General features: G+C 71.0%; 56 protein-coding genes, 1 tRNA gene and 1 pseudogene (2 of these 58 running past the window's edge). 30 read left to right on the top strand and 28 right to left on the bottom strand.

The window, feature by feature from the left end; translation table 11 throughout:
• A protein-coding gene (locus EDD27_RS33485; RefSeq protein WP_206641780.1) for a serine/threonine-protein kinase crosses the window boundary here: on the top strand, positions 1–900 show its 3' portion. Its footprint begins 735 nt before the window's first position; the window shows 900 of its 1635 coding nt (coding positions 736–1635); its start codon lies beyond the left edge, outside the window; it ends in the stop codon at positions 898–900.
• 10 nt (positions 901–910) lie between these two features.
• Here EDD27_RS33485 and EDD27_RS33480 read toward each other — a convergent pair whose 3' ends face one another.
• Positions 911–4312, bottom strand: coding sequence for a protein kinase domain-containing protein (locus EDD27_RS33480; protein WP_127935941.1), 3402 nt, complete (start codon positions 4310–4312; stop codon positions 911–913).
• A 127-nt stretch (positions 4313–4439) separates the two neighbouring features.
• A complete protein-coding gene (locus EDD27_RS33475; RefSeq protein WP_241564392.1) occupies positions 4440–4943 on the bottom strand; it encodes a shikimate kinase in 504 nt (167 codons plus the stop codon).
• Between the two features lie 38 nt (positions 4944–4981).
• On the opposite strand from EDD27_RS33475, the gene EDD27_RS33470 reads away from it, so the two are divergent.
• Together EDD27_RS33470 and EDD27_RS33465 are read left to right on the top strand one after the other, a co-directional pair.
• On the top strand, positions 4982–5263 hold the full coding sequence (locus EDD27_RS33470) for a hypothetical protein (RefSeq protein WP_127935940.1): 282 nt from the start codon (positions 4982–4984) through the stop codon (positions 5261–5263).
• Positions 5264–5276: 13 nt separating this feature from the next.
• Complete coding sequence (locus tag EDD27_RS33465) at positions 5277–5660, top strand: ChaB family protein (RefSeq protein ID WP_127935939.1); 384 nt, start codon at positions 5277–5279, stop codon at positions 5658–5660.
• A gap of 25 nt (positions 5661–5685) precedes the next feature.
• On the opposite strand, the gene EDD27_RS33460 is transcribed toward EDD27_RS33465, so the two are convergent.
• Together EDD27_RS33460 and EDD27_RS33455 are read right to left on the bottom strand one after the other, a co-directional pair.
• Complete coding sequence (locus tag EDD27_RS33460) at positions 5686–7512, bottom strand: transketolase (RefSeq protein ID WP_127935938.1); 1827 nt, start codon at positions 7510–7512, stop codon at positions 5686–5688.
• A 273-nt stretch (positions 7513–7785) separates the two neighbouring features.
• On the bottom strand, positions 7786–8739 hold the full coding sequence (locus tag EDD27_RS33455) for a TIGR03557 family F420-dependent LLM class oxidoreductase (protein WP_127935937.1): 954 nt from the start codon (positions 8737–8739) through the stop codon (positions 7786–7788).
• A 70-nt stretch (positions 8740–8809) separates the two neighbouring features.
• Between EDD27_RS33455 and EDD27_RS54725 the strand changes: the two genes are divergently transcribed.
• Entirely contained in the window at positions 8810–8959 is a 150-nt protein-coding gene (locus tag EDD27_RS54725; protein WP_164903902.1) for a GPGG-motif small membrane protein, read from the top strand.
• A gap of 228 nt (positions 8960–9187) precedes the next feature.
• Here the strand turns inward: EDD27_RS54725 and EDD27_RS33450 are convergent, their stop codons facing one another.
• From EDD27_RS33450 to EDD27_RS33440, 3 genes are read right to left on the bottom strand one after another with little or no spacing between them, the layout of a single operon-like run.
• Complete coding sequence (locus EDD27_RS33450; RefSeq protein WP_127935936.1) at positions 9188–9928, bottom strand: metallophosphoesterase family protein; 741 nt, start codon at positions 9926–9928, stop codon at positions 9188–9190.
• Complete coding sequence (locus tag EDD27_RS33445) at positions 9912–10160, bottom strand: BON domain-containing protein (protein WP_127935935.1); 249 nt, start codon at positions 10158–10160, stop codon at positions 9912–9914. Before EDD27_RS33445 ends, EDD27_RS33450 begins: the two co-directional genes overlap by 17 nt.
• A gap of 45 nt (positions 10161–10205) precedes the next feature.
• Positions 10206–11213, bottom strand: a complete 1008-nt coding sequence (locus tag EDD27_RS33440) for a DNA topoisomerase IB (RefSeq protein WP_241564391.1) — start codon at positions 11211–11213, stop codon at positions 10206–10208.
• Positions 11214–11267: 54 nt separating this feature from the next.
• Between EDD27_RS33440 and EDD27_RS33435 the strand changes: the two genes are divergently transcribed.
• A complete protein-coding gene (locus EDD27_RS33435) occupies positions 11268–11525 on the top strand; it encodes a hypothetical protein (RefSeq protein ID WP_127935934.1) in 258 nt (85 codons plus the stop codon).
• A gap of 7 nt (positions 11526–11532) precedes the next feature.
• Positions 11533–12549: an SDR family oxidoreductase gene (locus tag EDD27_RS33430; RefSeq protein WP_127935933.1), complete on the top strand. Its 1017-nt coding sequence runs from the start codon at positions 11533–11535 to the stop codon at positions 12547–12549.
• Positions 12550–12610: 61 nt separating this feature from the next.
• On the opposite strand, the gene EDD27_RS33425 is transcribed toward EDD27_RS33430, so the two are convergent.
• Positions 12611–13096, bottom strand: coding sequence for a DUF1360 domain-containing protein (locus EDD27_RS33425; RefSeq protein WP_127935932.1), 486 nt, complete (start codon positions 13094–13096; stop codon positions 12611–12613).
• A gap of 70 nt (positions 13097–13166) precedes the next feature.
• On the opposite strand from EDD27_RS33425, the gene EDD27_RS33420 reads away from it, so the two are divergent.
• Positions 13167–13763, top strand: a complete 597-nt coding sequence (locus tag EDD27_RS33420; protein WP_127935931.1) for a nucleotidyltransferase — start codon at positions 13167–13169, stop codon at positions 13761–13763.
• On the opposite strand, the gene secA2 is transcribed toward EDD27_RS33420, so the two are convergent.
• From secA2 to EDD27_RS33405, 3 genes are all read right to left on the bottom strand, one after another.
• Positions 13760–15910, bottom strand: coding sequence for an accessory Sec system translocase SecA2 (gene secA2 / locus EDD27_RS33415; protein ID WP_241564389.1), 2151 nt, complete (start codon positions 15908–15910; stop codon positions 13760–13762). The genes EDD27_RS33420 and secA2 overlap by 4 nt on opposite strands.
• A gap of 140 nt (positions 15911–16050) precedes the next feature.
• Entirely contained in the window at positions 16051–16992 is a 942-nt protein-coding gene (locus EDD27_RS33410) for a DMT family transporter (RefSeq protein WP_127935930.1), read from the bottom strand.
• Between the two features lie 184 nt (positions 16993–17176).
• Positions 17177–17998 carry an SAM-dependent methyltransferase gene (locus tag EDD27_RS33405; protein ID WP_164903901.1) on the bottom strand — a complete coding sequence of 274 codons (822 nt, stop codon included), beginning with the start codon at positions 17996–17998 and terminating at the stop codon, positions 17177–17179.
• A 307-nt stretch (positions 17999–18305) separates the two neighbouring features.
• Here EDD27_RS33405 and EDD27_RS33400 point away from each other — a divergent pair, with 307 nt between their 5' ends.
• The 3 genes from EDD27_RS33400 (at position 18306) to EDD27_RS33390 (ending at position 20168) form a co-directional block, all read left to right on the top strand.
• On the top strand, positions 18306–18650 hold the full coding sequence (locus EDD27_RS33400; protein ID WP_127935928.1) for a PRC-barrel domain containing protein: 345 nt from the start codon (positions 18306–18308) through the stop codon (positions 18648–18650).
• A 96-nt stretch (positions 18651–18746) separates the two neighbouring features.
• On the top strand, positions 18747–19121 hold the full coding sequence (locus EDD27_RS33395; RefSeq protein ID WP_127935927.1) for a VOC family protein: 375 nt from the start codon (positions 18747–18749) through the stop codon (positions 19119–19121).
• Between the two features lie 153 nt (positions 19122–19274).
• A complete protein-coding gene (locus tag EDD27_RS33390) occupies positions 19275–20168 on the top strand; it encodes a DMT family protein (protein ID WP_127935926.1) in 894 nt (297 codons plus the stop codon).
• A 213-nt stretch (positions 20169–20381) separates the two neighbouring features.
• On the opposite strand, the gene EDD27_RS33385 is transcribed toward EDD27_RS33390, so the two are convergent.
• Positions 20382–21746, bottom strand: coding sequence for an FAD-dependent monooxygenase (locus EDD27_RS33385; protein ID WP_206641778.1), 1365 nt, complete (start codon positions 21744–21746; stop codon positions 20382–20384).
• Between the two features lie 86 nt (positions 21747–21832).
• Between EDD27_RS33385 and EDD27_RS33380 the strand changes: the two genes are divergently transcribed.
• On the top strand, positions 21833–22420 hold the full coding sequence (locus EDD27_RS33380; protein ID WP_241564388.1) for a TetR/AcrR family transcriptional regulator: 588 nt from the start codon (positions 21833–21835) through the stop codon (positions 22418–22420).
• Positions 22421–23027: 607 nt separating this feature from the next.
• Here the strand turns inward: EDD27_RS33380 and EDD27_RS33370 are convergent.
• Both EDD27_RS33370 and EDD27_RS33365 read right to left on the bottom strand, forming a co-directional pair.
• Positions 23028–25829, bottom strand: a complete 2802-nt coding sequence (locus tag EDD27_RS33370) for an nSTAND1 domain-containing NTPase (RefSeq protein ID WP_127935925.1) — start codon at positions 25827–25829, stop codon at positions 23028–23030.
• Between the two features lie 21 nt (positions 25830–25850).
• Positions 25851–26429 carry a GNAT family N-acetyltransferase gene (locus EDD27_RS33365; protein ID WP_127935924.1) on the bottom strand — a complete coding sequence of 193 codons (579 nt, stop codon included), beginning with the start codon at positions 26427–26429 and terminating at the stop codon, positions 25851–25853.
• A 106-nt stretch (positions 26430–26535) separates the two neighbouring features.
• On the opposite strand from EDD27_RS33365, the gene EDD27_RS33360 reads away from it, so the two are divergent.
• The 3 genes from EDD27_RS33360 to EDD27_RS33350 are packed head-to-tail and all read left to right on the top strand — an operon-like array spanning position 26536 to position 29938.
• Complete coding sequence (locus EDD27_RS33360; protein WP_127935923.1) at positions 26536–27738, top strand: acyl-CoA dehydrogenase family protein; 1203 nt, start codon at positions 26536–26538, stop codon at positions 27736–27738.
• Entirely contained in the window at positions 27735–28898 is a 1164-nt protein-coding gene (locus tag EDD27_RS33355; protein WP_127935922.1) for an acyl-CoA dehydrogenase family protein, read from the top strand. The genes EDD27_RS33360 and EDD27_RS33355 overlap by 4 nt, the downstream gene beginning before the upstream one ends.
• Positions 28895–29938, top strand: a complete 1044-nt coding sequence (locus EDD27_RS33350) for an acyl-CoA dehydrogenase family protein (protein WP_127935921.1) — start codon at positions 28895–28897, stop codon at positions 29936–29938. The genes EDD27_RS33355 and EDD27_RS33350 overlap by 4 nt, the downstream gene beginning before the upstream one ends.
• Here the strand turns inward: EDD27_RS33350 and EDD27_RS33345 are convergent.
• Positions 29909–30508: a TetR/AcrR family transcriptional regulator gene (locus EDD27_RS33345; protein WP_127935920.1), complete on the bottom strand. Its 600-nt coding sequence runs from the start codon at positions 30506–30508 to the stop codon at positions 29909–29911. The two genes, EDD27_RS33350 and EDD27_RS33345, sit on opposite strands and share 30 nt — an antisense overlap.
• Positions 30509–30661: 153 nt before the next feature.
• On the opposite strand from EDD27_RS33345, the gene EDD27_RS33340 reads away from it, so the two are divergent.
• Positions 30662–31429, top strand: a complete 768-nt coding sequence (locus tag EDD27_RS33340; protein WP_127935919.1) for a nuclease-related domain-containing protein — start codon at positions 30662–30664, stop codon at positions 31427–31429.
• Here the strand turns inward: EDD27_RS33340 and EDD27_RS33335 are convergent.
• Positions 31426–32796 (bottom strand): vWA domain-containing protein, encoded by a 1371-nt coding sequence (locus tag EDD27_RS33335; RefSeq protein WP_127935918.1) that lies wholly within the window; start codon positions 32794–32796, stop codon positions 31426–31428. The two genes, EDD27_RS33340 and EDD27_RS33335, sit on opposite strands and share 4 nt — an antisense overlap.
• A complete protein-coding gene (locus tag EDD27_RS33330) occupies positions 32789–33628 on the bottom strand; it encodes an AAA family ATPase (protein ID WP_127935917.1) in 840 nt (279 codons plus the stop codon). The genes EDD27_RS33335 and EDD27_RS33330 overlap by 8 nt, the downstream gene beginning before the upstream one ends.
• Positions 33629–33764: 136 nt before the next feature.
• Between EDD27_RS33330 and EDD27_RS33325 the strand changes: the two genes are divergently transcribed.
• A tRNA-Lys gene (locus EDD27_RS33325) sits at positions 33765–33838 on the top strand.
• A 40-nt stretch (positions 33839–33878) separates the two neighbouring features.
• Here the strand turns inward: EDD27_RS33325 and EDD27_RS57990 are convergent.
• Positions 33879–34010 carry a hypothetical protein gene (locus tag EDD27_RS57990; RefSeq protein WP_277750770.1) on the bottom strand — a complete coding sequence of 44 codons (132 nt, stop codon included), beginning with the start codon at positions 34008–34010 and terminating at the stop codon, positions 33879–33881.
• Between the two features lie 76 nt (positions 34011–34086).
• Here EDD27_RS57990 and EDD27_RS54720 point away from each other — a divergent pair, with 76 nt between their 5' ends.
• The gene (locus EDD27_RS54720) at positions 34087–34251 is read left to right on the top strand and encodes a hypothetical protein (protein WP_164903900.1); all 165 of its coding nucleotides are present in this window, start codon (positions 34087–34089) and stop codon (positions 34249–34251) included.
• A 25-nt stretch (positions 34252–34276) separates the two neighbouring features.
• Here the strand turns inward: EDD27_RS54720 and EDD27_RS33320 are convergent, their stop codons facing one another.
• The gene (locus EDD27_RS33320) at positions 34277–34981 is read right to left on the bottom strand and encodes a hypothetical protein (RefSeq protein ID WP_127935916.1); all 705 of its coding nucleotides are present in this window, start codon (positions 34979–34981) and stop codon (positions 34277–34279) included.
• Between the two features lie 16 nt (positions 34982–34997).
• A complete protein-coding gene (locus EDD27_RS33315) occupies positions 34998–35297 on the bottom strand; it encodes a hypothetical protein (RefSeq protein WP_127935915.1) in 300 nt (99 codons plus the stop codon).
• Between the two features lie 171 nt (positions 35298–35468).
• Between EDD27_RS33315 and EDD27_RS33310 the strand changes: the two genes are divergently transcribed.
• The gene (locus EDD27_RS33310; protein ID WP_127935914.1) at positions 35469–35825 is read left to right on the top strand and encodes a YbaB/EbfC family nucleoid-associated protein; all 357 of its coding nucleotides are present in this window, start codon (positions 35469–35471) and stop codon (positions 35823–35825) included.
• Between the two features lie 76 nt (positions 35826–35901).
• Positions 35902–36297 carry a hypothetical protein gene (locus EDD27_RS33305; RefSeq protein WP_127935913.1) on the top strand — a complete coding sequence of 132 codons (396 nt, stop codon included), beginning with the start codon at positions 35902–35904 and terminating at the stop codon, positions 36295–36297.
• A gap of 40 nt (positions 36298–36337) precedes the next feature.
• On the opposite strand, the gene EDD27_RS33300 is transcribed toward EDD27_RS33305, so the two are convergent.
• Both EDD27_RS33300 and EDD27_RS33295 read right to left on the bottom strand, forming a co-directional pair.
• Complete coding sequence (locus tag EDD27_RS33300) at positions 36338–37111, bottom strand: hypothetical protein (RefSeq protein WP_127935912.1); 774 nt, start codon at positions 37109–37111, stop codon at positions 36338–36340.
• Positions 37112–37190: 79 nt separating this feature from the next.
• A complete protein-coding gene (locus EDD27_RS33295) occupies positions 37191–38324 on the bottom strand; it encodes an aminoglycoside phosphotransferase family protein (RefSeq protein ID WP_127935911.1) in 1134 nt (377 codons plus the stop codon).
• 303 nt (positions 38325–38627) lie between these two features.
• On the opposite strand from EDD27_RS33295, the gene EDD27_RS33290 reads away from it, so the two are divergent.
• On the top strand, positions 38628–39128 hold the full coding sequence (locus tag EDD27_RS33290; RefSeq protein ID WP_127935910.1) for a hypothetical protein: 501 nt from the start codon (positions 38628–38630) through the stop codon (positions 39126–39128).
• Positions 39129–39379: 251 nt separating this feature from the next.
• Here EDD27_RS33290 and EDD27_RS33285 read toward each other — a convergent pair whose 3' ends face one another.
• Both EDD27_RS33285 and EDD27_RS33280 read right to left on the bottom strand, forming a co-directional pair.
• Positions 39380–39769, bottom strand: a complete 390-nt coding sequence (locus tag EDD27_RS33285; protein WP_277750769.1) for a type II toxin-antitoxin system VapC family toxin — start codon at positions 39767–39769, stop codon at positions 39380–39382.
• Positions 39766–39999, bottom strand: a complete 234-nt coding sequence (locus EDD27_RS33280) for an antitoxin (RefSeq protein WP_127935908.1) — start codon at positions 39997–39999, stop codon at positions 39766–39768. The genes EDD27_RS33285 and EDD27_RS33280 overlap by 4 nt, the downstream gene beginning before the upstream one ends.
• A gap of 194 nt (positions 40000–40193) precedes the next feature.
• Here EDD27_RS33280 and EDD27_RS33275 point away from each other — a divergent pair, with 194 nt between their 5' ends.
• Positions 40194–40454: a hypothetical protein gene (locus EDD27_RS33275; RefSeq protein WP_127935907.1), complete on the top strand. Its 261-nt coding sequence runs from the start codon at positions 40194–40196 to the stop codon at positions 40452–40454.
• 142 nt (positions 40455–40596) lie between these two features.
• Here EDD27_RS33275 and EDD27_RS33270 read toward each other — a convergent pair whose 3' ends face one another.
• Together EDD27_RS33270 and EDD27_RS33265 are read right to left on the bottom strand one after the other, a co-directional pair.
• The gene (locus tag EDD27_RS33270) at positions 40597–42984 is read right to left on the bottom strand and encodes an ABC transporter permease (RefSeq protein ID WP_206641777.1); all 2388 of its coding nucleotides are present in this window, start codon (positions 42982–42984) and stop codon (positions 40597–40599) included.
• Positions 42981–43679 carry an ABC transporter ATP-binding protein gene (locus EDD27_RS33265; RefSeq protein WP_127935906.1) on the bottom strand — a complete coding sequence of 233 codons (699 nt, stop codon included), beginning with the start codon at positions 43677–43679 and terminating at the stop codon, positions 42981–42983. The genes EDD27_RS33270 and EDD27_RS33265 overlap by 4 nt, the downstream gene beginning before the upstream one ends.
• Before the next feature lie 128 nt (positions 43680–43807).
• Between EDD27_RS33265 and EDD27_RS33260 the strand changes: the two genes are divergently transcribed.
• From EDD27_RS33260 to EDD27_RS33220, 9 genes and pseudogenes are all read left to right on the top strand, one after another.
• Complete coding sequence (locus tag EDD27_RS33260) at positions 43808–44632, top strand: sensor histidine kinase (RefSeq protein ID WP_206641776.1); 825 nt, start codon at positions 43808–43810, stop codon at positions 44630–44632.
• Positions 44629–45309 (top strand): response regulator, encoded by a 681-nt coding sequence (locus tag EDD27_RS33255; protein ID WP_127935905.1) that lies wholly within the window; start codon positions 44629–44631, stop codon positions 45307–45309. The genes EDD27_RS33260 and EDD27_RS33255 overlap by 4 nt, the downstream gene beginning before the upstream one ends.
• A gap of 161 nt (positions 45310–45470) precedes the next feature.
• Positions 45471–46307: pseudogene (locus EDD27_RS33250) on the top strand (NAD(P)H-binding protein).
• A gap of 72 nt (positions 46308–46379) precedes the next feature.
• Positions 46380–47513 (top strand): ROK family transcriptional regulator, encoded by a 1134-nt coding sequence (locus EDD27_RS33245; protein WP_206641775.1) that lies wholly within the window; start codon positions 46380–46382, stop codon positions 47511–47513.
• 5 nt (positions 47514–47518) lie between these two features.
• Positions 47519–48493 carry a glycoside hydrolase family protein gene (locus EDD27_RS33240; RefSeq protein ID WP_206641774.1) on the top strand — a complete coding sequence of 325 codons (975 nt, stop codon included), beginning with the start codon at positions 47519–47521 and terminating at the stop codon, positions 48491–48493.
• A gap of 153 nt (positions 48494–48646) precedes the next feature.
• Positions 48647–50386: an ATP-binding protein gene (locus tag EDD27_RS33235; protein ID WP_127935903.1), complete on the top strand. Its 1740-nt coding sequence runs from the start codon at positions 48647–48649 to the stop codon at positions 50384–50386.
• Positions 50387–50400: 14 nt separating this feature from the next.
• A complete protein-coding gene (locus EDD27_RS33230) occupies positions 50401–51540 on the top strand; it encodes an exonuclease SbcCD subunit D (RefSeq protein ID WP_127935902.1) in 1140 nt (379 codons plus the stop codon).
• On the top strand, positions 51540–53957 hold the full coding sequence (locus EDD27_RS33225) for an AAA family ATPase (RefSeq protein WP_127935901.1): 2418 nt from the start codon (positions 51540–51542) through the stop codon (positions 53955–53957). Before EDD27_RS33230 ends, EDD27_RS33225 begins: the two co-directional genes overlap by 1 nt.
• Complete coding sequence (locus EDD27_RS33220; protein ID WP_127935900.1) at positions 53954–54901, top strand: hypothetical protein; 948 nt, start codon at positions 53954–53956, stop codon at positions 54899–54901. The genes EDD27_RS33225 and EDD27_RS33220 overlap by 4 nt, the downstream gene beginning before the upstream one ends.
• On the opposite strand, the gene EDD27_RS33215 is transcribed toward EDD27_RS33220, so the two are convergent.
• Positions 54898–55329, bottom strand: coding sequence for a VOC family protein (locus EDD27_RS33215; protein ID WP_127935899.1), 432 nt, complete (start codon positions 55327–55329; stop codon positions 54898–54900). The genes EDD27_RS33220 and EDD27_RS33215 overlap by 4 nt on opposite strands.
• Positions 55330–55374: 45 nt before the next feature.
• Positions 55375–55756, bottom strand: partial view of a serine/threonine-protein kinase gene (locus EDD27_RS55900; protein ID WP_206641773.1) — the 3' end only. 1139 nt of this gene lie beyond the right edge of the window; the window shows 382 of its 1521 coding nt (coding positions 1140–1521); the start codon falls outside the window, past its right edge; it ends in the stop codon at positions 55375–55377.

Genomic DNA, 55756 nt, shown 5'->3' with positions numbered 1-55756 from the left:
CCCGTGCTGCAGGCCCTCCTCCGGCGCGATCCGGCCGCCCGCCCCGACGCCGAGACCCTGGACCGCCTGCTGGCCTCGGCCACCGGGTCCGGCCCTGGCACGTTCCCGCCGGCACCGCCAAGCCCCGCCGCCCACGCGGCGCCGCAGCCGCCTCCGTGGGCCCCTCACGCGACGCCGCAGCCGTCTCCGTGGGGTCCGGCGCCGATCTCGCAGGCGAAGACCGTGCGCTCGCAGCGCCCGGGCCGCGTGGCCACCAATGTGGGGATCGCGATCTCCGTCGCGGCGCTCGTCGTGGCCGGCGTGCTGGTGTGGCGGTTCCTCCCGGCCACTACGACCACGGTCACCGGCGGCGACCCGACGGCACGGAACGTCACCCCGGCCGCGAGCAGCAACCCCGAGACCCCGGCCGCGAGCAGCGACCCCGAGACCCCGGCCGAGACGGAGACCGGGAGCAGCGAGCCAGAGAACCTGCTGACCCCCGCGGGCATGAAAGCCATGATCGCCAAGGTCGAGAAGGAGATCGGCGGCAGCAAGATCGTCAGCATGACGGTCTACCCGACCTACGCCTCCATCTCGGCGCCGGTCAAGACCGACAAAGAGGTGTACGACATGTACTTCTACCGTGACGGCGCCGTCGCGCGCTCGAGCAACGGCGGCGTGGTGGACGGCCCTCTCGTGGACCTGGACAAGTACAACTGGAACGCTCTTCCCGGCCTCATCAAGACCGCGAACAAGGATCTGGGAGTTCCCGAACCCACCACGCGCTACGTGATCGTGGACCCCGACACCACGTCCGGAACTCCGGTGCTGCGCGTTTACGTGTCCGACGACCACAACCGCACCGGATACCTGGTCGCCAACCTCCAGGGCAAGGTCGTCAGGACGTACCGGCACGAGTAGCCGAAGGCCGTCAGCACACGTCCCGGTAGCCGCTCTCCGGGATCAGCCGCGACCACTCCGCCCTGCTCAGCGACCCGCCGGCCCGGGCGCACACCTCCTGCGCCGTCAGCGCGGGATCGACCGGACTCTCGCGTACGGTGCCGTCCAGCGCCACGCCACGCAGCCGCTTGCCGTCCTGGCTGAACGCCAGCCCGGCGGCCCACGAGGAGACCTGGCCGACCTCGCGCAACGTGCGCACCTCCCACAACGACGTCCGGGCGGCGTCGACGGCCAGCAGGTCGCCCTCCGGTGAGAAGCGCAGCTCATCCACCGCCGACGTGCCCGTCTCGATCGTGCCCAGCCGCGTGCCCCCGCGGATGTCCCACAGCAGCACCCGGCCGCCGTCCAGCCCGAACGCGAGCGTGCGCCCGTCGGGGGAGAAGGCGAGCGCGGTCGGCACGGGCGCGTCGGCCGTGGCGCCGGCGCGCAGGTCGAGCGGGGCGATCTTGCCGGTACGCAGGTCCAGCAGGTTGGCGCCGGCGGCCAGCGTCGAGCCGTCCGGGCTGAAGGCCAGCGCCAGGTCACCCGCGCCCTCGTACACCCTGACCCGTCGGGCCGTGCGCACGTCCCACGTCTCCAGGGTGCGGCCGCGCGCGGTGGCCAGCAGGTCGCCTTCGGGGGAGAGCGCCACGGCCAGCACGTCGCCGCCCGCGTCGATGGAGGTCACCATGGTGCTGCCGGCCACGTTCCACACGGTCACCGGGTCGCCGGCGACGGCCAGCAGGCGGCCGCCCGCGTCGAAGGCGAGGTCGCCTGCGGCCGTGATCCTGCCGAGCTTCCTGCCCTCCACGGTGTCGGTGAGCTCGATCGTGTTCCCGACCTCCTTGGCCGCGTACCTGCCGTTGCCGGAGAAGGCGGCGGCCGCGTGGTCGTGGGCCGGGGCGGGCAGGCCGGACACGTCGAGCGAGACGACGGAGCCGGTGCCGCTCAGGTAGCGCAGCGCCGTCCCGTCCGCGGAGAACGCCAGGCCGGGCTGGGGGTCGCGCAGCGGGTAGGAGCCGGCGAGCCGGCGCTCGGCCACGTTCCAGACCCGTACCTCGCCGTTTCCGGGCAGGGCGAGCAGGCGGCCGTCAGGGCTGAAGGCGGGGACGTCCGCCGAGGTGCCGTGGGGTGCCGCGGCCAGCCGCTGCGTGACGGCCCGTTGGGCGGCGGTCGTCTCCGGCCCATCGGCGCGATCAGCCGCGCGCAGCTCCGCGGCTCCAGCCTCGTCAGCCCCCACACCTCCGGTATCCGGGCGGCGGGTCTCCGTGGGATCCCGGCGGCGGGCCTGGGCCGGCGTGCCGTCGCTTCTCGCGTCCGGGCCGTGGGCGTCGGTGGCCGCCTTCGCCGGGTCCACCAGCGTGACCCCGTCGCGCCCGGCCACGGCCAGCACGCTCCCGTCCGGGCTGAACGCCATGGACGGCGCCGCCGCGTCCGCGCCGCGCAGCGGGCGGACCACGACGGTCGCCGTCTTCGTCCGGCCCGCCACCTCCCACAACTCCACCCGGCCGTCCACCCGGGAGACCGCAGCCCTGGTCCCGTCAGCCGACAGCGCCACCTTGCGGTCGGCGACCTCGAAGACAACCTGGTCGCCCCGGTAGACCCTGGTCCTGTCGCCCCGGCTGATGGCGTACACGCCCGCGGCCGGCGGGCGCCCGGTCGCCACGTCGAACGGCCGGCCGTCCACCCCCTCGGCGAACCGCCCGTCGTCGCTGAGCGCCGCGTTGCCCGGCGGCAGTCCGTACGAGGCCACGTGCCGCCCGGCCACCACGTCCCAGACCGTGACCGTGTCGACGTCCCATTTGACCAGCTCGTCGCCGCGCAGCAGGTAGCGGGCGCGCGAGTCGGGCGCGGGATCGGTGAACACGCCCAGCTCGGGTTGCACCAGGGAGGCCTGCAACGCCGCCCGCGCCTCGAACACCGGCGACATCCGCCAGGCGGCCACGCTCAGCCGCATCGCCGTCCGCGGATCGGAGGTCCGCAGTGCCTCCGCCCGAGCCGCCACGGCCCGCGCGTTGGCCTCGACGAGCTGCCCGCGCAGCTCGTTCTGGCCCTGCACGGAGACCACCGCCATCGACACCGCGACGGCCAGCACCGCGCCCAGCGTCGTCAGCACGGGGATCAGCAGCCTCCTGCGCTGCTTGGACAGGATCACGCTGTCGTTGATGAAGTCGCGTTCGAGCTGGTTGAGCCGCAGATGGCGGCGTTTGGTCGCGGCCCAGCCGAGCGCCGTGTCCAGCTCCTCGCCGCGGAAGAGGTGGCTCCTGCCGCGCCGATGCCGCGACCAGTGGGCGGCCGCCTCTCTGATGCGCCGGTGCGTCTGCATGCTCTCGCGCTCGTCCGCCACCCAGCCGCGCAACCTGGGCCAGGCCCGGTACAGCGCGGCGCTGGCGGGTGCCACGCGGCCGTCACCGACGGCCACCAGCTTGCCGACGGGGGTCTCGGCCGGCGGGACGCGGACGCTGCGGCGCACCAGGAGGCCGGCGTCCATGAGCGGCTGGAGCACGTCGCCCTCGTCGTGCGGGTTGTCGTCGTCCAGCAGGCGCAGCAGCAGTCCGGGCACCTCCTCCTGCTGCGCAGGGGTGAGCGCCAGGTACGCCTGCTCCGCCACCTCACCGAGCGAGCGCCGCCCCGCGTGACCCTCCGGCGGGTGGATCTCGGCCGTGCTCTCGAGGTGCAGCTCCTTCGCGACGGGACGGCCGGCCGGGTCCTTGGCCAGCGCCCGCCCGACCAGCTCCCGCAGCGGGTCGGGCAGCGTGCTCAGGTCGGGGTCCACGGTCAGCAGCCGGTGCATGACCCCGCCCAGGCTCTCCCCGCGGAACGGGTCGTGGCCGGTGGCCGCGAACAACACCACCGCGCCCCAGGCGAACACGTCGGCCGCCGCTCCCGCCTCCTGGCCGGTCAGCACCTCGGGCGCCAGGTAGGTGAAGCTCTCGTCCACCGACCCCGCGGCCGCGGGCTCCGGCAGACCCAGCTCGATCACCTTGGGACCGCCGTCCGCCAGCAGCACGCTCTCGGGATTGAGCCCGCGATGCGTCAGCCCCGCCTCGTGCAGCGCGCCCAGGGCGGCGGCCAGCGCGCCGGCCAGCGCGACCAGCTCGTCCCCCCGGTACGGGCCGTGCAGCTCGACCGCCCGCCGCAGGTCCGGGCCGTCGACGTATTCGCTCACCACGTAGGGCACGCCCGCGTCGACCCCGACGGCGACCACCTCGGCCAGATGGGGACAGGTCACCCGCTCGAAGCGCCGCCCGCCGCTCTCGCCGCGCGGCACCGTGACCGCGTACCTGCGGCCGTCGTCGTCGTAGGCGTCGTAGACCACGCCGCGCCCGCCCGCGCCGAGTCGGGCCGCCAGCCAGTAGCCGCCAAGCCTCTCCGGATCGCCGGGGACCATCATCACTGATGCTTAGATGCGTGGCGCGGTTCATTGGTTGTCCCGAAATGACGCCTCAGGTCCCCCGCGCGCCTCGAAGGACCCAGGCGTCATGATCATTATGCCAGGCCCGGGCACCCGCACCGTACGGTCACCGGGCCACAGGCTTGCCCAGCGCCTGCAGCACCGCGTCCCGCACCTGCTCGGGACGCAGGACCCCGACGTCGCACACCAGGTCGGCGACCTCGCGGAAGAAAGGCCCGCGGCGGGCCCGCATGGCCGCGGGGTCGAAGTCGGGGCGATGGTCACTGGAGTGCATGCGCTCGGCCAGCACGTCGTCGGAGGCGTCCACCCACACCACGAAAGGATCACGCAATGCCGCCCGCACCCGCGGGTCCTCGACCGTGCTGGCCGCCGCCGCGATCACCTTGGGCTCGCCGGCCAGCTCGTGGAGCACGTGCTCGGCCTCGTACCGGTGCAGTGTGTCGGCCCCTTCGCGGCGGGCGATCTGCGCGGCGGTGCCGCCGTACCGGGACTGCAGGAACGGGTCGCTGTCGCTCAACTCCAGGCCGAGCGCCTGCGCGATCAGCCGGCCGGCCGTCGTCTTGCCGGAGCCCATCAGCCCGATCACCACGACTGGTTTGTTTTTCGACATGTGGATAGAGGTTCCTTCGTGTCAAGGAGGTAAATCTGATGACCATCGCCGGAAGCATCATCCTCATCATGCTCGGCGCGATCCTCACCTGGGCCGTCGAATTCGATCTCGCCGGCCTCGACATCAACGTCGTGGGGGTCATCCTCATGCTCGGCGGACTTGTCGGACTCCTGTTCGGCATATACAGGATCACCGTCACCCGTAGGGCGGTCGGCCCGATCGACGAGCCGGTGCACCGCCACGACATCTACGAGGAGCCTGAAGCCCGCAGGACCACCGTGTACGAGGAACGACGCCACTACGACGAACCACCGCTGTAGGAGGTGAATCGGCATGCCTGCTGTTGAAGAACTCCCGTCGACCATCAGGCGTTCGCCGAAGAAGGCGCAGACCACGTGGATCAAGGCGCACGACAATGCCGTGGAGCAGTACGGCGAGGGCCGCCGCGCCCACATGACCGCGTTCGCCGCGCTGAAGCACTCCTTCGAGAAGGTCGGCGACCACTGGGAGCCGAAGGCGAAGAAGGGCCCTTCCGACAAGGGCGCGACGGACCGCTCCGGTCGCACGGCCGAAGGCGTGGACGCCAACGCCAGCAAGGAACATCTGCAAAGCGTGGCCGCCAGGCTCGGCGTCCGCGGCCGGTCCAAGATGACCAAGCAGGAGCTGGTCGGCGCCATCAAGAAGGCCAACAGGAAGCTCACCGCCAAGGCGCGGTGACCCCGCCCGTGAACGAGACAACCGATCACAACAACCGCTTGACCGCCGCGGCGATTGCGTGGCGGTCAATGCGTGCGTCGGCCAGTTGCTCCTCCGGCGTCGCGGAGCCGGGCAGCCCCGCCACCCCCAGCTTGATCACCCGCGGGCCGAGCTCGCTCACGGCGTCCATGACGGCGTCGCCCAGCCCGCCTTCCAACCGGTGATCCTCGACCGTGATCAGGTTGCCGGTGGTGGTGGCCGCCTCGGTCAGCGCCGCCGCGTCGACCGGCTTGACCGAGTACAGGTCGATCACTCCTACCGGGACTCCGGCGCCGGCCAGCTCCTCGGCTGCCGCCAGCGCCTCGTGCACGGTCACGCCGGCGGCCACGATCGTGGCCCGGTCACCGGGGGAGTGCCGCAGCACCCGCGACCCGCCGACGGGGAAACGTTCGCCCGGCTCGTAGATCACCGGCGTGCTGCCGCGCGTGGTCCGCAGGTAGGACACGCCGTCGACGTCCGCCATCTCAGCGACCAGCGCCGCCGTCTGGTTGGCGTCGCACGGATAGAGCACGGTGCTGCCGTACAGGGTGCGCAGCATGGCCAGGTCCTCCAGCCCCATCTGTGACGGACCGTCCTCCCCGATCGCCACGCCCGCGTGCGAGCCGACCAACCGGATCGAGGCCCGGCTCACCGCGGCCATCCTGATGAAGTCGTGCGCCCTGGTCAAGAACGCCGCGAACGTGGCCGCGTACGGCTTCCACCCCCGCACCTGCAGCCCGACCGCCGCGGCCACCATCTGCTGCTCGGCGATGTACATCTCGAAGAACCGCTCGGGGAACGCCGCGCCGAACGTCTCCGTCTTGGTCGAGTCCGCGACCTCGCCGTCCAGCGCCACCACGTCGCCCCTGGCCGCGCCGAGCGCCTTGAGCGCCTCCCCGTACGCCGTCCGCGTGGCGACCGAGTCGCCCACCTTGTACGCGGGCAGCTCCAGCCGCCCGCTGTCGAACCGGTGCGGCGCGGGGGCGGCGTCCGGTTCGCGGACCACGACCCGCACGTCCCGCGGCCCGCCCAGCTCCTGGACGGCCTTGCCGGGATCCTTCAGCGCCTTGCCGTGCGCGCCCTCGCGGTTCTCGACCTCCACCACGCCTTCGCCCTTGCGGGTCTTGGCCAGGATCACGGTCGGCCGCCGTCGCTGGTTGCAGGCGTCGCCCAGCGCGAAGTCGATCTGCCCGGGGTCGTGCCCGTCGATCTCGATCGTGTGCCACCCGAACGCCCCGAACCTGCGCGCGTACGCTCCGGTGTCCCATCCGTGCCTGGTGGGGCCCCGCTGGCCGAGCCGGTTCACGTCGACGATGGCGGTCACGTTCGCCAATCCCTCGTCCCCGGCGTGCTCGGCGGCCTCCCAGATCGACCCCTCGGCCAGCTCGCTGTCGCCGCAGAGCACCCAGACCCGGTAGGGCAGCCGTTCCAGCCGCCCTGCCATGGCCACCCCGACGCCGACCGGCAGCCCTTGACCGAGCGATCCGGTCGCCACGTCCACCCAGGGCAGCCGGGGGGTGGGATGGCCTTCCAGCCGGCTGCCGCGCTTCCTGAACGACAGCAGCTCCTCGTCGTCGATGATCCCCGCCGCTTTGTAGAGGGAGTAGAGCAGGGGAGAGGCGTGTCCCTTGGAGAAGATCAGGTGGTCGTTGGCGGGGTTGCCGGGATCCTTGAAGTCATAGCGGAGATGGCAGGCGAACAACACGGCCATCAGGTCGGCCGCGGACATGGACGAGGTCGGATGGCCCGACCCGGCCGCGGCGGCGGCCCGTACGGAGTCGACGCGTAGCTGCGCCGCCAGCTCGGCCAGGTACTGAAGATCGCGCTCAGGCATCATGACCTCCTCGATGCGGTTCCTGGCCGCCTACCCCCTCCGGACCGCTTAACTCGACCCGCCGGACTCCTCGACGCCCTCCCGCAGAGGCCCCCCGCCGACCCCGGTGCTCTGCCCGATGGCCCTCCGCCGGCCCTCGGCCCTCTCCTCCGAGGCCCCGTCGCTGCTCGTGGCCCTCGTCCAAGACCCATTGCCCGGCCCTGGCCCTCGTCCGAGGACCTTCGCCGGCGTGCGGAGGCGGTGGCAGTCGCGGGTAACGTGCGGAAACGGGGGCTAACGGACCCGCGGCAGGACCTCACGCGCGTAGAAGTCGAAGAAGGCGTCCTGCTCGTCGCCGATCTGGTTGACATACACCTCGCTGAACCCCGCCTCCACGTACTGCCGGATCGCCTGGACATGGACCTCGGGATCCGGGCCGACCGGGCTGCCGTTGACGGCCTCCTCCTCGGTGACCGACTGCGCGAGCTGCTCGAAGTGGCGCGGCAGCGGAAGGATCTGCGATGCCTCCCCCTTGATGCCCTGCGTAGGCCACAAGCGATGCACGGTCTTGCGCGCCGCCGCCTCGTCGGTGGCGTAGCAGGCCTTGAGTCCGCCCAGCGTCGGCTTGCCCGCACCGCCCGCCTGGCGGAACGCCTGCACCGACTCGGCGTTCGGTGCGGTGGAGATGTAGCCGTCGGCGATGCGCCCGGCCAGCTCCGTGGACTTCTGTCCGAGCCCTGACATGACGATGGGCGCGGGCTCGTCCGGCAGCGTGTAGAGCCGGGCGGTGTCCACCCGGTAATGGCGGCCCCGGTGCGTGACCAGCTTGCCGGTGAACAGCTCACGCATCAGCTCGACGGCCTCCTCCAGCATCTCCAGCCGCTCGGCGAGCGGTGGCCAGCGGGACTCGATCACGTGCTCGTTGAGCGCCTCGCCGGTCCCCACGCCGAGCCGGAAGCGGCCGCCGGTCAGGGCCGCCGTGGTGGCCGTGGCCTGGGCGATGACGACCGGGTGGGTGCGGATGAGCGGGCAGGTCACGGCGGTGGTGATCGGCAGAGACGTGGCCTCGGCCAGGGCGCCGATCACGGACCAGACGAACGGTGACTCTCCTTGCTCGTCGAGCCACGGGTGGAAGTGGTCGGAGATCCACAGGGCCTCGAAGCCGGCGCGTTCCGCGCTCTTGGCCTGCCGTACCAGCTCTTTGGGGCCGTGCTCCTCGCACGACAGGAAATAACCGAATGTCGTCATATGTTTTTCCCTGCCCCTTGCTGCGGGGGAAAACATGTTAAGTGGCTGACCCTCAGGGCAGTTGCAGGCCATGGCTACTTTGCTCTGGATCATCGCGGTAATCCTCGTCATCGCCGGGATCTACGTGATTCTGGCGCGGCGCGACATTCTGTGGGGGATCGTGCTGATCGTCCTCGGATTCCTGGTCGGGCCCGGCGGGGTCAGCATCTTCAATGTCTAGGGGCGCCGTTCGCCCGGTCCCCTGTCCATCGGCCGCTGGACCGATCCTCGAGAACGGTCCAGCGGTTCTCTAGCATTGCTGAAATATCATGAACAGCGCACCTCAATGCCGCTTTGCCGGGCATGGGTGATGCGTGAGCAAGTACCGTAGCGAGGCCATACTCGGCGAGGCCACCGCCCGGCTGGCAACCCAGATGAACATCCGGCCGGGCGAGGCCGCGCAGGTCCTCTAGTAGGCCTCCGACTCGCCCATGCAGTAGACGCCGTACGCCCGGCCCAGCACCGGCAGTGCCACGTTGCGCACCCTGATGCCGCCCGGCGTCATGCCCTTCTCACTGCCCTTGTGCGCGTGCCCGTGCACGATCAGGTCGGCGCCGGCCGTGTCGACCGCCTCCGCCAGCAGGTAGCTGCCGAGGAAGGGGTAGATCTCCGGCGGCTCGCCCTCCAGCGTCTCCTTGATCGGGGAATAGTGCGACACGACCACGCGGTGGTCGGCCGCGATCTCCTTCAACGCGACCTTCCACGCCTCGGCGATGTAGCGGGTGTGGGCCACGAAGTTCTTGATCTCGCGCTCGCCGAACTCGCTCGCGCACTTGCCGGCGAACCCGCCGCCGAAGCCCTTCCCGCCGACGACCCCCAGTTTGTGCTCGCCGCACTGGACCACGGCGCCGTCGTCGTCGAGCACGATGACTCCGGCGTTGCGGAGCTCGCTGGCGATCTCGTACTGCAGGTCGGAGTGGTAGTCGTGATTGCCGAGCACCGCGACGACCGGGATGGTCAGGCCGCGCAGCTCCTCGGCCACCACCTTGCCCTCCTCCAGCGTGCCGTGCCTGGTCAGGTCCCCGGCCAGCAGGAACACGTCGGCGCGGTCCTCGATGCCCTCGAGTCTCTTGCGGTATTGGCCGCGTACGTCCTCTCCCAGGTGGATGTCTCCTACGGCCGCTATGCGCAGGTCAGTCAAGGCGCTCATCCTCCCCTGGCTCGCTGTAGTCCACGACCTTGATCTCGTTGTGCAGCCGGAGCTCGGGTGCGGCCTCGTGCGCCACCTGGCCGAGCCGTTCGCGCTGCTCGGCCCCGCTCACCTGACCACGCAGGAACAGCTGGTCGCCTCTTATGTCCACGCGAATTCCGAGCTCGTGCGTGCGTCCGTCCTCGGCCAGCGCCTGCTGGACGCGGGCCGCGACGTACTGCGGAGCTTCCATCGCTCGCCTCCTTCATCTGTCGCCGCATGCCCGGGCACGAAACGCTCAAACGGTGCGAATCAGGTCTATGACCGCCCGTTCCACCGTGCCCGCCGTCGCCAGCTGCCCGAAATCGGCGTCCGCCCCGAGCTCGGTCAGCGCCGCGGCGATGGTCCGGTCCTGGTCGTACGCCTCCACGACCCGCGGGTCCACGTACGACGCGCGCGCCACGGTGGGCGTGTTGCCCAGGTATTCGGCGACCTCCCGCATGACGCGGGTGACCGCTCTGTTCTTCTTGACCCGCCCCTCCCTGCCGGCCGGTGTGGACACCGCCAGCCCCACGGCGGCCAGGACCGTGGCGTGCCAGGTGCGGAAGTCCTTGGCCGTGACCTCGTACCCGATGGTCTCGCGGAGGTAGTCGTTGATGTCCTCGCTCCTGACGTCGGACCAGCCGCCCGCGTGCCGGTAGCGCAGCAGCTCGCCGTCCACGCCGAGCGCCTTGAGCGAGCGCAGCACCGCGCACACCGCGGGGTCGGCCACCTCGACCTCGCGCGCGACGTCGCCCTTGGCCTGGTAGGAGCAGAGGGCGATGCCGTTGACGCAGGTGACGTGCTCCATCCTGAGCGTGGCCAGGCCGTAGGTGTCGTAGCTCTCGCCGCCGATGCGGAAGAAGCCGATGTCCAGCAGGCGCGCGGCCGCGGCCAGCACCCGTGATCTGGTCAGGCCGCGTCCCTGGAGCTGGTCGTCCACGGCCTTCCTGAACGCCGGCAGCCGCTCGGCCACGTCCAGCACGTGGTCGAACTTGGCCTGGTCCTGCTGTTCGCGCCACACGTCGTGGTAGCGGTACTGCCTGCGGCCCGCCGCGTCCGTGCCCACGGCCTGCAGGTGTCCGTACGGCGACGTGCAAATCCACACGTCGGTCCAGGCCGGGGGGATGGCCAGCGCCTTGATCCGCGCCAATGTGGCGTCGTCGCGTATCGGGCGGCCGTCCGGCCCCTCGTAGCTGAACCCCCGCCCGCGGCGCCGCCGCACGATCCCCGGCTCACTCTGATCACTGGGATGCAGCTCCGGCACGAAGGGCGGCTACCCCGGACGTTAGGCGGCAAACAGGAAGGGCAGGTGAGCGCCATGTCTGATAAGGGAGAGTGGCACGAGGAGCGGGACCGCAAAGGCCACGCCATGGTGCCGGCCACACCGCGCGACGTGGTGCACATCAGGGTGGGCTCGTTCATGCTGGTGTTCCTGTTCGCGTTCGCAGTGCTGGGGGTCATCACCCGGGCGCCCGTCATGACGGGGGTCGCCGTCGCGCTGGCCATCGCCACGGTGATCGACATCGTGCTGGCCGTACGACGCCAGAAGCAGCGCAGCAACGGAGAGGCGGGCTGATCTCGACATGGCACCACTTCGAGGGCGCGTTGTTGTGGTGACGGGCGCAAGTGGCGGGGTCGGCAGGGCGGTCGTGCGCGAGCTGGGGCGGCAGGGCGCCGAGGTGGCGCTGATCGCGCGCGGGACCACCGGGCTGGGGGCCGCCGCCGTGGACGTGGGCGTCGCGGGCGGCAGCGGTCAGGTGTACGAGGCGGACGTGGCGGACTACCACCAGGTGAAGCAGGCGGCCGAGCGCATCGAGGCGGAGGTGGGCCCGATCGCGGTCTGGATCAACACCGCCTTCTCCAGCGTCTTCGCCAAATTCACCGACATCACCCCGGAGGAGTACGAACGCACCACCGCGGTCACCTACCTGGGCTACGTCTGGGGCACCAAGGTCGCCCTCGACCTCATGCGGCCGCGTAACGAGGGCACCATCGTGCAGGCAGGTTCGGCGCTGTCGCAGCGCGGCATTCCGCTGCAGTCGGCGTACTGCGGCGCCAAGCACGCGATCAAGGGCTTCACGGAGTCCGTCCGGACGGAGCTGATGGCCGAGCGCAGCAACATCCACGTCACGCTGGTGCAGTTGCCCGCGCTCAACACTCCGCAGTTCGAGTGGGTGTTGTCCAAACTCCGCCGCCACCCGCAGCCGGTGCCGCCGATCTACCAGCCGGAGGTGGCGGCAGGCGCCATCGTGTACGCGGCCGAGCATCCCGAGCGCAAGGAGTACTGGGTCGGCACCCCCACGGTCGCCACCCTGCTGGCGCAGCGAGTGGCGCCGGCGCTGGTGGACCGGTACGTGGCGCGGACCGGCATACAGTCCCAGCAGACGAACGAGAAGCCGCCGAGCGGCGTGTCCAACTTGTGGGAACCGGCGGACGAGGACACGGACTACGGTGCTCACGGCGCGTTCGACCAGCGCTCCCACGGGCGCAGCCCCCAGCTGTGGTTGTCCCGGCACCGGCGGCCGGTCCTGCTCGCCCTGGCCGGCGGCGCGGCCGCCGCCACCCTCACCGCCCTGCGCCGCGCCACCGCCGGGTCTTGATCCACGGAACCTTGATCTACGGAACAGCCATGGACGGCTTGATCCACGGACCCTCCGCGGGCTAGGACGCCGACTTCATGAGCTTGGCATAGGCGAGGTGCAGCCAGTCCGAGATCGCCACCGCCGTCATGGTCGCCCCTACGAGCCGGGTCGCCTTGGGCGCCAGGACCAACCCGGCGGCGTACCCGGTGGCCACCCACTGCGCGATGCAGAACGGGCAGGCGATCAGCTCACCGATCGCGCCGCGCGGGCTCTCCTGGACTTCGGAGGGCCCGCCCTCGCCCTCGTACCGGGTGAAGGGAGCACGCAGGGGGCTGGTGACCGGATCCTTGGCGAGCCGCCGCGAGACTTTGTGCGTGCATGCCGCCATGAGCAGCAGGTCCAGCACCCCGATGTGATCGGGAGCCCGCCGTCCGGCGATCGCCGCCGAGAGGGCGGCCACGGCGACCGTTCCGCCGTACGCGCCGAGGATTCCGACGTATCCGCCGAGCGGCCGATCGTGCTCGCCCTCGTACGCCTGCTCCGTCTTCGTCAGCATTTCGGTCATACGGGTTGGCGCTACCCTCAGGGCCGCCCATGCAACGTCTACTTGGGGATCGTTTGGGTAGCCCGACCACATGAGTAGCCATGGCCACGCGGTCACCGACGCCATCCTTGACACGCTGAAGCGTGCCAGCTCCGGGCTGAAGGATGCCGGAGTGAAGTTCGCGCTGGCCGGGGGCTGTGCCGCATACGCGAGAGGCGCCGCGCCCTCCCTGCACGACGTGGACTTCGTGCTCACCGAACATGACGTGCCGGCCGCCCTGGAGGCGTTGCGCGCGATCGGTTTCCAGACCGCCAAGCCGCCGGAGGACTGGCTGGTCAAGGCGTACGACGAGGGCCGGCTGGTGGACCTGATCTACCGGGTCTCCGACATGCCCATCACCGAGGAACTACTCGACCGGGCCGAGCCGCTGAAGGCGTCGGCGGTGATCGTCCCCGTGCTGGAGGCCACCGACCTGGTCATATCGTGGCTGCTGCCGCTGTCGGAGCACGCCTGTGACTACGGGGCGCTGCTGGCCCAGGTGCGCGCGATGCGTGAGCAGGTCGACTGGCCTCGGGTGGCGGCCGTGACCGCGGACTCGCCGTACGCGGCCACGTTCATCACCCTGCTGGAGCGGCTCGGCGTGCTGAACGGACCGGTCGAGCCGTCCGGCGACCCCAAGTGGCCCTAGCCGCGCCGCGTGGCCGCCGTCACCCGCCGCAGGATGCGGTCCCACTCCGTGCCGAACGGGTTGTCCTGCACCAGATACGTCCACGTCGCCTGCGGCCGCTTCAGCTCCCGCTCCGGCTCCTCGAACGCCTCCAGCGACCGCCGCTCCACCTCGGCGAGCAGCGCTTTGTACTCCGCCACCGCCTCGCGCTGGAACTCGTCGATCGGGCTCATCCGGCCCAGCGCTCGCAGGTGGATGCCCTCGCGCAGGTCCGTCAGGAACGCCAGGTGCTCCGTCCAGCAGGTGTCGATGGCGTGCAGCACGATCTGGCGGGCGGTCTCGTCCCTGGTGTCCTCGGGCAGCGACTCCCACCGCTCGGGATCGGCCGCGGCCAGGGCCTTGGCGGCGGCGTCGCCGTGCAGGACCTTGTCGCGCCACTCCATGATCAGCTCGCGCTGGTGCTCCAGCAGACGGGTGTAGCGCCACGTGTTGCGGTGGATCTCCAGGTTGACGCCCTCGGCGACGCGCTGCGCGTGACCGACGAGGTACGCGCCGCGCCGGTGGCGCACGATCCCGTCGGGGTCCGCGGCAGGCGGGCGCTCGTCCGGGACGAACTGGGTGATCAGGTCGTCCTGCATGCTGACGAAGAACACCGAGGCGCCAGGGTCGCCCTGGCGGCCGGCGCGGCCACGGAGCTGGTCGTCGAGCCGGCTGCTGGCGTGGCGGCCTGAGCCGATCACATAGAGCCCGCCCAGCTCGGCCACGCCCTCGCCGAGGCGGATGTCGGTGCCCCGGCCGGCCATCTGGGTGGAGACGGTGATCGCGTCACGCTCGCCGGCCTTGGCGATGATCGCGGCCTCTTCGGCGTCGTTCTTCGCGTTGAGCACGACCGGCTCCAGGCCGCGCCGCTGCAGCAGCTTGGCGAGGTTTTCCGACTCGGCCACGTCGAGCGTGCCGATGAGGATGGGGCGGCCCGTGGCGTGCGCTTCCTGGATCTCCTCGACCAGCGCCGCGTCCTTGTCCGGCGCGGTCGGGTAGATGCGGTCCGGCTCGTCCTCCCTGATGCACGGGCGGTTGGGCGGGATCACGGCGACCTTGAGCCCGTAGAACTCGCCCAACTGCTCGCTGACGGCCACGGCGGTGCCCGTCATGCCGCAGATCTGCGGATAGCGGCGGATCAGGCCCTGCACGGTGATCGAGTCGAGGATCTCGCCCTTCTCACTGGGCGCCAGGGCCTCCTTGGCCTCCACGGCCGCCTGCAGGCCGTTGGGCCAGCGCTGCAGGAGCGCCACCCTGCCGCGCGAGGGGTTGATCAGCTGCACCTTGCCGTCGCGCACGATGTAGTCGACGTCGCGGGCCAGCAGGGCGTGGGCGTGCAGGGCCAGGTTGAGCTCGATCAGCGTGCCCGGCTCGTTTTCGTCGTAGAGCTCGACGCCGAGCAGGTTTTCCACGCTGTCGGCGCCCTTGGGGGTGAGGTAGACGTTGCGCGCCTGCTCGTCGATCTCGTAGTGGTACCCCCGGACGAGCTGCCTGACCAGGGCCGCCATCTCCGGCACCGCGTTGCCGGGGTCGGTGGAGCCGGCCATCACCAGCGGCACGCGGGCCTCGTCGACGAGCACGGAGTCGGCCTCGTCGATCAGTGCGACCTCGGGCGCGGGCACGATGATCTCGCTCGCGTCCGTGCGCAGCCGGTCACGCAGCACGTCGAACCCGATCTCGCTGACCGGCCCGTAGGTCACGTCCTTCGCGTAGGCCTCGCGCCGCTCCTCCGGCGTGGAGTTCTGGTCGATCCAGCCCACGCTCACCCCGAGAGCCTCGTAGAACGGGCCCATCCACTCGGCGTCACGCCTGGCCAGGTAGTCGTTGACGGAGATCACGTGGACGCGCTTGCCCTGCAACGCATATCCCGCCGCGGCCATGGCGCCGGACAACGTCTTGCCCTCGCCGGTGGCCATCTCGGCGACCTTCCCGTCGAGCAGCGCCAGCGTGCCGAGCAACTGCACGTCGTAAGGCCGCAGCCCAAGGGTCCGGTCGGCGGCCTCGCGCGCGACGGCGCAGAACTCCGCCAGGTCGTCCATGCCCGGCCTGGGCAGCTCATCAAGCTTTGCCACCCGCTCCGCACGGGCATCGGCCGCCTTGACGGTCTTCTGGTAGCCCGTCAAGGGCACGCCTCCCGGACGGTCCAGGAGGTTTTTGAATATTCCCTTTATCGAGGCCACAGTTCCTCCAACGCGCGCTGCGCCGACACCGTTCCCCCGTGTTCCGGGGCGGGCCGCCGTACCGGACCTTAACCCATCCGAGGGCCCACTCAGCCTGCTTCGGGCCGCGTCGCGAGCACGGCGACGGCGACGAGCAGCAACACGCACCCCGACCAGGCGAGAGGTGTGAGGTGCTCGCCGAACAACAACACGCCGAGCAGGGCCGCGCCCACCGCCTCGCCCAGGGAGATGATCGAGACGGTGGTGGCGTTCAGCGCCGTCAGGGCACGGAAGTACAGCCCGTACGCCAGCGCCGTCGGCACCGCGCCCAGGTAGACCAGCAACGCGGCCGTGGCCAGGCTGATCTCCGGCACCACGCCCTCCGCCAGCGCGAACGGCGCCAGGCACACCGCGCCCACGACGAACCCGCCGATCGCCGTGCCTCGCGGGTCGTCACTGTGGCGGCGGGAGAACAGCGTGACCCCGGCGTACCCGGCGGCCGAGGCCAGGGCGAAGCCGATGCCGGCGACGGAGGACGTACGGGCCTGCAGCGCGGTCTCGGCGGTCAGCAGGACGAGCCCGGCCAGGGCCGCGGCCAGCGAGGCGAGCGCGACCCTGCCGAGTCGCTCACGCAGCAGGAAACGGCTGCCCAGGGCGGTGAAGACGGGAGTGGCGCCCATCGTGACCACCGTCGCGACGGCCACGCCGGAGTGGGCGATCGCGACGAAGTACGCGGTCTGGTAGACGGCCATCCCGAAGCCGACCGGCAGCACGCGCCAGGTGAGCCGGGCGTGCTTATGGTCGCGCCCGCTTCGGCCTCCGTTGGCTCCTGCGTCGCCCTCTCCGGCCGAGCTCCTGCGCTCGGTCGTGGATGGGCGGGGGGTGAGGGCGAGCAAGAAGACGGCGCCGAGCAGGTAGCGCCAGAGGGACACGCCGACGGGGCCAAGCCCGCCGGTCTCGAAGAGGAGCGAACCGGCGGCGCCGCCGGTGCCCCAGGCGGTCGCGGCCACGGACACGTAAACAGCGCCCCGCCGGGCGGAGACAAGGGTCATGACTGGAGCTCTCCGATGGGAGTGGTGGGAAAGGGCCCGGTACGCGGGCAGCAGCCACTCCCGGATCAGTCAGACCCGGAAATTCAGGAAATGCCGCCCGCTACTGGGCGGGCGGCGGAGAGCAGATCAAACGTCGCGGCACAGCCCACACCTTAACGCCTCACGCTTGCAGGGCCACAACGCGTCACGCGTACGGCTTGCGGGCCACGCCCCCCAGCAGCAGTTCCTCCCAGGGCGCCAGAGGCCCTGGGATGCGCTCGTCGGGGTGCCATTCCGGCAGATGCACCACACCCGGCTCCACCGGCACCAAGCCGTCGAAGAAGCGGGAGACGGCCGTCCGCTCGCGGAAGTGCCCGGTGCCCATGGTCGCCTGGAGCAGCGCCTCCAGGGCCTTGGCCTGAGGACTGGGGGAGGCCATGAGGTGAGAGACGGCGAGGTGGCTGCCCGGCGCCAGCGCGGCCATGTACCGCCTGCAAAGCCCGTGCGGGTCCTCCTGGTCGGAGAACAGGTGCAGCAGCCCGATGGCCAGGAGCGCCGTGGGCTGCGCCGGGTCGATGAGCTTGGTCAGCGACGGGTGCCCGAGCACGGACTCCACGTCGCGGACGTCGGCGGTGATCGCGTCGGCGTTCGGGTTGCCGCTGAGTATCGCGCGGGCGTGCGGCTCCACCATGGGGTCGATGTCGACGTAGACCACCCGGCACCGGGGATCGGCGAACTGGGCGACCTCGTGCGTGTTCTCCACCGTGGGCAGCCCGGCGCCCAGATCGACGATCTGCCGGATGCCCGCCTCGCGGACGAGGAAGTCCACGACCCGGCCGAGGAAGGCGCGGCTGCACCAGACCAGGTTCACCACCTCGGGCACCGCGTCCTTCAGCCTGCGGGCCACCGAGCGGTCGGAGATGAAGTTCTCCATGCCGCCGAGCAGGGCGTCGTGAACGCGGGCCACGCTCGGTTGCTCCGGATCGACGCCGGGTGGAGCCCACTCGTGTGCGCTGCTCAGGCTCACGCGGCCCCCCTTCGGTCCGATGACGCGAATGGTATCCGTGCGGGGCCTTCGACGCCCGGTCTCGCAGGCGGTTGTCAGGAGAGTCAGGTCACCGTGTCGGCTGTCCCGCCACCAGGACGTCTCCTGCTGTTCAGGGTGGCTGTGGGGGACCACGATGCCGATGCCGACACAGCCGGAGAACGCTCTCCCCCTTACCCCCGGGGTTCGCGTCGCCTGCCTGCCACCGCTTTGCGAGTGGTTTACCGGCCCATGGCCGGGTAGCGGGAGCGTGCCCGAGAAGACGGAAGAAGAGAGGAAGAGAGCCCCTATGGAGCTCTGGGACTATCGACCTGACGTCTACGACCGCGGCCGGAGCCTCAACCTCGTGGGCTACCACGTGCAGGCGACGGACGGGAAGATCGGGACCGTCGACGAGGCGACGTACGAGGTCGGCGAGAGCTACATCATCGTCGACACCGGCCCTTGGATCTTCGGCAAGAAGGTGATGCTCCCGGCTCAGGTCGTCACGAGCATCGACCCTCAGGAGCGCAACGTCCACGTCGCGCGTACCAAGGCGGAGATCAAGGACGCACCCGAGTTCGACGAGGGCACGTTCAAGGAGCCCGAGTACCGCGCCCGGATAGGGGACTACTATGGCCGGTTCCCCGGGTGACGTGCGCGTGCCGTAAAGAAGGGCCGCGCCCCTTGCGGGCGCGGCCCTTCGCCGTACCTGACACAGGATGGCAGGTAAGCCTGGAAGGCTGAACCCATGACAACGAAAGCGAAGCTCCTGGCGTTCACCCTCGACTGCGCGGAGCCGAAGAAGCTGGCCGCGTTCTATCACGAGGTCACCGGCTGGGACATTCAGTACTCGGAGGACGAGTACGCGGCCGTGGGCGACGGCACCACGAACATCTACTTCGGCCGCGTCCCCGACCGCAAGCCGGCCGCGTGGCCCGGCCCGGACAAGCAGTTCCACTTCGACTTCCGGGTGCCGGACGTGGAGAAGGCGGTGGCGGAGTACATCGCGTTGGGGGCCGTCAAGCCGGAGTTCCAGCCGGGCGTCACGGAAGAGGGGACTCGCTGGATCGTCCTGCAGGACCCGGAGGGCCACCTGTTCTGCGTCTGTCCAGAGCCCTCCTGACCTGCGGCGGAGGGTGCGGACAGGGTACGTGTTCGTGCGGCCGGCGAGCGACATTCCCTCAATGATCCGCCAAAAGTATGATTCCACCGCGTCGCTCGCCTCCTAAGCTGGAGCAATGCTCTTGGAAGGATCCATGCCCCTACGTGGGCGATCATGACCTGGGTCGGCTTGATCATCGCCCTGGCGGGAGCGCTTGGATACGCGCTCGGAGCGGCCCTGCAACAGTACGAGGCAGTGGCCGAGGGAGCCTCGTTCAGGCTGGTGAGGCGCCCTCGCTGGTGGATCGGCGGAGTCATCGGGTTCACCGGGGCGTGCCTCCACGCCGTGGCGCTGAGCTTCGCGCCACTGGTCGCCGTCCAGCCGATCAGCGTTGCGACGTTGGTGTTCGCCGTGCCGCTGGCGGCGTTCATGTACGGGCGCAAGCCGTACAAAGCGGAGATCTTCGGCTCGATCGCGGTGGCCGTCGGGCTGCTCTGGCTGATGCTGCTGGTGCCGCACCACAGCGTGCCGCCCCGGCTCGGTGATGGGGCCGCACTCGGGTTCCTGGCCGTGATCGGTGCGATCGTCCTGGTCACGCAGGTGGGTGCGGCCCGCGTCCACGGCCCTGGGCGGGCGCTGCTGCTGAGCGTGGGGGCGGGGGTGGTCACCGCCAGTGTGTCGACGTTCGTACGGGTGGTCGGCGGCGGCATGGAGGGCGACTGGGGGCGGCTGATCCACTGGTTCACGCTCGCCGTGCCCGTGTTGCTGGTTTGCGCGGTGGTGCTGCTGCAGAGGTCGTACGCCGTGGGGTACTTCGGGATCGCGTACGCCGGTGTGCAGGTCGTCGATCCCATCACCTCGGTCCTCGCCGGGGCGCTGCTTCTCGGCGAGCCCTTGCCGACCAGCCCGTCCACCGCGGTCCCCGCCCTGCTGGCCAGCGCCCTCACCGTCGGCGGCACGATCACCCTCGGCCGTCTGGCCCCCGACCACACCCGCCCCGCCCCCGCCGAGGTCCCTCCGGCTGCCCTGTCCCCGCACCCCGTGACGGCGACCTCGGACGCGAACTGACCCACCCTCCCATCGGCGCCCGATCGAGCCGCTCTCACTAGGCTCGACCACCCCCGCGGAGCTCTTTCCACCGAGTTCCACGCGCCCGGCCGAGCCGGTTCCCGCCAAGCTCCACGCGCCCGGTCGAACCCGTCACTCCACGCCCGGTCCCTTCACCGATCCGGGCGCTCGGCACCTGCTTCCGGAACCGCAATCACGCCGAAACCGCGCCGATCATCGCCCTTGGAGCGGATGGCGGTCACCCATGTCCGACGCCGGACCCGACGCCGGCGCCGTCACCGGAGGGCGCCAGCGCAGCACCTCATCCATGGACCGCAACATCATGTCGGGCATGGACCTGGCAGCCAGGGACACCCCGAAGTCGCGCAGCCAGACCGCGACCGGGTTACGGACCTTGGTCATCCTGCAGATGCTCATCGACCGCTGCACGATCTTCGACGTCCGCCCCAGCCGGGCGGCGGTGTAGGCGCCGAGGTAGCCGGCAAGCGCCCCACGCCCATGACCCCACTCCCCGCCATCACCTTCGCCACTTGCCCCGGCCCCGCCGCGTCCCTCACGGTCGATGCCGCCGCCACCGTCGGCCCTGCGTACCCCGCCGTGGGTGCCGTCGAGCGTGCGTTCCTTGCCGTTGTGGGCTATGTCTTCTTCACCGGCGGGGAAGCCGGCCAGATGAGCGAGCACGACGGCGTCCTCGATCGCCTGGCAGGCTCCCTGTCCCAGATTCGGTGTCATCGGGTGCGCGGCGTCCCCCACCAGCGCCACCTTCCCGCGATGGAAGGCAGGCAGCGGCGTGTCGAAGGAATAGACGTCGTTACGGATGATCATCCCGGGATCGGCCGCCCGCAGCAGCGCGGGAATCGGGTCATGCCAGTCCCCGAACCTCCGCAACAGTTCCTCCCGTTCGTCACCGAACACGGTCCCCGCAGGCAGGACGTCGGTCGCGTACACGTACACAAGGTCGTGGGCCAGTGGCGTGACCCCGAACACGAGCCCCTTCCCCCAGCTCTCCGTGCTCCGGATGTCCAGGTCCCCGCGAGGTATGAGACCCCGCCAGGCCGTCACCCCTGAGTACGTGGGACCGGGGTGCTCCGGGAAAAGGGTCTGCCGGACCTTCGAGTGGATGCCGTCGGCGGCCACGACCAGATCCGCCCCAAGATCACCATCCTCGGTATGGACGATGCCCTCCTCGGCGTCCACCCCCGACACGCCGACGCCCAGCCGCAGCTGATCGGCCCCCAGCGCGTCCGCGAGCACCTCCATCAGCGTGGCGCGCAGCATGAGGACCACCGAGTCCCCGTAGCGGGCCTCCGCGGCGTCGGGCGTGGTGTGCACCAGCCACCGCCCGTCCGCCCTGCGAATCCCCACCTGCCCCTGGATCCTGGACAACGTGCGTATGTGATCTCCGAGCCCCAGCGTGTCGAGCGCCTTGAGGGCGTTGGCGGCGATCGCCAGCCCCGACCCCACCGGGTCGATCTTGGGTGCCCGCTCTAACACGGTCACGTCCCACCCGTTGCGGCGCAGCGCGATCCCGCTGGTCAACCCGCCGATTCCGCCGCCAATGACTACAGCCCTGGCCATCCCAGGACCACCTCCCAAACTACGTCTGTAGTCTCACCATACTACGCCTGTAGTTGGACCGCACTACCGCTGTAGTATCGGGTTCCGTGAAGCGCTCAGAGACCGTTGCCGACACGGCCATCACGCTGCTGGCCGAGCGAGGCATGCGCGGCCTCACCCACCGAGCCGTCGACGAGGCGGCCGGGCTGCCGCCCGGATCCACCTCCAACCTGGCCCGCACCCGCGCCGCCCTGCTGGAGCTGACCCTGTCGCGACTCACCGAGCTGGAGATGCGGGCGCTGGCGTCGGCGTACCAGAGTGAGGCGTTGGAGCTGTCGGACCTGCCCACCGTGATGGCGGAGGCGTTGCACATCCAGCTCCAGGACCGCAGGCGCACGCTGGCCCGGTACGAGCTGGCGTTGGAGGCGACGAGGCGACCCGAGCTGCGCGAGATCTACGACGCGGCGGGCCGCCGCTTCCGCGATCCCGCCGTCTCCCTGCTGGCCGCGCTGGGCTCACGCGATCCGGTACGGCACGCGCGCCAGCTGGTGGCCTTCGGTGAAGGGCTCATGTTCGACGCCATCGCCGGCGCCGGGGCCACGCCCACGTTGAACGAGCTCATCGAGGCCATGCGAGACCTCCTTGCCGGCATGCTCGGCACCACTGCCCCCAACTCACCGGCCCCTAGCCCGTAACCGGCCCCTAGCCCGTAACCGGCCCCTAGCCCGTAACCGGCTCCGCGTCCATCGGCTCGGCGTCCATCGGCTCTCTGCGTTCGCTGGCTGACTCGGCGCTGATCCGCTTCGGGCCCGGTCGTCCATCGGCTCGTCGGCCCAGCCCGGTGCGACGAGATGAGCTGTCCGACGCCTGCGGGCCTTGCGCCTGCATGCCACGCGCCGCACGCCGCACGTGCGTCCGCGCGCCTGTATGCCGCGCGCCGCGCGCTCCCGGTGCCATGCGCCGTGTGCCCGCGTGCCGTGTGCCCGCGTGCCGTGTGCCCGCGTGCCGTGTGCCCGCGTGCCGTGTGCCCGCGTGCCGTGTGCCCGCGTGCCGCATGCCGCGTCCGTGCGCCTGTGCGTTTTGCGCTCGCGGCGCCGTGCGCCTGTGCGCCGTGCGCCTTGCGCCTGTGCGTGTCGCGCCTTGCGCGCCTGCGTGCCTTGCGGCCGCGTGCCTCAGGCCGAGGCGTGCTCGCTCAGCTCGGCGTCTGAACTGCCTGACGGCTGCTTTGACGGATGCCCAGACTGGGGCTGCCTGGCGTGGGGCGGCTCGGTTGTGGAGCAGTCGGGGTTGTGGGGCGGTTGGCTAACACGTCTTCCGGTAGGGCAGTTCCGGCAGGTGCCGGGTCCACTCCTCTGAGGAGAGCTCGCCGTATCGGGAGCAAACGTGGGCCGCGTGGTCGGCGGGTGCCGGCTCGGGGGACAGGTCGATGGTCAGAACGATGCCGCGTCCGGTCAACACCCGCAACCGGCGACCGTCGGCGGTGAAGACGGCCTGTGCCGTGCGGTCCACACCGGTCGCCGCCACGGGACGCTCGACGATCAGTACATCACTTTCGGCCGAGACGTCGGGTCGTGTGCCGCCGTCCGGCCCTGCGTTCTCAGCGAGGCGCCAGACCCGTACAGCGTCGCTGTCCGTGCTGGCCAGTAATCGCCCGTCCGCGCTGAATCGCAGGCGTCCCGGTGACGGGCGCAGCCGCGTGTCATGCGTGGGCGCACCGTCGAGCCCGTAGATCTGGATGCCGCTCTCCTCGGCGATCGCCACCCGCCGGCCGTCCGGTGCGAACGTCGTGTACTCCCACGGCATCCTGTCCAGCCATGCCGCCCCCGACTCCGCCCCGCCGCGCTGCCTGATCTCGGACCGCTTCCCTGCGAACACCAGCGCCATCCCATCCCCAGGGCCCACCACCGCGTACTCGCCCACGAACGCCGCCCGCCGCGCCCGCAGGTCCCACGCCCATCGTTCGCCCGACTGCCTGGCCGAGGCGAACAGCAGCCCACCGCCAGGGCTGAACCACGCCGCCTGTTCCCCGGGCGCGCCCAGCCCGCGGCCGAACGGTGGCCCCACGGAGGGAGAGGCGGTGTCCCACAGGTACGAGCGATCGACTCCGACCAGTGCCAGCGTCCGGCCGTCCGGCGACCAGGCCATGGCTCGGACGCTCTGGGCGGGCCCCGCCGTCTTGGCGACCTCGCGGCCCGACGCGAGGTCGTACACCCGCAGCGTGTTCTCCTCCAAGGCCGCGAGCCGGGCGCCGTCGTCGCTGATCGCGTGGAGCGAGCGCGGCCCCGCCCACGGGTCCGTGAACACCGCCACCGCCGCGTCCGCCGCCGCCAACGCCCGCCGCGCCTCCGGGATCGGCGCCAGGCGCCACGCGGCCAGGCTGAGCTTGCGCGCCGTGACCGGGTCGGCCGGCCGCAGCGCCTCCGCCCGCGACGCCGCCACCTTGGCCATCGCCCGTTCGAGCCTGCCGTCGGCGTCGTTCCGCTGCCAGAACGTCTGCCAGAGCCCCAGAAGAAGCACCACCGGCAGCAGCCCTGCCACGACCGTCCACCGCCGCCGCGACCGTCTCCGTCCCCGCGCCATGGCCGCGTCGAGGAACGTCTGCTCGTCCATGTTCAACGTCATCCGACGCCGCCCGCTGGCCGCCCACGCCAGTGCCCGGTCCAGCGGCTCCCCCTGGAGCAACTCGGCTTCCCGGCGCCCGCCCGCCTCCCACCGCCGCGCCGCCCGAGCCAGATCCCTGTGCACGGCCAGCCCGTCCCGCTCCCCGTCCAGCCACTCGCGCAATCGCGGCCAGGCCCGCAACAGCGCCGCATGCGTGATCACCACCGCGCCCGTGCCCGTGCCCGTCCCTGCGCCTGCGCCTGCATCCGTGCCCGTGCCCGACCCTGAGCCTGCGCCTGCATCGGCGCCCGCGCCCGTCCCCGCCCCGCCTTTCTCTCCCGCGCCACGCCGATCGGTCTTCCGGCGGTCGCCCGGCGGGCGCCGGTCCGCGGCGGCGGGCTCGCCTGGAGGCCGGTGGTCCGTGATCAGGCCTTCCTTCTTGTACGCCTCCAGCACCCGATCGATGGCGGCGATCTCATCGGCGTCCCGTCCGGCGACCAGGTCCTCCCTGGTGACCGGCATGATCGTGTCGGCGCCCTCGGAGTCCGCCCCGACCAGCCGCAGGAGCACGTCCGGCACCAGGTCCTGGTCAGCGGGGCCGAGCCGCAGGTACACGGCCTCCGCGCGGGCGCCGAGCGGCGGATCGTCGATGGGCTCGGGGGGAAGCAGGCTGCCCTGCTGGGACTGGGGGACGTCGAGCAGGGACAAGAGGAGCTGGCGGGCGTTCGGGCGGCGCTCGGGGTCGCGGTGCAGGGCGGCGGCCACCAGCCCGCGCAACGGGCGGTCCAGCCGCTCGCCGTGGCCTAATCGGTCGATGGGTCCATAGGCGGCGAAGACCAGGAGGCGCCCCCAGGCGTGTACGTCCGTAGCCGGCCGATGCTCGGGCTCTGGTTCTGCGCTGAGGGCAGGGCCTTGCCCCCCGGGCGGCGCCGGGCCCGTCCACAGGCCGAGGCCGACGAGGCGTGGCCCCTGGGCTCCGAGGATCACCTTGTCGGGGGTGAGGGCGCCGTGCACCGCACCGGATTCGTGGACGGCGGCGAGCGCGGTGGCGGTGGCGGCGGCCAGCCGGTAGAGGTCGTCACCCGCGTAGGGCCCGTGCCGGTCGACGACCTGGCGCAAGGTCGGGCCTTCGATGTACTCGCTGACCACGTACGGGGGATCCCCGTCCAGGCAGGCGGCCACCACCGCGGCAACGGAGAGCGAGCGGACCCGGGCGGCGGCTTCGGCCGCGGCGGCGAGCCTGGCACGCGCCGCGGCGTCGGCCGCACCGCCACGCTCGGAGTCCGGCTGGCGGTCACGTTCGGTGTCCAGTTCGCCGCTACGTTCGGAGTCCGGCTGGCGGTCACGTTCGGTGTCCGGCTCGCCGCCACGCCCGGCGGCCGTCAGCCCGGGCATGCCCAGCGCATAACGGACGCCCGACTCGTCGTAGGCCTCGCGGACGATGACCCGCCCGCCGCCGTCGAGCCGGGCGCCGAGCCAGTAGCCTCCCAGCCGATCAGTCATGCGGGATCGGACCCCGCCTCTCTAGGTGCGATTCAAGCGAGCCCGGTGTTCTGGCCACTCCTCTTCGAGGATGCCGAAGCAGACCGTGTCGCGCCAGGTTCCGTCGGGCCTCTTTCGGTGCCGTCGCAAAGTGCCCTCGTGGAACCCGCCGATGCGCTGGATGGCGTTCTGGGAGCGGAGGTTGAGGTTGTCGGTCTTGAGCAGGACGCGGTTGTAGCCGAGTTCGAAGGCGTGGTCGATGAGCAGCAGCTTGCAGGAGGTGTTGACGGCGGTGCGCCAGACCGCACGGCCGTACCAGGTCCAGCCGATCTCGACACTCGCCTCGAAGCCGGGCACGTCGCCGTAGGTGGTCCAGCCGACGGCCCGCCCGGACTCCTTGTGCACCACCGCGAAGGGGACGTGTTTGTCGTCGTGGATCAGCCCCAGCGCGACCTTCCCCAGCTCCTCCTCCGACCGCGGGGTGGCGACGGACATCCATCGCCAGACCTCGTCGTCCGCACCCCCGGCGGCGAACAGGTCGGGTACGTGGTGGAGGGCGAGCGGCTCGAGCCGGACGACGTCGTTCTCGAGCACCACAGGTGGAGGCAGCTTCGCGGTCATGGCGGCAACTTTAGGGTTCCCGCATTGTCAGGATTATGGCCACATGCCGGTTTTTGTCAGAAACCACCAGTCGACACTCATACCGGCCGGTCGGTAGGCTCACGTCATGGACTTCGCCTTTGACCAAGTCACCGAGGACCTGCGCGAGCGTCTGCTGCGCTTCATGGACGAATGCGTCTACCCCGCTGAGCCCGCCTTCGAGGAACAGGCGGAGACCAGCGGCTGGGGCCCGCCGCCGCTGATGGCCGACCTGAAGGACGAGGCCAGGAAGCGCGGCCTGTGGAACCTGTTCCTCCCCGGTGAGCATGGCGCCGGGCTGACGAACCTGCAGTACGCCCCACTGGCCGAGATCATGGGCAGAAGTCCTGTCATCGCGCCGACGGCCACCAACTGCGCCGCCCCCGACACCGGCAACATGGAGGTGTTGGCGATGTTCGGCAGCGAGTGGCAGCGCAAGGAATGGCTGCAGCCGCTGCTCGACGGCGAGATCCGCTCGGCGTTCGCGATGACCGAGCCGGACGTGGCCTCCTCCGACGCCACCAACATCGCCACCTCCATCGTGCGCGACGGCGACGAGTACGTGATCAACGGCCGCAAGTGGTTCATCTCCGGCGCGATGAACCCCAACTGCAAGATCTTCATCGTCATGGGAAAGACGAACCCGGACGCGCCCAAACACCGCCAGCAGAGCATGATCCTGGTGCCCCGCGACACGCCCGGCCTGCACATCAAGCGCGGCATGCACGTGTTCGGCTACACCGACGCCGACCACGGCGGCCACGCCGAGATCGAGTTCCAGGACGTCCGCGTCCCGGCGGAGAACCTGATCGGCGAGGAGGGCGGCGGCTTCGCCATCGCCCAGGCCAGGCTCGGCCCCGGCCGCATCCACCACTGCATGCGCTTGATCGGCATGGCCGAGCGGGCGGTCGAGCTGATGTGCAAGCGGGCGCTCGCCAGGACCACGTTCGGCAAGCCCGTCGCACAGCAGGGCGTCGTCCAGGACTGGATCGCCGAGTCCCGCATCAAGATCGAGCAACTGCGCCTGCTCGTCCTCAAGACTGCCTGGCTCATGGACACGGTGGGCAACCAGGGCGCCCACACCGAGATCCAGGCCATCAAGATCTCCACCCCGATCACCGTGGAGTGGATCCTCGACAAGGCCGTGCAGGTGCACGGCGCGGGCGGCGTCTCGCAGGACTTCCCGCTGGCCGGCCTCTGGGCGGGCGCACGCTCGCTGCGCCTGGCGGACGGCCCTGACGAGGTGCACAAGCGGTCGCTGGCCTATCGCGAGCTCAAGAGGTGGATGTGAACGAGGCGGAGATCAAGGAGCGGGTCGCGGCGTTCCTGGCCGAGCACGACCCGAGCGGGGACCGGCTGGAGTTCCTCCGGGCGAGGTTCGACGCCGGGCTGGCCTGGGTGTGGTTCCCCGAAGGGCTCGGCGGGCTGGGGGTGGCCAGGGAGCTGCAGCAGGTCGTGGAGCGCGAACTGGCCGGCACGCCGCAGATCAACACCGGCGTCCAGGGCATCGGGCTCGGCATGGCGGCGCCGACGATCCTGGCCTTCGGCACGGAGGAGCAGAAGCGCCGCTTCCTGCGCCCGCTGTGGACGGGGGAGGAGATCTGGTGTCAGCTCTTCAGCGAGCCGGGCGCCGGGTCCGACCTGGCCACGCTCGCGACCAGGGCGGTCAGGGACAGTGACGAGTGGGTCGTGGACGGACAGAAGGTGTGGACGTCGGGCGCCCATCATTCGCGGTGGGGCATCCTCGTCACCCGTACCGACCCTGACGTGCCCAAACACCGCGGGATGACGTACTTCGTCTGCGACATGCACGCGCCCGGCGTCGAGGTGCGGCCGCTGCGGCAGATCACCGGCGAGGCCGAGTTCAACGAGGTGTTCCTTACCGGCGTGCGGCTCTCCGACGACCTGCGGCTCGGCGAGGTCGGTGACGGCTGGCGGGTGGCGCAGACCACGCTCATGAACGAGCGGGTCGCCATCGGTGGCGCGCCTGTGCGGCGCGGCGGCGGCATGGTCGGACCCGTGCTCGACGCCTGGCACGCACACCCCGAGTTGCGTACGCACGACCTGCACCAGCGGTTGCTGGCGCTCTGGGTGGAGGCCGAGGTCACCCGCCTGTCGGGGGCGCGGCTGCGCGAGCAGCTCGTCGCCGGGCAGCCGGGCCCGGAGGGCTCCGGGATGAAGTTGTCGTTCGCCAAGCTCAACCAGGCGTTGTCCGGGTTCGAGGTCGAGTTCGAGCGTGACCTGGGCTACGACGACTGGACGTTCCGCCGCTCGGAGGACGTCGACTTCTACGGCCGCGGCCCTGGATACCGCTACCTGCGGGCCAAGGGCAACTCGATCGAGGGCGGCACGTCCGAGATCCTGCGCAACATCATCGCCGAGCGCGTGCTCGGCCTGCCCTCGGAGCCCCGCGTCGACAAGGACGTGCCCTGGAAGGACCTGCCGCGATGACACTCCTCTATTCCGAGGTCGAGGACGAGCTGCGGGCGGCCGTGCGCGGGCTGCTCGCCGACCGCTGCCCGCCCGCCGCGGTGCTGAAGCGGATCGAGTCCGATCCGCACGACCTCGACCTGTGGAAGACGCTGGCAGGTGAGATCGGGGTGGCCGGGCTGCTCATCCCGGAGGAGCTCGGTGGCGCCGGGGCGTCGGCCAGCGAGGTGGCCGTCGTGCTGGAGGAGCTGGGCCGGGCGGTGGCGCCGGTGCCGTTCTTCACCAGCTCGGTGCTGGCCACTCAGGCGCTGCTGCCGACCGGGGACGCCCTGCTCGGGGAGCTGGCCGAGGGGCGGAAGACGGCCGCGCTCGCAGTGTCGTTCGCGGCCTCGCCGTACCGGCCGCAGCGCGGCTCGTCGGTGCGGATCGAGGACGGGCGGTTGTCGGGCACGGTCACCGGTGTGGCCGGGGCGGACGTGGCCGACGTGCTGCTGGTGCCCGTGGACGGCGACCTGTACGCCGCCGAAGGCGCGGCCGTGGAGGTCGTGCCGTCGCTCGACCTGACCAGGCCGGTGGCCACCGTCACGTTCGAGGGGACCGAGGCGCGCCGGGTCGGCGCCTGCGATCTGGCCGGCGTGCTGCGCTCCGGCGTGGCGTTGCTGGCCTCCGAGCAGCTCGGGGTCGCCGAGTGGTGCCTCGACACCACGCTCGCCTACGTCAAGGAACGCCACCAGTTCGCCCGTCCCGTCGGCTCCTTCCAGGCGATCAAGCACCGGCTGGCCGACCTGTGGCTGGACGTGGTCAGGGCCAGGGCCGCGGCCAGGAACGCGGTCGCCGACCCCTCACCCCTCTCCGTGGCCGTCGCCCAGTCCTGGAACGCGGCCGTGGCCGTGCACGCGGCCGAGGAGGCGCTGCAGTTGCATGGCGGGATCGGGATGACGTGGGAGCACCCCGTACATCTCTATCTCAAGCGCGCCAAGTCCGCCGAGATCGCGCTCGGCACGCCCGGCGATCATCGCGAGGCGCTGGCCTCACTCGCCGGCGTCCCCGGCCCCGAGTGAGGCGAGCAGCAGGTCGGCGAAGTGCCTGCCCACCTGGGCGCCGGTCAGCGGCCCGTCCGCGTGGAACCACGTGCCCAGGTGGTGCACCGAGCCGAAGAAGTAGTCCACGACCAGCTCGGCCGGGACCTTGTCGGTGAAGACGCCCGTGCGCTGCCCTTCGGCCACCAGGTCGCGGAAGCGCTCGTGGTAGCGGCGGCGCTCGGCACGCACGGTCTTCTGCGTCTCGGGCGCGAGCAGGTGCATCGACCTGAAGAAGATCTTGGAGTCGTCGAGGTTCGCGGTCGTGGTCTCCACGACGTCGGCCGCGGCCTTGTGCAGCCGCTCCTTCAGCGTGCCTGGGCCGTCGGCGATCTGCGTCAACCGGTCCATCTGCATGCGCAGCACCCGGGCATAGATCTCATGCAGCAGATCATCTTTGGAGTCGAAATAGTGGTACATGGCGCCCTTGGTGACGCCGGCCGCCGCGACCACCTCTTGTACGGAGGTGCCCTCGAACCCGCGCTCGGCGAACAGGCGGGTGGCCTCGGCCAGCAGCCGCTGCCTGACCGGCTCCTCTTTCACATCAGTCACGGACCCAGCATACCGACTGGTCGGTTGCTGGCCTTGCCGGTTCGAATCACGTCACCTTAGGCTTGCCTTGGTAAAGGGGCGGGTATCCCTTGACCGGCGAGGGATCTTCGGCGTGGCAGATCCTGTTTCACCTACTCATTCGGGGAGTTTGCCGTGCCCGGTGGCTCTATCTACGTGCAGCCAAACGAGAAGTACACAGGGAATTCCCCCCAGTGGTGGTACGAGAAGTTCTGGCGCGAGGAAGCGCCGAGCCGGCGCAGGTCCAGATATATCAAGGCCGCTGTGGGCGTCGTCATAGGCGTGGCGCTGGCGATCAGGCTCGATCTCACGGGCGCCGCGCCGTTCATCGGCCTTCTCCTCGGCGTCCTGGTGGCCGGGGGCGACTGGTACCTCGACTGGCGTGCGTTCCACGCGACCGCGGTCTGGCGTGGGGCCAAGCGCGGTGAGGTGATCACGGCGAAGCTGCTGCGCAGGTCGCTCGGCAAGGAGGGCTACAACGTGCTCGACGGCCGCGCCATCCGCGACCAGGCCTCGATCGACCACCTGGTGATCGGCCCGGCCGGTGTGTGGATCGTCGACAACGAGTCCTGGAGCCCCGACACCGAGATCGCCTGCTACACCGGGCGGCTGTTCTTCGGCGAGAAGTACGGCTCCAAGCAGGCCAAGGCGCTGGTGGGAGCCGCCGAGGCGTTCGCCGAGCTGCTGACCCGCGAGACGGGCATCCCGGTGACCATCTCGCCCATGCTCGCGGTCCACTGCGGGGACATGCCCAAGGGCGGCATCCTGGTGGCCGAGGGGCTCACGCTGCTCAAGCCCCGGCTGGCGGCCAAGGTGATCAAGGCCGCCGAGGGACGCGTGTACACCGACGAGCAGATCGAGCTGCTCACCCGCACGGCGGCCAGGGCGCTGCAGAAGGTCTAAGCCAGCGTTTCGATGAACGCGGTGAGCTGGGCGACGTTGCGGCACTCGTACATCGGGACGACCGTGCTGTAGTCGCCCGCCACCGAGTCGCCCGTGTCCCACTGCCGTCTCGGCTCCGGGTTGAGCCAGTACGCGTGCCGGGACCTCGACACCAGGTCCTTCAGCACGTGCAGGGCGGGCGGCTGGTAGTTGGAGCGGGCGTCGCCGAGGATCAGCAGTGACGTCTTGGGGCCGATCGCGTCGCCGTACCGCTCGGAGAAGCGCTCCAGCGCGTGGCCGTAGTTGGTGCGGCCGAAGCGCACCATGTCGGCCTCGCTCGCCAGCCTGGTCATCGCCTCGACCACGTCGGCGCCCGGCACGAAGAACCTGGTGATCTCGTCCACCGTGTCGACGAAGCCGAACGCCCGCACCTTGGTGAACTGCTCCCTGAGCGCGTACGTCAGCAGCAGCGTGAAGTGCGCGAACGACGAGACCGAGTCGCTGGTGTCGCAGAGGATGACCAGCTCCGGCTTGTGCGGCCGGGGCGGCCTGAAGTGGGTCGTGAGCGGCACGCCGCCGCTCTGCAGCGAGGCCCGCATCGTCCTGCGGAAGTCCAGCCGCCCGCGCCGGCCCTTCCTGTGCTTGATCGTCAGTCGCGCCGCCAGGCGCCTGGCCAGCGGGTAGACCTCCCTGCGCAGCCGGGCCAGGTCGGCCTTCGTGACGCGCAGGAAGTCGATCTGGTCGAGCGGGGGGCGGACGGCGGAGCGGGCGATGCGCTCGATCCCGGAGTCCTCGGCGATGCGGCGGCGCACGTCGGTGGCGACGGCCTCCTCGAAGCGCCGGACGCCGGTGTCGACCTGCCGGCGCACGGTCTTCTCCGCCAGGCCGCCGCGTTCCTGGCCGGCCAGGACGTTGCGGAGGATGCCGGCCATCAAGGTCTCGGGGGACAGGGCACGCATGACGCTGTAGGAGAACCAGCCTTGGCGGCCGGGGGCGGCGGCGGGCTGGCGTCCGAAGCGCTCGACCATGGCCTGGGCGAACTCGCGCATCTCCTGGTCGGTGCCGCCGGTCAGGAGGCTTGCGAGATGCTCGCGGAGCTCCTCGACGGTGGCCTCTTCCGGATTCATCGCCTTTTCCGGGCGTTCGGCGTACATGCCGGTGGTCGCCGCCGGGAACCACAGGTCGAAGAGCACGTCGAACCCCGGCCGGTGCGCGGGCTTCTTGACCAGCGTCGCCGCGTAAGCGGCGCGCAGCGACTCCCGGTCGGCCAGCTCGATCACCCGCAGCGCGTGCGCCGCGTCCAGCCCCTCCGCCACCGACACCGGCACTCCGGCCGCGCGCAGCGCGTGCACGAAGCCGACGTGCCGGTCCACGAGAGAGTCAGGCATCCGGCAACCCCAGCTCCTTGACCGCCCGCGCGTGGTCGGAGGCGTGCTTGAGCACCACGCCCAGGGTGCCCGCCACGGTCGCCTCGTCGAGCTCCGCCCGCCCGAGCGCCAGCAGCGTGTTGGCCCAGTCCACGGTCTCGGCCACCGACGGCGCCTTCTTCAGCTCCAGCGCGCGCAGCGTCGCGACCGTCCTGGCCAGCTGCTCGGCCAGATCGGCCCGGATGGTCGGCACCTGGCTGAGCACGATGTCCCGCTCCCGCTCGGGGGTGGGGTATTCGATGTGCAGGTAGAGGCAGCGCCGCTTGAGCGCCTCGGACAACTCGCGGGTGGCGTTGGAGGTCAGCACCACGTACGGCCGGCGCGTGGCGGCGATGGTCCCCAGCTCGGGGATCGTCACCTGGAAGTCGGACAACAGCTCCAGCAGCAGTCCTTCGACCTCCACGTCGGCCTTGTCGGTCTCGTCGATGAGCAGCACGGTGGGCTGCTCCGACCGGATCGCCTTGAGCAGCGGCCGCTCCAGCAGGAACTCCTCGCTGAAGATGTCGTCGTCGGCGCTGGTGGCCTGGATCCTGAGCAGCTGCTTCTTGTAGTTCCACTCGTACAGCGCCCGGGCTTCGTCGAGCCCTTCGTAACACTGCAACCTGACCAGCTGGGCGCCGGTGGCCAGGGCCACCGCCTTGGCCAGCTGCGTCTTGCCGACTCCTGCGGGCCCTTCGACCAGCAGCGGCTTGCCCAGCGCCGCGGCCAGGAACACCGAGGTGGAAATGGCGTCGTCGGAGAGGTAGTCCACGGCGGCGAGCCGTTCCGTCACGTCGGCGGGCGAGTCGAACATCGATGATCCTGTCTGCCGGGGCTCGGTGCCGAACTTTATTCTAGCCGGGCTGGGCCTTCGGCGCCCGGCCTGGCGTCGGGAGCCTGCCTGATACCGATTCGACCAGGATGGGGATCACCGGTATATTCCTCTGCAGGCGCCGCTAGCTCAGTTGGTCAGAGCAGCTGACTCTTAATCAGCGGGTCCGGGGTTCGAGTCCCTGGCGGCGCACACGAGAATCCAGGTCAGATGCGTTCTGACCTGGATTTCTTTATGTGACGACCATATGAATCACGGCCGAGATCGCGATTGCGGCCTGCTCGGTGTCGACGTCGTACTCCCTGGTCAGACTTTGCACGGCAGCCTCAGGCAAGCGGCCCTCCGCGACGGCGGCGACCACCACGTGGGACGACCTTCCCTACGCCAAGCAGCATCTGGAGCGGCAAGGGTCGCAACAACTCGCCGTGTGTGAGGAGACCATGCGCTCAATGCTCCATGCCGGCCACAGCGTCAAGGCCGGGAGCTTCATCCCCGCCGAATACGTCGAATATTGCCAGGCAGAGCAGCTGCCGCCCGACTCGGCCGTGTCCAGGGCCCGATACGCCGCAGCGGTGTGCGAAGAGGACGAGCCCTTCGACCGGTGAGCCCGAGAACGTGCCCGTTGTCGTGTCAGCGCTGCTGCTGCTTCGGCCGGGCGGGCAGCTCGCGCTTCGGGGCGAGGTAGACCGACGGCGGGTCAGTGGGGATGACGGCGCGCTCGAAGTTGATGGCGGCGCTCTCGGTCGGCTGGATGTTGAACAGCTGGCCCAGCGACTGCGAGCTGGTCGCCAGCGTGCCGCCGGCCACCGCCAGGAAGCCGTAGAGGACCTTGGTCTTCTGGGCGATCATGGCGTTGGTCAGCAGGGTGAGCCGGGCGAGCAGGATCTCGCCCGCGGCACGCAGGTGCGGGGTCAGCTTCATGGCCTGGCAGGCGAGGAGGTAGCCGAGGACGGTGGCGGCCAGGAGGCCGATCTCCATCCAGTAGAGCGCATAGGCATCGCGTACCTGGTCGACCTGCCCCTCCATGGTGTAGCAGAGGCCGCTCAGCTTCTGCAGGTCGCCGGAGAACACGCTGGCGGCGTTGAGGAACGCCTCGCGATCGTCAGCGATCCAGCCTGCCCTGGACAGGAAGACGGCGTTGCCGATGAGGTTCGGGTACTCCACCTCCAGCGCCTTGGCCAGCGAGTTCCAGTTGGCCTTGGCGTCGCCCATGCCGGGGACGTTCGCCAGTGCGGTGGTGGCGATCGTCACGCCGACCATGATGCCCGGGGCCGATCTCGCGGCCAGCTTGAGCTCGTCGAGCGCGGCCTTGGCGTGCAGCAGGGGATAGGGCATGGCGGAGGTCCTCCTGTCACTGGTAGACCACGGTGCTGGCGTCCTCGGCGTCCCGCCAGTTCTTCTTGATCGTCTCGAGGGCGTCGATCCACTTGACGACGGTGTCGATGGCGTCGTCGACGTAGTTCTTGACGTCGTCGCGGACGCCGTCGTACTTGCCGATCAGGACGAAGCCCAGGGTGCCGAAGCCGGGGAAGGGCACGTCGGTGCTGTCGACGGAGGTCTTGAGGCGCTCAAGGCCGGGGATGACGTACTCGCGGAGGTTTCGCTGGATGTCGGCGATGGTCTTGGAAGTGACGTGGATGTCCTGGGCCATGTTCTCTCCCCCGATGTGCTCGCTGTTTGCAGGTTGCGAAACATCGACTTAACGCGGGATGAGCGTATCGAGTATTTTGTCCAAAGTCAGGAGTGATTGTTGATGTAGAAGTCACGAAGGGGGCTCCTGGTGCTCGACCCTGGTGCTGTCGGACCTGATGATCTGGAGCGCGTGGCGAAGGAGGCGGAGCAGGCCATGCGCCGCCTGGCCGACCTGCAGGGACAGCTCGATGCGGTACGCGGCATCGGCACGGCCGCGGGCGGGCAGATCGTCGTGGGGGCCGACAGCTCCGGCCGCATCGACTCGATCGAGCTGAACCCGCGCGTGATGCGGATGCCCAGCCAGGACCTCGCCGACGAGCTGCTGCGCGCGGTCAACGCGGCGCAGGACGACTGTCTGCGGCAGACCCGCGACCTGGTCGCCCAGACCGGCGTCGACACTTCGGTGGACGAGGCCGCGTTCGAGGCCATGGAGCGCCGGCTGACGGACGCCCACGCGGCCTTCATGAGGACGATGGAAGGCCACTGACCGGGCCGGGTTCTGTCGGCGGCCGCTGGTATTCATGGGTCGCCAGGATGATCTCCGACGACGATGGAGCCCTTAGATGGCGACGGTGACCTTCAGGGACGAGACGGCGACCGGCCGGCCCTTGGACGAGTTCTCCCTTCCCGGGCTGCCCGACCGCATCACGGCACGCGAGCTCGTGCGCCTGCGCGTCCGCGAGGAGGTCGCCCGCTTCAATGCCCGGCCCGCGCCCCGGTTCAACGGTCTGGTGCAGCCCGTGGAGGCCGAGGTGGAGCTCAACGGCTACCGTGTGGACTCGGGGCGGGGCCGGATCGACTGGGAGCGGCAGGCCGACGTGGCCGAGCGGGCGTTCCAGCGCAACGGGTTCCTGCTGTTGGTGGGGGAGCGGCAGATCGAGGATCTGGCGGAGATGATCGACCTGACCGCCGATCCCGTGGTGTCGTTCGTAAAGCTCGTTCCGCTGGTCGGCGGCTGACGTGGACCGTGCCGGAGGCGTTTCCCGCGGTGTTCCCGCACTAGGGGGTGTTCCGGCGCGGTCGGCGGCGCAACATGAGGCCGCCGGCGGAGGAGAGGATCACCAGAGATCCGACCAGCATCAATGCCCGCCCATCCGGCCCGGCCTCGCCTCCGGCCCCCGTGTCGACTCCTCCCTCCGGGGTCGTGGTGGTCGTTACTGTGGTGGTCACCTCAGGGGTCGTGGCGCCGGTCTCGTCCTCATCGTCTGAGGTCTCGTCCTCGTCCGTGTCGGTGGGCGTGGTGGTGGGGGTGGTCGCTCCGGCGGATTCCCCGACGGCGAGGGGATACTCCGTGAGGGCGGACTTGTTCGTGACCTCACACTCGATCACGGGGCTCTGGGGGTTGGGGCCGATGTTGATGGCGGCGGCGTGCACCGTGCCCTCGCCCTTGTCCTGCGGTGTCGTCGTCAGGTTGACCGGGCCTGTCGGGAGCGGGATGGGCTGGCCTGGGGTGATCGTGCCGAGCCGGCCCACGCCGGTGGCCGAGGTCAGTCGCGGGATGCTGCTGATGCCGGCGTACGCGTAGAGCTTGAGCGAGCCCTCCAGGCCGGTCGAGGGCGCGCGGAGCTCGGATCCAGCCACATAGGTGCCGCGCCAGCCGATCGTCAGGTTCTCGTTCACCGCGGCACGCTCGGGGACCGTCAGCTCGATGTTGACCTTGACCTGCTGCTTCTGGCCTGTGGCCGTCGTGGTGCATTCGTAGTTCACCACGCTCGCCCCGGGGGCGGGTAAGAACTGCAGGGCGATGATCGGGACGACCAGGTGGACGCGCACGGCGGCCTCCTTGTTGCAGATGAGGCACAAGAGGTTGAGTAAGCGAGATTGACACGGATGTCCACTTTGGACAACCCGGTCATGGGCGGCGGGGCGTGTAGGTCGGGACGGCGTCGAGGTCCAGATCCGCGTCGGGCCAGCGGCGGCGGAGCCGGGCGGCCGCCTGCCGGGCCCAACCGGCCAGGTGGGGCAGGGCACGGTGAGCTTCGGCGGTACGGGCCGCGGCCTCCAGCGTCGCGACCAGCTGCGGGCGGCTGTCGTGAGCCGGCGGGCGGGCGTCGACAGTGGGGAGGCGGCCCAGCCGGGCGAGGGCATAGTGCATGCACGCCGCGGCCAGGCCGAAGCCGTAACGCCGGTCGTCCTCGGCCTCGGGCACGCCACGCGCCAGAGCGCGGCGATACTCGGCCGCGAGGTCGTCGTCGCGGACCCACAGCCAGCCGGGGCCGGGCAGGTGCAGGCAGACCGCGTCGCGGAGGGCATGGGCGTAGCCGGCGAACTCGAAGTCGATGAGGCGGACGTCCGGGTCGCCCGAGGCATGGACGAGCACGTTGTTGGCCTCCGGGTCGCCGTTGCTCAACGCCAGGAACGGCCCCGGCTCGGCCAGTTCGTGCAGCATGGTCGCCAGCTCGCGCTCGGCCCGGTCCCTGATCGGCGCGCCGAGCACGGTGGCCTGCCCGCGGCCCTTTTCAACAGGTTCGGCCAGGTGCCCGCTGACGTCCTCGGCGAGGGATACCGGTCCCAGCGCGGCCCTGCGGGCGTAGTAGGTCTCGGCCCGGCCGGCGGTGGCGGAGTGGAGCTCGCCACGGGCGCGGGCAAAGGCTGCCAGGCGGGTGGCGTGGGCGCTGCTGCCGTCCGCGCGCAGCAACTGGTCCAGCGGCACGCGCGGGGCCAGATCTGTCAGGACGATGAGCCCGGTCGCCAGGTCGCAGGCGAGGGCGCGGGGCGCCAGGTCGAGCGCGAGGTCGTCGGAGAGGAAGCGCAACGCGGCCAGCTCGGTGCGGATGCGCCATGCGCTGGTACGGGTGCGGTTGGCGTGCGGGCGCGTCCACTTGGCGATCACCCGCTCGGCCGGTCGAGGCCCGCCGTCCAGCCGCGCTCGCGCGACGGCCCAGGGCGGCACAGGCTCCCAGCTGACGACGGTGACAGGGACGGAACGGTGACGGGATAAGAGGGATGCCACGTCGGCCGGCCGGCCGATCACCTCCGCAGTCATTGGTGAACCTTATAACCCCCCGTTGAGGTCGTCGGAGCGAGGACATGAGGACGCGACCGATGGCGACGGTCTCCGTTATCCACAGAATCTGGTTCGAGACGAGGGCGGGGTGGCGTGCGGGGCCATGATGACTCGGTCGTGATCGGGAGGGGGCACGGTGTCCGAATACTTCACGCTGGCTGAGCTGCGCGAGCGCGGTTGGAGTGGGGCTATGGTCCACAGGATGCTGGATCCGCCCGACCTGCTGCGCGCCAATCCCGTCTTCCGATCAGCATCCCCGATGAGGCTGTACGAGACGGAACGGTGAAGGCGGCCGAGCAGTCCGAGTCGTTCGCCGTACTGCGTGCCAAGGCTGCGCGTCGGTCGGAGGCGTCAGGGGTGGCCGCCGATCGCAGGCGTGGAGAGACCGTTGCCGGCATTGAGCGCCTGCGGATGGCGATACCGGCTCTGGAGTGGGACGTTCTGGCGTGCCGGGCGGTGGCGCATCGAAACCGGCGGGATGCCGAACGAGCCTGGGACCGGCTCGACCGCGTCCCGGACCTTGCCCGGCTCGTGGACGTGGACGTGGACGTGGACGTGGACGACCCTACGCTGCGCCGCTGGGCGGTCAACTATCTCCGCCATGGCCTGACCAGCTACGACGCCGAGCTGGAAGAGCTGTTCGGGAAGGTCGGCGTGGCGGAGGGGGTGGGGCTGCTTCAACGGCGGATCTACGCGGCCATCGCCGAGACGTACCCCATGCTGGCGAAGGAGTGCGAACGGCAACTCCGTGAGCGGCAGGGCATCCCGGCCACAGACACGTAAATGTGACGGATCAGCGCAGCGGTGGCCGGGGCCCGCCCTGAATCACTCCAGCCACACCTCACGGCTGGGCGGACGCCGGACAGCTCATGACGGTCGTCGATGCAGCTTGAGGTGGGTGGGCAAGCCGTGGCGGGCGCGGTATTCCTTGGCGCTGATCGCGTGCTTCCATCTCGCGTGCGCGGCGATGCCCCATGTCCACTGGCCGCACTGGCAAACCACCGTAGCGCCAGGGACGTGGCGACCACGCCATGTCACCTCATGACACGTACGTCGATCCCGATCTTCTCGGCTTCTTTCATTTTGTTGTCGGAAGTAATCAGTGGCGCTTCCAGTGCCTGGGAGAGGACGATATAGGCGGCATCATAGGTGGTGAAATTGTCCTTCAGATTGAGGATGTGGCGGAGCAGGTCCGTCATCTGATACCGCTGGATCCGCAGCGCGGTGAAGTCCTCGGTCGCCTCGTCGAGCCGGACCTGATCAAGCTTTCCCGCCAGGCAGTGTCCGCGCAGCGCGCTGATCACTTCGAAATCCAGCAGGGCGGGTGCATGCAGTTCTTCGTCGGCGATGAGCGCCAGAAGTGCGGGGTTGACCGGGTCGTCGACGAGCGCGTCGACCATGGCGGACGAATCTACAATGATCACGATGCCTCGCGGATCCGCCGGATCTCGGACACTGTGTCCTCAGTTGTCGGTCCACCGCGTCTGTCGCGGCGGGCCATTCTCTCGATCACCTCAGCGTTCGTCGGCCTGGCGGCGAGCCGGTCGAGCTCGGCTCGGAGATATGCGGCAAAGGTCAGGCCACGCTCTGCGGCCTGCGCCTTGAGTGCGTTCACGGTGGCTTCGGACACGTCGCGTACCTGAACCAGCATCATGTAATTCAGTGTATGTGTTTGTATGCAGCACATGCAATCGGTATTGCAGCGCCGCGCAGGCAACCGGACGAAGTTCTGCCGCGCGGCGTGTTCCGTTCCGAAGGGAACTGATCAGCAATCGACTGACACAACAACCGATTCGGTGTGTCATGAAGCATGTACGAAACGGATGTACCGACGGTGTTGGAGACATAGTGACCAGAGCTTCCGGTGAGCAAGGCAAGGCGGCGCCTTCCCGTCCCAGGGAGGTGACCCTGGCCTTGGTGCTGTTCCTCGTGTCCGCTTTCCCCCAGGCGCTGGCCATAGCCCACTTCTACGCGGTCGGGTTCGCGAGCCTGCACCTGCTGCTCTATCTGTGGTTCGGGGCGAGGGCGGCCAGGGGCCGGCAGGGCAGCAGGATCGGAGTGACGATCACCGCTGCGGTGGCCTGGATCTTCCTCGCCCCGGTCATCTAGCGGAGCCTGATCGGCCCGACGGCCCAGTTTGACGCGGTCTACGCGGGCATCGGTCTGCTCAGTGCGTTCGCCGGCGTCGTCGGTGTGGCCCTGCTCTACGGGCGCAACGGCAACGCGCATTTCTCCCGGGCATGAAGTCACATCACTCGGTACGCAACGCCTCCGCGATGGTCAGCCTGGCCGCCGAGCGGGCCGGCAGGAACGCGCCGAGCATCGCGATCGCCACCCCGGCCGGCACGAGCGCGGCCAGCATCGGGATCCGCCAGACGTCCAGCATCAGGGCCGGAGCGGTGAGCCCCACCGCGGCGAACATGGTGTCGACGACCAGCCGGTGCGCCGCCACCCCGAGGGGGAGGCCCAGCAGGCCGCCGGTCGCGCCCAGGGCCGCCATGGACGTCACCATCATCACGGTGACCTGACGTGGGGTCATCCCGATCGACTTGAGCACGCCCAGGTCGCGGCGGCGTTCCCGGGTGTTCAGCACGACGGTGTTGAACACACCCAGTGCCGCCACCGCGCCGAGCAGCAGGGTGAAGATCGACGTGGCGCTGATGATGGCCACGCTGTTGTCGTCCACCTGCGACTTCGGAACCGGGTACAGGCCCGGGTCGGCCGCCTTCACCGCGGCGTTGTACGCCTTCACGTCAGTGCCCTCGGCCAGCTGGACCTCGTACTGGGTCGCGCGCTGGCCCGGGTCGAGCGCGGCCAGCGTCGGCCAGCTCACCATGATCAGGTCGGCGGCGGCGTCCATGGCCTCGCCCACGATCGTGGCGGTCGTACGGGCGCCGGCGACCTCCAGGGTGAGACGGTCGCCGATCCGGAGCCCGCGCTTGTTCATGAACGCCGAGGGCGCGACGACCTCGCCGGGACCGGACAGGGCGCGACCCCGCACGAACGTGTCGCCGCGGGAGGCGAGGTCCCCCCGGAGGAACTGCGCCATGATCCGGTCGGAGCGCCCGGCCAGGTGCACGTCGATCCAGGCGTCCGCGATCACGTGCCGCGTGCCGGGCAGGGAGCGCAGCAGGGCCTCGATCCCGGCGTCGTCGTGGCGGGGCCGGGTCTGGTCCGGACGGCCGACGTGGACCACCGTGTGGATGTGGCCGGCTCGCTGGGCCACGTCGCTGTAGGCGACCATCGTGCGGAACAGCCCGGAAGCCAGGGTCACCGTGGTCACGCCGAGCACAATGGTGGCCAGGGTCAGCGCCGAACGGCCCGGGCGCGCGAACGGCAGACCCAGTCCCAGCCCGACCGCGCGCGGCAGCCGTGCCCCGGCGAGCAGACGCTGCACCCGCCGTCCCCGGGCGGAGCGGGGCGCGCTGCCGGCGCTGATCGTCTCGGCGGCGGACAACCGGTGGGCGCGCGAGGCGGGGACGAGCGCCGCCAGCACCACCACCGCCGGCACGCCCAGCAGCGCGGCCACGTAAACCCAGACCGCGACGCCCAGGCCGATGGCCGCCCCAAGACCTTGGAAGACCAGGTCCAGCAGGGGCCGCGCGGCCAGGGCGCCGAGCCCGGTGCCGATCAGGCACCCCGCGAACCCGGGCAGCAACACCATCGCCAGGTACACCGCCACGACCTGGTTGGGCGTGAACCCCAGGGACTTGAGCACGCCGATGTGCCGGCGGCCCGCGACGACCGCGCCGCCGACGACGTTCGCCACGATGAGCACCGCCACTGTCAGGCCCAGGACGCCGAAACCGGTGAGGAAGGGCAGGTAGGCGGAGGCCGTCCGGGCGACGTCCTCCTTGACCGTCAGGTACGACTGCCAGTCGAGCAACGAGCCCGCGGGCAGGCCGGACGTGCTCGTGGCCACCGCCGCCCGCAGGTCGCCGTCGGGGTCGGTGAAGCGGTAGAGCATCTGGGTGACGGTCGGGCGTAGCGCCGGCATCTGGCCGGGCGCCACCCACGCCTCTGCCGTCCTGCTGACGCTCGACGCCAGGCCGACGATGGTCAACTCGGGGCCGCCTCGCACCTGGACCGTGCTGCCCAGCAGGTCGCGGAAGAGCGGCTCGGGCGAGCGGTCGAGCACGATCTGGCCCGGGCCGGTGGCCCACCGGCCCGCCCAGAGGTTCACCCGATCCACCGGGCCGCCGGGGTCGGCGCGACCGACGACCGTGAGGGGGCCGGGTGGCAGGTTACCGGTGTCGACGACGGTGATGACGGCCTGGCCGAACGGGCCCGCGACCGCTTCTACCGCGGGATGCCCGGCCGTCCGTGTCAGCTCGTCGTCGGAGACCGTGGCCCGGTCGAACGCCGCCACCGCGTGCGGGCCGCGCTGGGCGGCGAACGTCCGATCGAAGGGCGCCGACGACGCCTCGAGCAGGCCGAGCGCCACCACGATCGCCACGGTGGAGCACAACACGACCACGCCGAGGACCGTGCTCTGGAACCGGCGCCTCCTGACCGCCGCCACCGCGACCCGCCACACCGCCCCGGCCCCTTCCATGCGGCTGCGCTGTGCGGGCATGGCGTCGCTCAGGCGCTCTCTGCCGGAGAACCCGTCATGCAGGCGGGCGCTGCGGTCTTTCATGGCGTCCACTCCAGGTCGCGCTCGCCCGTCACGCGGCCGTCGGCGAGCTCGACCACTCGGGTCGCGCACCGCTCGGCCAACTGCCGGTCGTGGGTCACCAGCACCAGCGTCTGGCCGATCTGGTGCAGGTCCAGCAGCAGATCCATCACCTGCTCCCCGTTCTGGCTGTCCAGCGCACCCGTCGGCTCGTCGGCCAGCAGCACGGCCGGCCGGTTCATCAGGGCCCGGGCGACGGCGACGCGCTGGCGTTCGCCGCCGCTCAGCACGGCAGGGTAGAGCTGGGCGCGGCCGGCGATGCCGAGCTCGTCCAGGAGCTCGAGCGCCCGCCTGCGGGCATGCGCGGCCGGCGTGCCGGTCAGCTGCGCGGCCAGTGCCACGTTGTCGAGCGCGGGCAGATCGTCCAGCAGATTGAAGAACTGGAACACCATGCCGATCCCGCGCCGCCTGAAGAGCGCCAGCCCTCTCTCGTCCAGCCGTCCCAGATCCTCGCCGCGGACCGTGACCGTTCCCGAGGTGGGCCGGTCCAGGCCGGCGATCATGTTGAGCAGCGTCGACTTGCCGCAGCCCGAGGGCCCCATCACGGCGACCGCCTCACCCGCCTGGATCTCCAGCGAGACGCCGTCCAACGCCACCGTCTCGCCGTAGTGCTTGCATACCGCGTCGAGTCGTACGACCGTCTGGCTCTCGTTTGCCATGAGGGGAGGCTACGAGCGGCCCCCGGCGGCGGGCATCCTTCCACGGAAGCAATTCGCCGCTTCGTCATCCCAGGGAAGTACGGCCACGGGCTGATGCGGATCGCCGCCTGGTCTGCGATCGTGAGAGCGTGGCAGCAGCGGGGACGTACGCCCTGATCATCGTGTTGGCGGCGGTCGCGGGCTGGCTGGGCGTGCTGCTCCTCCGGTCGCGGCGACGGCACCGCGTGGCCATCGAGGAGCGCGGCAGGCTGCTCGAACGTGAGCGCCAGAGCGCGGCCAGGGCGGCGGTGGAGGCCGAGCGAGCCAGGATCGCCAGGGAGCTGCACGACATCGTCAGCCACAACGTGAGCCTTATGGTGGTCCAGGCGAGCGCCGCCCGCGAGGTGCTGGCCACCATGCCCGGCGAGGCGGAGACGGCGCTCCAGGCCGTCGAGGGCGCGGGCCGGGCTGCGATGACCGAGCTGAGGCACCTCCTTGGCCTGCTCGCGCCGTCGCCCGACGGCGACGACGAGCCCCATGACGCGGATCTTTCGCCGTCGCCCGGGCTGAGCGGGCTAGGCACGCTGATCGATCGGTTCGCGTTCGCCGGGCTGCCTGCCGAGGTGCGGATCTCGGGTGAGCCGCGTCCGCTGCCGCCGGGCGTCGATGCGACCGCGTACCGGATCGTGCAGGAGGCGCTGACCAACGCGCTCAAGCACGCGGCGGCGGGGGCGAAGGCCGAGGTGACGATCCGCTACGCCGAGCGCCAGCTGCGGGTGGAGGTGCTGAACACCGGCCCCAGCGTGCTGACCGACGGGCCGGGGGCCGTGACCGGTGACGGTTCCGAGGGGGCCGGGCGCGGGTTGCTGGGGCTCCGGGAGCGAGTCGCGGTGTACGGCGGTGACCTGGACGCGCGGCGCCGTCTCGGTGGCGGTTACCGCGTCCGCGCACGCATCCCCCTGGAGAGGCCATGACGGCGGCTCCCCGGGTGCTGATCGCCGACGATCAGGCGCTGATCCGCAGCGGCTTCCGGCTGATCCTCACCACCCGCGGCATCGACGTGGTCGGCGAGGCGGCCGATGGGGCGCAGGCGGTGGCGTCGGCACGCGAGCTGCGGCCGGACGTGGTGCTCATGGACATCCGCATGCCGAACATGGACGGCCTGGAGGCGGCCAGGCGGATCCTGGCGCAGAGCCCGCACTGCCGGGTGATCATGCTGACGACCTTCGACCTCGACCGCTATGTTTACGCCGCGCTGGCGCTCGGCGCGAGCGGGTTCCTGCTCAAGGACGTCACGCCCGAGCACCTGGCCGCCGCCGTGCGGCTGGTCGACACCGGCGACGCGCTGCTGGCGCCGTCGATCACCCGGCGGCTGGTGGAACGTTTCGCCGCCCCCGACCGCAAGGGCGGGCCGCCACGGACCGGCCCCGCCGAGCTCGCCGGCCTCACGCCTCGTGAGGTCGAGGTGCTGACGTTGATGGGCCGTGGCCTGTCCAACGCCGAGCTGGCCGGCGCGCTGAGTCTCAGTGAGACCACGGTGAAGACCCATGTGGCGCGGATCTTCACCAAGCTCGGCCTGCGCGACCGCGCCCAGGCCGTGGTCGTCGCCTACGAGACCGGCCTCGTCCGCGCGGGCGACAGGCTTCCATAAGGGTCCCGCCCGGCCTCGTCCGCGCGGGCGACAGGCTTCCATAAGGGTCCCGCCCGGCCTCGTCCGCGCGGGCGACAGGCTTCCATGGCGTGGGCGGGGGAGTCGGCAGGGGGTGTGACCGGCCTCGTCCGCGCCGGTGGGAGGCCCGTAGGGTGGGCGGCATGGCCTTCATCGTGACCACGGGCGCCACCGGCAGGCTCGGCGGCCGGATCGCCGCCCGGCTCGCGGCCGCCGGAGCCGAGCAGCGCCTCGTGTCCCGGCACGCCGACCGCGTGCCGCCGCTCCCCGGTGCGACCGCGGTCAGCGCGGACTACGGCGACCCGGAGGCGATGAGACGGGCCCTCGACCAGGCGACGACGGTGCTGTTCGTGTCCGCGTCGGAGAGCGCCGACCGGCTCGACCGGCACCGCGCCTTCGTCGACGCCGCCCGCGCCGCCCGCGTCACGCACCTGGTCTACATCTCCTTCTACGGCGCGTCGCCGTCGGCCACGTTCACCCTGGCCCGCGACCATTGGGCCACCGAGCAGCACATCCGCGACAGCGGCCTGCCCTTCACCTTCCTGCGCGACAACCTCTACGCCGACTTCCTGCCCAGCATGGCCGGCGACGACGGCGTGATCCGGGGCCCGGCCGGGCAGGGCAGGGTGGCGGCCGTGGCCCAGGACGACATCGCCGACGCGGCGGCCGCCGTGCTGCTCGACCCGGGCGCGCACGAAGGTGCGACCTACAACCTCACCGGCCCGCGGGCGATGACGCTGGACGAGGTCGCCGCCACGCTGAGCCGGGTGACCGGGCGGAGCGTCACTTACCACCCCGAGACCGTCGAGGAGGCGTACGACTCGCGCCGGGTCTACGGCGCGCCCGCCTGGTAGGTCGAGGCATGGGTGTCCACCTACCTCTCGATCGCCGCCGGTGAGCTGGAAGGAGTCAGCGACGCCATCCCGGCCCTCACCGGACACCCCGCGACCTCCTTCAAGGAGCTCCTGGGCACGATGTAGGCCTTTCTTGGGGTTGACCGGACCCTTCACGGGCGATTATTTTCTCACTGTTAGTTAATTAAGGGGCGGCGCGTGGACGAGAGATATTCGCCGGTTCAGGACTTGCGGCGGCACCACCGCCGGCTCGTGCTGCGAAGCCTGCGCGACGACGGCCCGCAGCCGCGTGCCGACCTCGCGCGCCGGCTCGGTCTGTCGGCCACCACGATGACCAAGGTGGTGGGCCAGCTCCTCGACGAAGGTCTGGTCGCGGAGGACGCCGTGGAGGGCGCCGGCCAGCGCGTCGGACGCCCGTCGACCGGCATCAGGATTCGCACGGACGCCCGCTACGTGATCGGCGTCCAGGTCGGCGCGGGCACGGTGCACCTGGGACTGTGCGACCTCAGGGCCCAGGTCGGCCCGCGCGCGTCCTTCACCTTCGACGTCGCTACCGAGCGCCCGGAACGGGTCGTGGCCACGATCGCCCAGGCCGCGGCGGAGCTCGCGGCGGACGTGCCCGCGGACCGGCTGCTGGGCATCGGAGTCGCCGCCCCGGGGCCGGTCGATCCCGGACACCGCCGCATCCTGGTGTCCGTCAACCTGGGTTGGCGTGACGTCCCCTTCGCCGACCTGCTGGAGGCCGCGCTGGACGTCCCCACGGTCGTGGACCACAACGTCCGCGCCATGGCGCTGGCCGAGAGCCGCTACGGGGAGACGGCCGGCGCCGATCCCCTCCTGTACGTGTACGTCCGCACCGGCGTCGGCGCCGGCCTGGTGATCGGCGGTTACCCGTTCCGTCCGGGTGCCTACGGGGTCACCGAGCTGGGCCACCTCCGCGTGCTGGAGAAGGGCCGCCCGTGCGCGTGCGGCGCGACCGGCTGCCTGGAGACCGTGGTGTCGGAGCCGTACCTGATCGAGCGGCTCGGCCGCCGCTCCGACAATCCCCTCGCGGACATCCCCGACGGGCTCCTGGACGACCTGGTGGATCACCTGACCACCGGGCTGGCCAGTGCGGTCAACCTGCTCAACCCGGAGCTGATCGTGCTCGGTGGAATCTTCGCGCCCGCGCCTGAAGCGGTGTTCGACCGGGTACGTGCCGCATTGCGAGCCAAGGCGTTTCCCGTGCTCCGTGACGTGGTACGCGTGGAACGCCCGACGGTCGGCGGCGACTCCGCCGGCGTGGTGGGCGGTGCAGCCGTCGCCTTGGACTGTTTTTTGTACGAAAGGTAGGAATTGTGGTTAACCGTGTTTACGCTCCGCTCGCCGCGTTCGACCCGCTGGCGGGTGAGGTGGTGCTCGCGCCCGAGAAGGATGAGGAGGGTTTCTGGGCGGGCGCCGCCGGCGTGTTGCACGATGGCGAGCGGTTCTGGCTGACCTACCGTCGGCGGCGGCCCCGAGGCGCCGCGTCGGAACGCGGCTGGCAGTGCGCGGTCGCGGTCAGCGACGACGGCGTCGACTTCACCGACGTGTGGTCCGTTCACAAGGACGAGCTGGGCACGCCGTCGATGGAACGGTTCTGCCTGATGCCGGCCGACGGCGGCGGATTCCGGCTCTACCTGTCTTATGTGGACCCGGCCGACAATCGATGGCGCATCGACGCGCTGACCGCCGAGCACCCTTCCGCGTTCGACGTCACGCGGGCCCGGCCCGTGCTGACCGCGGCCTCCACCGGCACCGAGGGCGTCAAGGACCCGTACGTCATGCGTGCCGGTCCTGTCACGTACCTGTTCGCCAGCTACGCCGAGCCGCTGGCGAACCCCGACCCGCTCGCACACGCCACGGCGCACTCCACTGGGGACATCTACAACGTCGGCGCGACCACGCACCCCACCGGCCTGGCCACCAGCCTCGACGGCGAGTCGTTCACCTGGCGGGGGAGCGTCCTGCCGGTCGGCACCGGCTGGGACCGTTACCAGGCCAGGCTGAACAGCGTGGTGCCGATCCCCGGCGGGGGATACGTGGGCTTCTACGACGGCGCGGCCTCGCACGCGGAGAACTATGAGGAGCGCTGCGGCGTCGCCGTCTCCGCCGACCTGTTCGGCTGGACGCGGCTGTCGGAGTACGGGCCGTGGGTGACCTCCCCGCACGGCAGCGGATCCGTACGCTACCTGGATGCGCTGATCCTCGACGGGCACTGGTGGCTTTACTACGAGATGACGCGCCAGGACGGGGCACACGAGCTGCGCGTCCTTCGCGTTCGGGCCGAATGAGCCGGACGCATGCCTCGGGCCCCATTACGCTCCCATAGAAGGGAATTGCTGGGGGCGGAGGGATTAGTGACGGTCAACGGGGCGGCGGCGACGGCACCTGTGGCAGAAGTTACGCCGGAGCGCAGGAGCTCGGCAGGAGAGAGCGAGCCTGCGATGCCAACGAGTGCCGAAGCGGGCGCGACCATCGAACACGTGGCGGTCGGCCGGATTCTGGGCACGCAGGCGGCCTCGCCGCTGTCGTTCTGGATCGGGCTGGAGCCGGGCAAGGTCGTCCAGCTCGACGACGTGGTGGTGACCAGGCGTGACGTGCCGGGATACGGGCCGGTGCTGGTCGCGGGCGTGGTCACGACGGTGGAGGCTCGGCACGAAGGCGCGGCGTACGACTCGGACGTCTTCCTGATCGCCGAGGGCGCGCTGCCGGCGGCGGTGATCGAGGTGGCCGAGGTGCGGGTGACCAGGATCGAGCCGGAGGTGTTCGTGCCGCCGCTGCCCGGCGCCCAGGTCTACCTGGCCAGTGCCGGCGACCGCGAGCAGGCGCTCTACTTCGACGTCATGGACCGGCGCATCCCCCTGGGGATGGGCCGCGACGGGCAGCCGCTCTACGTCAACTTCGACTTCCTCGACGGCACCCGCGGCGCGCACGTGTCGATCTCCGGCGTGTCCGGCGTGGCCACCAAGACCTCCTTCGCCACTTTCCTCCTCTATTCGATCTTCAACTCGGGGGTGCTGGACGCGGAGTCGGCCAACACCAAAGCGCTGATCTTCTCCGTCAAGGGCGAGGACCTGCTCTTCCTGGATCATGACAACCTCCGCCTCGACGAGAGCGCGAGGAACGTCTACGCCAGGCTCGGGTTGCCCGCGCGGCCCTTCGACAGCGTCCACGTGTTCGCCCCGCCCCGGCCGAACGACCCCAACGGCGTGCCCCACGTCTCCGCCCGCACCCACGGGGTGAGCGCGTTCTACTGGACGCTGGTCGAGTTCTGCGAGGAGGAGCTGCTGCGGTTCGTCTTCGCCGACGCCGACGACGAGCGGGCCGGATACTCGCTGCTCGTGGGCCAGGTCGCCGCCCGGCTGAAGGCGTGGGCCGAGCCCGTCGGCGACGGCGGCGCGGTCATGGTGCAGGGCACGACCTGCCGGACGTTCGCCGACCTCGTGGAGATGCTCTCCGACCAGCTGCAGGACGAGGGCAGCCGGCTGCAGTGGACCGGCGCGCAGACCCCGCTCGGCACCGTCAACGCGTTCCTGCGCCGGCTGCGCAGCGCGGTCCGCCCGCTGTCCCCGATCGTCCGCGGCGATCTGCCGTTCTTCCGTGCCCACTCGGTCAGCACCTCCGACGCGCAGGTCTCGATCGTGGACCTGCACAACCTGCCGGAGCGGGCGCAGCGGTTCGTGGTCGGCGTGGTGCTGCGCGGCGAGTTCCACCGCAAGGAGTCCTCCGGCACGGCCAGGCCCCTGCTGTTCGTGGTGCTGGACGAGCTCAACAAGTACGCCCCGCGCGAGGGCGACTCGCCGATCAAGGAAATCCTGCTGGACGTGGCCGAGCGCGGCCGCTCGCTCGGCGTCATCCTCATCGGCGCCCAGCAGACCGCTTCGGAGGTGGAGCGGCGCATCGTCTCCAACAGCGCCGTACGCGTCGCAGGACGCCTGGACCCGGCCGAGGCCGCCCGGTCCGAGTACGGCTGGTTGCCCCCGGCCGTCCGCGAACGCGCCACGATCGCCAAGCCGGGCACCATGTTCGTGGCCCAGCCGGAGATCCCGGTCCCGCTGGCCGTGGCCTTCCCCTTCCCGGCGTGGGCGACCAGGCCGTCCGAGGCGGCCGCGCCGGTGACGGCGTCGAGCGGCGATCCGTTCAAGGGCCTGCCCGGCATCGAAGACGACATCCCGCCCTTCTGATCACAGGTGGTTTCGTGAAGTTCCTCCACACCGCGGACTGGCACGTCGGCAAGGTGCTCAAAGGCCGCTCCCGCCTCGACGAGCACCGGGCCGTGCTCCGCGAGCTGGTCGCCGCCGCCCGTACCCATGACGTGGACGCCGTCATCGTGGCCGGCGACCTGTTCGACACCTCCGCGCCCACCCCCGAGGCCCAGTCGCTGGTGCTCAACGCGCTCATGGCGCTGCGCGGCGACGGCAGGGACGTGGTGGTGCTGGCCGGCAACCACGACAACCCGCAGCTGCTGGAGGTCTACCGGCCGGTGCTGGGCAAGCTGGGGCTGCACGTGCTCGGCGCCTTCCGCCGCCCCGACGCGGGCGGCACGCTCGCCTTCACCGCGCGCTCGGGGGAGCCGGTCCGGCTGGCCGTGCTGCCGTTCCTGTCGCACCGGTACGTCGTACGCGCCGCCGAGGTCCTCACCGGCACCGCCGCCGACCACAACCGCGACTACGCCGCCCGCATCGGCGAGCTGATCGGCGCGCTCACGGCCGGCTTCCACGGCGACACCGTCAACCTCGTCACCACCCACGGCACCCTGCCCGGCGGGGCGTTCGGCGGCGGCGAGCGCGAAGCGCAGTCGATCTTCTCCTACTACTTCGAGCCGACCGCCTTCCCGACCGCCACCCAGTACGCCGCGCTCGGCCACCTCCACCGCCGCCAGCAGATCCCCGGGCCCTGTCCGATCTGGTACAGCGGCTCGCCGCTCGCCGTCGACTTCGGCGAAGAAGGCAACACCCCGGGCGCGCTGCTGGTCGAGGTCTCCCCAGGGCGGCCGGCCGTGGTGCGTGAGCTGACGTTCGCCTCGGCCCGCCGGCTGCGCACCGTACGCGGCACGCTGGAGCAGCTGGAGGCCATCGAACCCAGCGACGACTGGCTCAAGGTCATCGTGGAGGAGAAACCCCGCGTGGGCCTCGCCGACGACGTGCGCGAGCTGCTGTCCGGCGCCGTCGACGTCATGCTGGACGAGAAGTTCCGGCCGGTGCCCGCCACCCGGCGGGCGAGCTCCGCCGATCGCAGCCCGCGCGAGTTGTTCCGCGACTACCTCGCCGCCACCGGACGCCACGACGACCAGGTGGCCACCCTGTTCGACCGGCTCTACGACGAGGTGACCGGCTGATGCGTCCCCTGCTGCTGCACCTGGACCACTTCGGCAGCTTCCGCGAGCCGGTGACCGTGGACTTCACCGACACCGAATACTTCGCGCTCGTCGGACCCACCGGGGCCGGCAAGAGCACGATCATCGATGCGATCTGCTTCGCCCTGTACGGCACGGTGCCGCGCTGGGGCAGGGAGGGCGCCGTCGCCCACGCCCTCGCGCCGTCCGTCAGCGCCGGCAAGGTGGCGATGGTGTTCGAGAGCAATGGGCGGCGCTACGGCGTGGTCCGGGCGATGGTGCGCGACGCCAAGGGCGCGGTGCGTACCAAGGAGGCCAGGCTCGACGAGCTCGACCCCGCGGCCCCGCCGGCGTTCGACGCGGTGGTCAAACCCCTCGCCGAGGGCGAGAACGTCACCATCGAGGCCCAGCAGGTGACCGGCCTGGAGTACCGGTTCTTCACCCAGTGCGTGGTGTTGCCGCAGGGCCGTTTCGCCGAGTTCCTGCACGCGGCGCCGCGCGAGCGGCAGGATCTGCTGGTGCAGCTGCTCGACGCCGACGTCTACGAGCGCATCAGGCAGCGTGCCGCCCGCGAGGAGGAGACCGCCAAGCAGGCCGCCTCCTTCGCCCGCGACCAGCTCGCCAAGTTGTCCGGCGCGACGGAGGACGCCGAGCGCGAGCTGGCCGAGCGGCTGGCGGCGCTGCGGCGGCTGGCCGAGACCATCGGCGCCGACCTGGACCTGCTGCGCGCCCGCGAGGCCGACATCCGCCGCGCCGAGCAGGAGCGGGCCGCCGTGGCCGAGCGTCAGTCGGTGCTGGCGCAGCTGCGCATGCCCGCCGCGGTCCCGACCCTGGCCTCGGCCCGCCGCGCCGCCGCCGAGTCCGTCGGCACGCTCACCGCCGAGGTCGCCGCGCTGGAGGCCGACGAGCACGAGGCGTTCGAGGCGTTGGCCGCGCTCGGCGACCGCGGCGCGCCACGGGCGGCGCTGGCCGCCCTCGACCACCGCGACCGGCTGCGGGCCGAGACCGCCCGTGCCCGCGCCGCCGCCGCCTCGGCGGCCGCGTCGCTGGAGGGCCTGGCCGGCGAGCTGGCGACGGCCGAGCAGGTGCTGGCCGCGGCCGAGGACCAGCGCGAACGCCTGCGCGACGCGCACGCCGCCGCCCACCTGGTCGGCCGCCTGGCCGTGGGCGAGCCCTGCCCGGTCTGCCGCCACCCGATCTCCCAGCTGCCCCGCCACGAACCGCCCGCGGACATGCGCACCGCCGACCGCGTCCTCGCCGGCGCCCGTGAGCGAGCCCAGCGCGCCAGAGCCGCCCATGCCAAGGCGGAGGCCTCGGCGTCCATGTCGGCCACGCAGGCGGCCCGGCTGGAGTCCGAGCTCGCCGCGCTCCCCGCGCCCGGTGACCGGGCCGACCTGGAGGCGCGGCTGGCCGCCATCGCCAAGGCGGACGAGCTGGCCACGCAGGCCCGCAGCGCCGTACGCGCCGCCCGCGGCCGGCTGGAGGACGCGCGGGCCGCCGCCGAGCAGGTCGAGAGGCAGGCCGAGACCGCCTGGCGCACGCTGGAGTCCGCCCGCGACCGGCTGCTCGTCTCCGGCACCCAGGACGACCCGCCGCCACCCCTGGTCCGCGAGGACCTGCACCGGGCCTGGACCGAGCTGCTCGGCTGGCGGGACCGGGCCGCCGAGTCCGCCCGCGCCGCTCTGGCCGCGCGTGACGAGGAGCTCGCCCAGGCCGGCGAGCGGCTCGCCGGCGACCGCCGCAGGCTGGCCGAGCGCCTGGCCGAGCACGGCGTCGTGGCCCCGCGGGACGGTTCGCCCGACCAGCTCGGCGCCGCTGTCGCCGGGACCGTGGCCCGCGCGGAGAGCGCGCTCGACCGGCTCAAGGAGGACCGCAAACGCGCCGCCGACCTGGAGAGCCAGGTCTCCATGAAGGAGCACGAGGCCAAGGTCGCCCACGAGCTCGCGCTGCGCCTGCGCGCCAACGCCTTCGAGCGCTGGTTGTGCGCCGAGGCCCTCGCCGTCCTGGTCGCCTCGGCCTCCGAGACGCTGCGCGAGTTGTCCGACGGCCAGTACGAGCTGGCGCTCAGCGACAAGACCGGCGACATCGAGGTCATCGACTACGGCGAGGCCGGGATGCGGCGCAGCGCCCGCACGCTGTCCGGCGGCGAGACCTTCCAGGCCGCGCTCGCGCTGGCCCTGGCCCTGTCCGGGGCCGTCGCCAGGGGACTGGACTCGATCTTCCTCGACGAGGGCTTCGGCACCCTCGACCCGGCCACGCTCGACACCGTCGCCACGACACTCGAACGCCTCGCGGCCGGCCAGGAACGCATGATCGGCGTCGTCACCCACGTTCCCGCGCTGGCCGAGCGGGTGCCGGTACGCTTCGAGGTCAGGCGCGACGCCAAGGGCTCACACGTGCGGAAGGCGGAGGTCGGATGACGGGCTTCACGGTCGACCCGTGGGACCCCGGCTACGCCGCCGCCCTCGCCGTCGAGGCACTCTCCGAGCTGGGCGCGACCAGCGCGGAGCTCGTGCTGGACATCGAGCGGCCGGCCGCCGACTGGAAGCCCGTCACGCCCGGCCCTGACGCCGTGGCCCCCGAGACGCTGCTGGTCGCCGACGGCGTCCGCAGGATCGATGCCCGCGTCTGGGTCCACGATCCCGACTCGCCCATGCCCGTCCCCGGGATCGCCGCCTCGTACGCGGCCGGGATCGTGCGGTGCGGCCCGGACGGCGCCGATCTCGCCGACATCGAGGTCAACCGGGCGCTGATCTCCGCGTCCCCGCACGCGCCCGAGGTCAAGACCTCGCATGCCACCTACCACCCCGGCAAGGCCGCCGACGCCAGTTTCGAGGAGCTGTCGCTGGCGTTGCAGCGGCAGGTCACGCAGCTGGAGGTGGACCTGGCGGTGCGGCACCGGGCACAGAGTGACGACCTGTTGCTGGTCGACGGGCCGTTGCGGGGGCGTACGCATCTGCCGCGCACGGTCGGCTACATCAAGACGCACCACACCGCGTACCTGCCGTCGCCGCAGTCCGCGGTGGTCGCCGCGCTCACGCCCGGGCAGCGTACGCCGGTCTTCCTCATGGGCACGAGCTGGCGGCGGCACGCCTGGTACGTGCGGCTCCCCGTCCAGTCGCCGGCGCCCTGGGCGGGCGTGGCCCGCTGCGAGGCCAGTGCCGAGCTGGAGCCCGCCCAGGTCGTACGCCTGGCCGACGCGGTCACGCTGGCCCTGCCGCCGCTGGCCGGGGTGGATTACAAGGACCCGCGCGCGCCACAGAACCTCGTCCCGATCGGCGGCCTGGAAAAGCTCCTGCGCCACCACCTGGGCGACGCCCGCCTTCTCTACCGCGCGCTGCGCACCGCCGCCGGCGGCTCCTAGACTGCGAACACCTGGGAGTCGTCGGCGAACGCCTTGAACTCCAGGGCGTTGCCGGCCGGGTCGAGCAGGAACATCGTCCACTGCTCGCCGGGCAGCCCCTCGAAACGCAGGTACGGCTCGATGACGAACCGGGTGCCGGCGTCCCGGAACCGGTCCGCCAGTTTGTGAAATTCCGGAATGGTCAGGATCAGCCCGAAGTGCGGGACCGGCACGTCGTGCCCGTCGACCGGGTTGTGCGCCTGCTGGGCGCGGGCGGGCGCCAGGTGGGTGACGAACTGGTGGCCGTGCAGGTTCCAGTCGATCCAGGTGTCGGAGCTGCGGCCCTGAGCGCAGCCGATGAGCTCGCCGTAGAAGTGGCGGGCCGCGTCCAGATCGTCCACGGGCATGGCCAGGTGAAACCGGGGGATCGAGGGGTTCGATGCGGTCATGTCTGATTTACTCCCATCCGTTTTGGCGATAATTACCCCTTCGCTCTACTGCCAGCCCTCCCAGTCGCCGCAGATGGTCACCGCGGTGCTCTTGCGCATGCTCGTGGGGGTGACCACTTCGAAGACCACGCGGTAGGTGCCGGGTCCTTTCCACACGATGGAGGGGAGCAGCGGCTTCGATGACGACGTGCCCTGCTGCCTGCCCTGGTTCTGGCCGTTGACGAGCCATCGATAGGTGTAGGTGCCGGTGGCCGAGACCTTGGCCCAGATGTTCATGTCGTTACGCCAGCAGTCCCCGACTCTGATGCCTTCGTAGGTGAAGGTCACCGACGTCACGCCGCCACTGCCACCGCCGGTGGTGGTGGCTGTCGGCTTCGCGGTGGTGGGTCGCGCGGAGGGCCGGGTCGTGGTGCGAGAGGTGGATGGG

Source organism: Nonomuraea polychroma, assembly GCF_004011505.1.
GTDB lineage: Bacteria > Actinomycetota > Actinomycetes > Streptosporangiales > Streptosporangiaceae > Nonomuraea > Nonomuraea polychroma.
The sequence above is the reverse complement of the archived record's forward strand: the minus strand, read 5'-3'. Positions and strand labels throughout refer to the sequence as shown.

Coding starts and splice junctions, on each gene's coding strand:
- EDD27_RS33435 (WP_127935934.1), top strand. CDS start 11,268: ATGTCTGATAAGGGAGAGTGGCACGAGGAGCGGGACCGCAAAGGCCAC.
- EDD27_RS33220 (WP_127935900.1), top strand. CDS start 53,954: ATGACGGGCTTCACGGTCGACCCGTGGGACCCCGGCTACGCCGCCGCC.
- EDD27_RS33295 (WP_127935911.1), bottom strand. CDS start 38,324: ATGACTGCGGAGGTGATCGGCCGGCCGGCCGACGTGGCATCCCTCTTA.
- EDD27_RS33400 (WP_127935928.1), top strand. CDS start 18,306: ATGGAGCTCTGGGACTATCGACCTGACGTCTACGACCGCGGCCGGAGC.
- EDD27_RS33460 (WP_127935938.1), bottom strand. CDS start 7,512: ATGCCTGAGCGCGATCTTCAGTACCTGGCCGAGCTGGCGGCGCAGCTA.
- EDD27_RS33280 (WP_127935908.1), bottom strand. CDS start 39,999: ATGATGCTGGTTCAGGTACGCGACGTGTCCGAAGCCACCGTGAACGCA.
- EDD27_RS33335 (WP_127935918.1), bottom strand. CDS start 32,796: ATGCCTGACTCTCTCGTGGACCGGCACGTCGGCTTCGTGCACGCGCTG.
- EDD27_RS33385 (WP_206641778.1), bottom strand. CDS start 21,746: ATGGCCAGGGCTGTAGTCATTGGCGGCGGAATCGGCGGGTTGACCAGC.
- EDD27_RS33370 (WP_127935925.1), bottom strand. CDS start 25,829: ATGACTGATCGGCTGGGAGGCTACTGGCTCGGCGCCCGGCTCGACGGC.
- EDD27_RS54720 (WP_164903900.1), top strand. CDS start 34,087: ATGCGCTCAATGCTCCATGCCGGCCACAGCGTCAAGGCCGGGAGCTTC.
- EDD27_RS33235 (WP_127935903.1), top strand. CDS start 48,647: ATGCCAACGAGTGCCGAAGCGGGCGCGACCATCGAACACGTGGCGGTC.
- EDD27_RS33465 (WP_127935939.1), top strand. CDS start 5,277: ATGCCTGCTGTTGAAGAACTCCCGTCGACCATCAGGCGTTCGCCGAAG.
- EDD27_RS33475 (WP_241564392.1), bottom strand. CDS start 4,943: ATGTCGAAAAACAAACCAGTCGTGGTGATCGGGCTGATGGGCTCCGGC.
- EDD27_RS33450 (WP_127935936.1), bottom strand. CDS start 9,928: ATGAGCGCCTTGACTGACCTGCGCATAGCGGCCGTAGGAGACATCCAC.
- EDD27_RS33215 (WP_127935899.1), bottom strand. CDS start 55,329: ATGACCGCATCGAACCCCTCGATCCCCCGGTTTCACCTGGCCATGCCC.
- EDD27_RS33330 (WP_127935917.1), bottom strand. CDS start 33,628: ATGTTCGACTCGCCCGCCGACGTGACGGAACGGCTCGCCGCCGTGGAC.
- EDD27_RS33395 (WP_127935927.1), top strand. CDS start 18,747: ATGACAACGAAAGCGAAGCTCCTGGCGTTCACCCTCGACTGCGCGGAG.
- EDD27_RS33360 (WP_127935923.1), top strand. CDS start 26,536: ATGGACTTCGCCTTTGACCAAGTCACCGAGGACCTGCGCGAGCGTCTG.
- EDD27_RS33265 (WP_127935906.1), bottom strand. CDS start 43,679: ATGGCAAACGAGAGCCAGACGGTCGTACGACTCGACGCGGTATGCAAG.
- EDD27_RS33470 (WP_127935940.1), top strand. CDS start 4,982: ATGACCATCGCCGGAAGCATCATCCTCATCATGCTCGGCGCGATCCTC.
- EDD27_RS54725 (WP_164903902.1), top strand. CDS start 8,810: ATGGCTACTTTGCTCTGGATCATCGCGGTAATCCTCGTCATCGCCGGG.
- EDD27_RS33430 (WP_127935933.1), top strand. CDS start 11,533: ATGGCACCACTTCGAGGGCGCGTTGTTGTGGTGACGGGCGCAAGTGGC.
- EDD27_RS33480 (WP_127935941.1), bottom strand. CDS start 4,312: ATGATGGTCCCCGGCGATCCGGAGAGGCTTGGCGGCTACTGGCTGGCG.
- EDD27_RS33255 (WP_127935905.1), top strand. CDS start 44,629: ATGACGGCGGCTCCCCGGGTGCTGATCGCCGACGATCAGGCGCTGATC.
- EDD27_RS33445 (WP_127935935.1), bottom strand. CDS start 10,160: ATGGAAGCTCCGCAGTACGTCGCGGCCCGCGTCCAGCAGGCGCTGGCC.
- EDD27_RS33305 (WP_127935913.1), top strand. CDS start 35,902: ATGGCGACGGTGACCTTCAGGGACGAGACGGCGACCGGCCGGCCCTTG.
- EDD27_RS33455 (WP_127935937.1), bottom strand. CDS start 8,739: ATGACGACATTCGGTTATTTCCTGTCGTGCGAGGAGCACGGCCCCAAA.
- EDD27_RS33420 (WP_127935931.1), top strand. CDS start 13,167: ATGAGTAGCCATGGCCACGCGGTCACCGACGCCATCCTTGACACGCTG.
- EDD27_RS33350 (WP_127935921.1), top strand. CDS start 28,895: ATGACACTCCTCTATTCCGAGGTCGAGGACGAGCTGCGGGCGGCCGTG.
- EDD27_RS33410 (WP_127935930.1), bottom strand. CDS start 16,992: ATGACCCTTGTCTCCGCCCGGCGGGGCGCTGTTTACGTGTCCGTGGCC.
- EDD27_RS33225 (WP_127935901.1), top strand. CDS start 51,540: ATGCGTCCCCTGCTGCTGCACCTGGACCACTTCGGCAGCTTCCGCGAG.
- EDD27_RS33315 (WP_127935915.1), bottom strand. CDS start 35,297: ATGGCCCAGGACATCCACGTCACTTCCAAGACCATCGCCGACATCCAG.
- EDD27_RS33425 (WP_127935932.1), bottom strand. CDS start 13,096: ATGACCGAAATGCTGACGAAGACGGAGCAGGCGTACGAGGGCGAGCAC.
- EDD27_RS33320 (WP_127935916.1), bottom strand. CDS start 34,981: ATGCCCTATCCCCTGCTGCACGCCAAGGCCGCGCTCGACGAGCTCAAG.
- EDD27_RS33390 (WP_127935926.1), top strand. CDS start 19,275: ATGACCTGGGTCGGCTTGATCATCGCCCTGGCGGGAGCGCTTGGATAC.
- EDD27_RS33365 (WP_127935924.1), bottom strand. CDS start 26,429: ATGACCGCGAAGCTGCCTCCACCTGTGGTGCTCGAGAACGACGTCGTC.
- EDD27_RS33270 (WP_206641777.1), bottom strand. CDS start 42,984: ATGAAAGACCGCAGCGCCCGCCTGCATGACGGGTTCTCCGGCAGAGAG.